Annotated in this window: 47 protein-coding genes and 1 pseudogene (2 of these 48 cut by a window edge); 42 read left to right on the top strand and 6 right to left on the bottom strand. The window is 49.0% G+C overall.

Features of this window, described 5'->3' with window-relative positions:
- The 37 genes and pseudogenes from B5G27_RS08780 to B5G27_RS08965 form a co-directional block, all read left to right on the top strand.
- Positions 1–461, top strand: the 3' end of a protein-coding gene (locus B5G27_RS08780) for an AMP-binding protein (protein WP_087178543.1). It extends 1,048 nt beyond the left edge of the window; only the last 461 of its 1,509 coding nucleotides appear in the window; the start codon falls outside the window, past its left edge; it ends in the stop codon at positions 459–461.
- A gap of 298 nt (positions 462–759) precedes the next feature.
- Positions 760–1,530 carry a type III pantothenate kinase gene (locus B5G27_RS08785; protein WP_087178544.1) on the top strand — a complete coding sequence of 257 codons (771 nt, stop codon included), beginning with the start codon at positions 760–762 and terminating at the stop codon, positions 1,528–1,530.
- Positions 1,527–2,486 carry a tRNA dihydrouridine synthase DusB gene (gene dusB, locus B5G27_RS08790; RefSeq protein WP_087178545.1) on the top strand — a complete coding sequence of 320 codons (960 nt, stop codon included), beginning with the start codon at positions 1,527–1,529 and terminating at the stop codon, positions 2,484–2,486. The genes B5G27_RS08785 and dusB overlap by 4 nt, the downstream gene beginning before the upstream one ends.
- Before the next feature lie 125 nt (positions 2,487–2,611).
- Positions 2,612–3,097: a transcription elongation factor GreA gene (greA, locus tag B5G27_RS08795; RefSeq protein WP_087178546.1), complete on the top strand. Its 486-nt coding sequence runs from the start codon at positions 2,612–2,614 to the stop codon at positions 3,095–3,097.
- Positions 3,098–3,187: 90 nt separating this feature from the next.
- Complete coding sequence (lysS, locus tag B5G27_RS08800; protein ID WP_087178547.1) at positions 3,188–5,107, top strand: lysine--tRNA ligase; 1,920 nt, start codon at positions 3,188–3,190, stop codon at positions 5,105–5,107.
- A gap of 225 nt (positions 5,108–5,332) precedes the next feature.
- Positions 5,333–5,800, top strand: coding sequence for a DUF6075 family protein (locus B5G27_RS08805; protein ID WP_087178548.1), 468 nt, complete (start codon positions 5,333–5,335; stop codon positions 5,798–5,800).
- The gene (locus B5G27_RS16130) at positions 5,787–5,954 is read left to right on the top strand and encodes a hypothetical protein (protein WP_164488444.1); all 168 of its coding nucleotides are present in this window, start codon (positions 5,787–5,789) and stop codon (positions 5,952–5,954) included. The genes B5G27_RS08805 and B5G27_RS16130 overlap by 14 nt, the downstream gene beginning before the upstream one ends.
- Before the next feature lie 9 nt (positions 5,955–5,963).
- Positions 5,964–6,749: a ParA family protein gene (locus tag B5G27_RS08810; RefSeq protein WP_087178549.1), complete on the top strand. Its 786-nt coding sequence runs from the start codon at positions 5,964–5,966 to the stop codon at positions 6,747–6,749.
- The gene (locus B5G27_RS08815) at positions 6,739–7,638 is read left to right on the top strand and encodes a ParB/RepB/Spo0J family partition protein (RefSeq protein ID WP_087178550.1); all 900 of its coding nucleotides are present in this window, start codon (positions 6,739–6,741) and stop codon (positions 7,636–7,638) included. Before B5G27_RS08810 ends, B5G27_RS08815 begins: the two co-directional genes overlap by 11 nt.
- Positions 7,619–8,710, top strand: a complete 1,092-nt coding sequence (locus tag B5G27_RS08820) for a DUF6017 domain-containing protein (RefSeq protein ID WP_087178551.1) — start codon at positions 7,619–7,621, stop codon at positions 8,708–8,710. Before B5G27_RS08815 ends, B5G27_RS08820 begins: the two co-directional genes overlap by 20 nt.
- 1 nt (position 8,711) lies before the next feature.
- Positions 8,712–9,053, top strand: coding sequence for a DUF6050 family protein (locus B5G27_RS08825; protein WP_087178723.1), 342 nt, complete (start codon positions 8,712–8,714; stop codon positions 9,051–9,053).
- A 146-nt stretch (positions 9,054–9,199) separates the two neighbouring features.
- Positions 9,200–9,574 carry a helix-turn-helix domain-containing protein gene (locus tag B5G27_RS08830; protein WP_330399026.1) on the top strand — a complete coding sequence of 125 codons (375 nt, stop codon included), beginning with the start codon at positions 9,200–9,202 and terminating at the stop codon, positions 9,572–9,574.
- A gap of 103 nt (positions 9,575–9,677) precedes the next feature.
- Positions 9,678–9,839: a hypothetical protein gene (locus B5G27_RS16025; RefSeq protein WP_162611223.1), complete on the top strand. Its 162-nt coding sequence runs from the start codon at positions 9,678–9,680 to the stop codon at positions 9,837–9,839.
- Between the two features lie 155 nt (positions 9,840–9,994).
- Positions 9,995–10,645 (top strand): sigma factor-like helix-turn-helix DNA-binding protein, encoded by a 651-nt coding sequence (locus B5G27_RS08835; protein WP_087178553.1) that lies wholly within the window; start codon positions 9,995–9,997, stop codon positions 10,643–10,645.
- The gene (locus tag B5G27_RS08840) at positions 10,642–11,088 is read left to right on the top strand and encodes an RNA polymerase sigma factor (RefSeq protein ID WP_087178554.1); all 447 of its coding nucleotides are present in this window, start codon (positions 10,642–10,644) and stop codon (positions 11,086–11,088) included. Before B5G27_RS08835 ends, B5G27_RS08840 begins: the two co-directional genes overlap by 4 nt.
- A 779-nt stretch (positions 11,089–11,867) precedes the next feature.
- The gene (locus tag B5G27_RS08850) at positions 11,868–17,891 is read left to right on the top strand and encodes a SpaA isopeptide-forming pilin-related protein (RefSeq protein ID WP_087178556.1); all 6,024 of its coding nucleotides are present in this window, start codon (positions 11,868–11,870) and stop codon (positions 17,889–17,891) included.
- Between the two features lie 80 nt (positions 17,892–17,971).
- Complete coding sequence (locus B5G27_RS16135) at positions 17,972–18,121, top strand: hypothetical protein (protein WP_164488445.1); 150 nt, start codon at positions 17,972–17,974, stop codon at positions 18,119–18,121.
- Positions 18,122–18,379: 258 nt separating this feature from the next.
- A complete protein-coding gene (locus tag B5G27_RS08860; protein WP_087178558.1) occupies positions 18,380–18,898 on the top strand; it encodes a PcfB family protein in 519 nt (172 codons plus the stop codon).
- Positions 18,899–19,035: 137 nt separating this feature from the next.
- Positions 19,036–20,841 (top strand): VirD4-like conjugal transfer protein, CD1115 family, encoded by a 1,806-nt coding sequence (locus B5G27_RS08865; protein ID WP_087178724.1) that lies wholly within the window; start codon positions 19,036–19,038, stop codon positions 20,839–20,841.
- Positions 20,838–21,065 carry a hypothetical protein gene (locus B5G27_RS08870; protein ID WP_087178559.1) on the top strand — a complete coding sequence of 76 codons (228 nt, stop codon included), beginning with the start codon at positions 20,838–20,840 and terminating at the stop codon, positions 21,063–21,065. Before B5G27_RS08865 ends, B5G27_RS08870 begins: the two co-directional genes overlap by 4 nt.
- A gap of 62 nt (positions 21,066–21,127) precedes the next feature.
- Positions 21,128–21,406, top strand: coding sequence for a hypothetical protein (locus B5G27_RS08875; protein WP_087178560.1), 279 nt, complete (start codon positions 21,128–21,130; stop codon positions 21,404–21,406).
- Positions 21,407–21,510: 104 nt separating this feature from the next.
- A complete protein-coding gene (locus tag B5G27_RS08880) occupies positions 21,511–21,723 on the top strand; it encodes a Maff2 family mobile element protein (RefSeq protein WP_070088760.1) in 213 nt (70 codons plus the stop codon).
- Positions 21,724–21,743: 20 nt separating this feature from the next.
- Complete coding sequence (locus B5G27_RS08885) at positions 21,744–22,616, top strand: VirB6/TrbL-like conjugal transfer protein, CD1112 family (RefSeq protein WP_087178561.1); 873 nt, start codon at positions 21,744–21,746, stop codon at positions 22,614–22,616.
- A gap of 11 nt (positions 22,617–22,627) precedes the next feature.
- On the top strand, positions 22,628–23,236 hold the full coding sequence (locus tag B5G27_RS08890) for an MT-A70 family methyltransferase (RefSeq protein WP_087178562.1): 609 nt from the start codon (positions 22,628–22,630) through the stop codon (positions 23,234–23,236).
- A gap of 21 nt (positions 23,237–23,257) precedes the next feature.
- Positions 23,258–23,647: a PrgI family protein gene (locus tag B5G27_RS08895; protein WP_087178563.1), complete on the top strand. Its 390-nt coding sequence runs from the start codon at positions 23,258–23,260 to the stop codon at positions 23,645–23,647.
- Between the two features lie 226 nt (positions 23,648–23,873).
- Entirely contained in the window at positions 23,874–26,234 is a 2,361-nt protein-coding gene (locus B5G27_RS08900; RefSeq protein ID WP_087178725.1) for a VirB4-like conjugal transfer ATPase, CD1110 family, read from the top strand.
- Positions 26,235–26,255: 21 nt separating this feature from the next.
- Complete coding sequence (locus B5G27_RS08905; RefSeq protein WP_087178564.1) at positions 26,256–28,736, top strand: C40 family peptidase; 2,481 nt, start codon at positions 26,256–26,258, stop codon at positions 28,734–28,736.
- A gap of 17 nt (positions 28,737–28,753) precedes the next feature.
- On the top strand, positions 28,754–29,074 hold the full coding sequence (locus B5G27_RS08910) for a DUF4315 family protein (protein ID WP_087178565.1): 321 nt from the start codon (positions 28,754–28,756) through the stop codon (positions 29,072–29,074).
- Entirely contained in the window at positions 29,061–29,780 is a 720-nt protein-coding gene (locus B5G27_RS08915) for a CD1107 family mobile element protein (protein ID WP_087178566.1), read from the top strand. Before B5G27_RS08910 ends, B5G27_RS08915 begins: the two co-directional genes overlap by 14 nt.
- A gap of 91 nt (positions 29,781–29,871) precedes the next feature.
- Positions 29,872–31,956, top strand: coding sequence for a type IA DNA topoisomerase (locus B5G27_RS08920; RefSeq protein WP_087178726.1), 2,085 nt, complete (start codon positions 29,872–29,874; stop codon positions 31,954–31,956).
- Positions 31,957–31,971: 15 nt separating this feature from the next.
- Complete coding sequence (locus tag B5G27_RS17065; protein ID WP_143449674.1) at positions 31,972–38,265, top strand: DEAD/DEAH box helicase family protein; 6,294 nt, start codon at positions 31,972–31,974, stop codon at positions 38,263–38,265.
- 575 nt (positions 38,266–38,840) lie between these two features.
- Positions 38,841–40,655, top strand: coding sequence for a reverse transcriptase/maturase family protein (locus tag B5G27_RS08940; protein ID WP_002576337.1), 1,815 nt, complete (start codon positions 38,841–38,843; stop codon positions 40,653–40,655).
- Between the two features lie 104 nt (positions 40,656–40,759).
- Positions 40,760–42,640, top strand: a pseudogene (locus B5G27_RS08945) (helicase-related protein); the annotation flags it as partial.
- Between the two features lie 60 nt (positions 42,641–42,700).
- Positions 42,701–43,225, top strand: coding sequence for a sugar-phospahte nucleotidyltransferase (locus tag B5G27_RS08950; protein WP_087178568.1), 525 nt, complete (start codon positions 42,701–42,703; stop codon positions 43,223–43,225).
- Positions 43,226–43,237: 12 nt separating this feature from the next.
- Positions 43,238–46,282 (top strand): DUF3849 domain-containing protein, encoded by a 3,045-nt coding sequence (locus B5G27_RS08955; protein WP_087178569.1) that lies wholly within the window; start codon positions 43,238–43,240, stop codon positions 46,280–46,282.
- Entirely contained in the window at positions 46,279–46,509 is a 231-nt protein-coding gene (locus tag B5G27_RS08960; RefSeq protein WP_087178570.1) for a transposon-transfer assisting family protein, read from the top strand. The genes B5G27_RS08955 and B5G27_RS08960 overlap by 4 nt, the downstream gene beginning before the upstream one ends.
- Positions 46,506–47,363 carry a YodL domain-containing protein gene (locus tag B5G27_RS08965; RefSeq protein WP_242958280.1) on the top strand — a complete coding sequence of 286 codons (858 nt, stop codon included), beginning with the start codon at positions 46,506–46,508 and terminating at the stop codon, positions 47,361–47,363. The genes B5G27_RS08960 and B5G27_RS08965 overlap by 4 nt, the downstream gene beginning before the upstream one ends.
- A 62-nt stretch (positions 47,364–47,425) precedes the next feature.
- Here B5G27_RS08965 and B5G27_RS08970 read toward each other — a convergent pair whose 3' ends face one another.
- The 3 genes from B5G27_RS08970 to B5G27_RS08980 all read right to left on the bottom strand — a co-directional run bounded on the left by B5G27_RS08970 (position 47,426) and on the right by B5G27_RS08980 (position 49,070).
- Entirely contained in the window at positions 47,426–48,343 is a 918-nt protein-coding gene (locus tag B5G27_RS08970) for an Abi family protein (protein WP_087178572.1), read from the bottom strand.
- A gap of 201 nt (positions 48,344–48,544) precedes the next feature.
- Positions 48,545–48,778 (bottom strand): helix-turn-helix domain-containing protein, encoded by a 234-nt coding sequence (locus B5G27_RS08975; protein ID WP_087178573.1) that lies wholly within the window; start codon positions 48,776–48,778, stop codon positions 48,545–48,547.
- Positions 48,779–48,908: 130 nt separating this feature from the next.
- Positions 48,909–49,070, bottom strand: coding sequence for an Arc family DNA-binding protein (locus B5G27_RS08980; RefSeq protein WP_087178574.1), 162 nt, complete (start codon positions 49,068–49,070; stop codon positions 48,909–48,911).
- A gap of 128 nt (positions 49,071–49,198) precedes the next feature.
- On the opposite strand from B5G27_RS08980, the gene B5G27_RS08985 reads away from it, so the two are divergent.
- The gene (locus tag B5G27_RS08985) at positions 49,199–49,897 is read left to right on the top strand and encodes a hypothetical protein (protein WP_087178575.1); all 699 of its coding nucleotides are present in this window, start codon (positions 49,199–49,201) and stop codon (positions 49,895–49,897) included.
- Between the two features lie 6 nt (positions 49,898–49,903).
- Here B5G27_RS08985 and B5G27_RS08990 read toward each other — a convergent pair whose 3' ends face one another.
- Entirely contained in the window at positions 49,904–51,481 is a 1,578-nt protein-coding gene (locus tag B5G27_RS08990) for a relaxase/mobilization nuclease domain-containing protein (protein WP_087178576.1), read from the bottom strand.
- On the bottom strand, positions 51,453–51,893 hold the full coding sequence (locus tag B5G27_RS08995) for a plasmid mobilization protein (RefSeq protein WP_087178577.1): 441 nt from the start codon (positions 51,891–51,893) through the stop codon (positions 51,453–51,455). Before B5G27_RS08995 ends, B5G27_RS08990 begins: the two co-directional genes overlap by 29 nt.
- Before the next feature lie 318 nt (positions 51,894–52,211).
- Between B5G27_RS08995 and B5G27_RS09000 the strand changes: the two genes are divergently transcribed.
- Complete coding sequence (locus B5G27_RS09000) at positions 52,212–52,928, top strand: LytR/AlgR family response regulator transcription factor (RefSeq protein ID WP_162611225.1); 717 nt, start codon at positions 52,212–52,214, stop codon at positions 52,926–52,928.
- Positions 52,929–52,978: 50 nt separating this feature from the next.
- On the opposite strand, the gene B5G27_RS09005 is transcribed toward B5G27_RS09000, so the two are convergent.
- On the bottom strand, positions 52,979–54,634 hold the full coding sequence (locus B5G27_RS09005) for an ATP-binding protein (protein WP_087178579.1): 1,656 nt from the start codon (positions 54,632–54,634) through the stop codon (positions 52,979–52,981).
- Positions 54,635–54,821: 187 nt separating this feature from the next.
- Between B5G27_RS09005 and B5G27_RS16610 the strand changes: the two genes are divergently transcribed.
- The 3 genes from B5G27_RS16610 to B5G27_RS09020 all read left to right on the top strand — a co-directional run.
- Positions 54,822–54,950 carry a hypothetical protein gene (locus tag B5G27_RS16610; protein WP_275533036.1) on the top strand — a complete coding sequence of 43 codons (129 nt, stop codon included), beginning with the start codon at positions 54,822–54,824 and terminating at the stop codon, positions 54,948–54,950.
- 122 nt (positions 54,951–55,072) lie between these two features.
- Positions 55,073–55,606: a hypothetical protein gene (locus B5G27_RS09015; protein WP_087178580.1), complete on the top strand. Its 534-nt coding sequence runs from the start codon at positions 55,073–55,075 to the stop codon at positions 55,604–55,606.
- Positions 55,603–57,671, top strand: the 5' portion of a protein-coding gene (locus B5G27_RS09020) for a carbohydrate-binding domain-containing protein (protein ID WP_087178581.1). The gene runs 337 nt beyond the window's last position; only the first 2,069 of its 2,406 coding nucleotides appear in the window; its start codon is at positions 55,603–55,605; the stop codon falls past the right edge of the window. Before B5G27_RS09015 ends, B5G27_RS09020 begins: the two co-directional genes overlap by 4 nt.

Consider the following 57,671-nt stretch of genomic DNA (forward strand, 5'->3'; position numbering starts at 1 on the left):
CCGTGGACGGCGAACTCTGGGTGCGCGGCAGCAGCGTCATGCAGGGATACTACAAGATGCCGGAGGAGACAGCGGAGACGCTGGAGGACGGATGGCTCAAGACCGGGGACCTTGGATACGTAGATGAGGACGGATTCGTCTACCTTACGGGAAGAAAGAAAAACCTGATCATCACAAAGAACGGGGAGAATGTGTCTCCTGAGGAGCTGGAGAACGCCCTGAGCACGAACCGCCTTGTGGGCGAAGTCCTCGTGCGCGAAAAAGGCGGCGTGATCGAGGCGGAGATCTACCCGGATCAGGATTATGTAAAGAAGAAACGTATCAAGGATGTGCGCGCGGCGCTTCAGGACGTGATCGACGAGTACAACCGCGGCGCGGCGCCTCAGAAGAAGATCTACAGCCTGATCGTCAGGGATACGGAGTTCGAGAAGACGACCACGAGGAAGATCAAGAGGTTCTAGGACATTGCCGGTAAACAATGGGCTGATGTACAGAGCATAATATAGAAAAGATAATATGAGCAAAGCAGCGGGCAGAGAGGATTTCTGCCCGCTGCTTTGCTGAGCGGCGGAAAAGCCGGTTCTGTTCGGGGCCACTGTTGCACGGCATGTTATTGTGACCGGTAACCGAGGCACATGTGCTGTCTCGAAAACTTTGCAAAAAGCGTTGACTCCGCCCTTTTTTGACTGTTATGATATACAAACATGAAGAAAAAATATGCAGGGCCCGGATGGAGGGAAATGTCAGAGGAGGACAGTTATGCTGCTTACGATCGATGTGGGAAATACAAATATTACAATGGGGGCGTTTGACGGGGAGTTCCTTCCCGGCATGTTCCGCATGACGACAAAACGCCAGCGCACTTCGGATGAATACGGAATGACGATCTGCGGCATACTGGAACACCGGGGGATCGATCCGAAGCAGATCGATGCGGTGATCATCGCATCCGTTGTCCCGGACATCATGCATTCCCTGACAAGCGGTGTCATCAAGTACCTGCACACTACGCCGGTGATCGTGACGCCGGAGTCGGACACGGGCATCCGGGTAAATACGGAGAACCCGTCCAGGACAGGTCCGGACCGCATTGTGAACGCAGTGGCAGGATATGAGATTGCTAAAGGTCCGGCTATTGTCATTGATTTCGGAACCGCGACAACCTATGATCTGATCGGACCGGACGGGACGCTCGAGGCGTGTATCATCGCGCCCGGCATCGAGACGGCGGGGCGTTCGCTCTGGGGCGGAGCCGCCATGCTGCCCGCGATCCAGATCGAAAAGCCGGATACCATCCTGGCGCGGGATACTATCGCGGGAATGCAGGGCGGGCTTGTATTCGGAGCGATCGGTCAGACAGAATATATCGTGCGGAAGATGAAAGAAGAGTCCGGGTATGCGGACGCCTATGTCATAGCCACGGGCGGCCTGGGAAAGATCATCGCAAAAGAGACAGAGTGCATTGATCTGTATGAACCGAGGCTGACACTGAACGGGCTGAGGCTGATTTATGAGAGGATTGCGCAATGAAGCATTTAAAGATAGGAAATATAGAACTGGAAAACAGATATATTTTAGGACCCATGGCAGGCGTGACGGACCTGCCATTTCGTCTGCTCTGCAAGGAGCAGGGCGCGGGGCTCCTCTGTATGGAGATGGTGAGCGCGAAAGCGATTTACTATAACAACAGAAATACAGAAAGCCTGCTGGAGATCCATCCGGATGAGACGCCGGTCTCTCTCCAGCTCTTTGGCTCTGACCCGAAGATCATGAGCGAGATGGCGAAGCGGATCGAGGAGAGGCCGTTTGCCATCCTGGACGTCAATATGGGATGCCCTGTGCCGAAGGTCGTCAGGAACGGCGAGGGCTCGGCCCTGATGAAGGAGCCGAAGCTGGTCTATGAGATCGTCAGCGCCCTTGTGAAAGCGATTGATAAGCCTGTGACTGTAAAGATCAGGAAAGGCTTTGACGATGACCATGTGAATGCGGTGGAGATCGCAAAGATCATCGAGGAGGCAGGCGCGGCGGCTGTGGCGGTGCACGGCAGGACGAGAGAGCAGTATTACAGCGGCAAGGCGGACTGGGATATCATCCGGCAGGTGAAAGAGGCCGTGTCCATCCCTGTCATCGGGAACGGGGACGTGACGTCCCCGCAGAAGGCGGATGTGCTGGTGCGCCAGACCGGGTGCGACGGGATCATGATCGCCAGGGGTGCGGAAGGGAATCCGTGGATCTTCTCGGAGATGATCCACTGGGAAGAGACGGGAGAACTCCCGTCCAGGCCGGATAAGGATGAGATCCGGGAAATGATGCTTAAACATGCCCGCCTGCAGCTGAAGTATAAGGGCGAATTCTGCGGGATCAGGGAGATGAGGAAGCATGTCGCATGGTACACGAAAGGGCTCAAAGGAGCGGCCCGTCTGAGGGAAAAAGTGAACGCTGTGGAGAGCCTTGAAGAGCTGGAAAATCTCTTGACATCATTATAGAGTTTGGTTATAATATTGAAATTGCGAAATAGACTTAAATGACAGCATTACAGGACATACAGTCCCGTGTGATGAACATCAAAAAATAGAAAGAAAACCAGAGAAACAGAAAGGAAGCGTAACCAATGGCAGAGGCAAAGAAAAGATTACTTACTTATGCCGGATTAAAGGCACTTGAGGATGAGCTCGAAGATCTTAAAGTGGTAAAGAGAAAAGAAGTCGCAGCCAAGATCAAAGAGGCCAGAGAGCAGGGGGATCTTTCCGAGAACGCAGAGTACGACGCGGCGAAGGATGAGCAGAGAGACATCGAAGCCCGCATCGAGGAGCTGGAAGGGATCCTGAAAAACGCAGAGGTAGTCGTTGAGGATGAAGTTGACTTTGACAAGATCAATGTGGGATGTACGGTGAAAGTGTACGACATCACTTATGACGAAGAGATGGAGTTCAAGATCGTCGGCTCCACAGAGGCAAACAGCCTTGAGGGAAAGATCTCCAATGAGTCGCCGGTCGGACAGGCCCTGCTCGGAAGAAAAGTCGGCGAGACAGTGACCGTAGAGACACAGGCAGGAGACATTGAGTACAAAGTGCTTGAGATCAGCCGTTCAAAGTAAACATACGAGAACATAAGACATGACACAGACCTCTTAACACTAAGAGGTCTGAATTCGCGTGTATGGGGTTATAAGAAAGGAGAAAGTACAGTGGCACAGCAGCAGAAAAACGGACAGGAGCAGGATCTGAACCAGTTGAGAAAAGTGCGCCGCGAGAAACTTGCGGAGCTGCAGCAGAACGGGAAGGACCCGTTTGTCATCACAAAATATGAGCAGACACATCACAGCCAGGAGATCAAAGACAACTTTGAGGAACTGGAAGGAAAACAGGTATCCATCGCAGGGCGCATGATGTCCAAGCGTGTGATGGGGAAAGCGTCTTTCTGCAATGTGCAGGACCTGAAGGGGAATATCCAGTCCTACGTGGCGAGAGACAGTATCGGTGAGGAGAACTACAAAGAGTTCAAGAAACTGGACGTGGGCGATGTGATCGGCATCGAGGGAGAAGTGTTTAAGACAAAGACCGGAGAAATGTCCATCCACGCGTCCCATGTGACACTGCTGTCCAAGAGCCTGCAGATCCTTCCGGAGAAGTTCCACGGGCTGACAAATACAGACACACGTTACCGCCAGAGATATGTGGATCTGATCATGAACCCGGAAGTGAAGGATACATTCATCAAGCGTTCCAGGATCATCAGCGCGATCCGCAAATACCTGGACGGAGAAGGATTTATGGAAGTCGAGACTCCGATGCTCGTGGCAAATGCCGGAGGGGCTGCGGCGAGACCGTTCGAGACTCACTTCAACGCGCTGAACGAGGATCTGAAGCTCCGCATTTCCCTGGAGCTGTACCTGAAAAGACTGATCGTGGGCGGCCTTGAGAAAGTATATGAGATCGGCCGTGTGTTCCGCAACGAAGGTCTGGATACGAGGCACAACCCGGAGTTCACGCTGATGGAGCTCTATCAGGCATACACAGACTATAACGGGATGATGGACCTGACAGAGAACCTGTACCGCCATGTGGCGCAGGAAGTGCTCGGTACGACAAAGATCGTCTACAACGGCATTGAGATGGATCTCGGGAAGCCGTTCGAGCGCATTACCATGGTTGACGCTGTGAAGAAATATTCCGGCGTGGACTGGAACGAAGTAGAGACTCTGGAGCAGGCGAGAGAGCTCGCGAAGGAGCATAACATCGAGTTCGAGGAGAGACATAAGAAGGGCGATATCCTGAACCTGTTCTTTGAGGAATTCGTAGAGGAGCATCTGGTGCAGCCCACATTTGTCATGGACCACCCGATCGAGATCTCTCCGCTGACAAAGAAGAAACCGGAGAATCCGGACTACGTGGAGCGCTTTGAGTTCTTTATGAATGGCTGGGAGATGGCGAACGCTTACTCCGAGCTCAACGACCCGATCGATCAGAGAGAGCGTTTCAAAGCGCAGGAAGAGCAGCTTGCCCAGGGCGATGAGGAAGCGAATACCACAGACGAAGATTTCCTGAACGCACTGGAGATCGGTATGCCTCCGACAGGCGGTATCGGGTTCGGGATCGACAGGATGTGCATGCTGCTCACAGACAGCGCTGCCATCAGGGATGTGCTTCTGTTCCCGACAATGAAGTCACTGGATGCTAAGAAGGGCGAAGTGAAGGCTGAAAAAGCCGAAGAAAAACCGGCGGAAAAGATTGATTTTTCAAAGGTAAAGATAGAACCGCTCTTTGAAGAAATGGTTGATTTCGACACTTTCAGCAAGTCAGATTTTCGTGCCGTGAAGATTGAGGCATGTGAGGCAGTTCCGAAGTCAAAGAAACTTCTGAAGTTCACATTGAACGACGGAACAGACCGGAAACGCACGATTTTAAGCGGTATTCACGAGTATTATGAGCCGGAGGAGCTGGTTGGAAAGACAGCAATCGCAATCGTAAATCTGCCGCCCAGGAAGATGATGGGCATTGATTCCGAGGGTATGCTGATTTCAGCAGTACATGAGGAAGATGGTCAGGAAGCCTTAAATCTTCTGATGGTAGATGATAGAATACCGGCGGGAGCGAAGCTGTACTAGAACTTTGAAAAAGACTCCTGAAAGCAGGCTTTTTGTTGTAGAGTACGACAAGAGTACGACAAATTATACTCTCTTAACAGGCTTTAATAAAGGATTTTAAAATAGCCTGCATCAGTTCAAGTAAATAGGTTGCACTAAAAGGACACTTTTCTAAGAGAAATTTTAGAAGGGTGTCCTTTTCTGTTATACTCAAAAACTATTTATTATGAATTGGAGGAAAATCAAATGGCAAAAAACACAGCGTTAGGAGCAGAAAAGAAACAGGAAATTATCTTTAAGAACAAAGAACATGAAAAATTTTATTATACCTATCTTCCTAAATGCCCTTATCAGTATACAAATCATAAAGCACTTGTTTATTGTCTGGGACTATCAGAAGATACCAGACGAAATGCAAATCGGATTTATGACTTCAAGACAGGATTTATAAAGCCGGAGTGTTTGCATGAAGGATGGCAGACAGGCGGGAGCAGAAAAATTGTCCGCATTGCCTTTAATCTCTATACGGACGGTACTCCTACGACAGATGAATATGACGATCCAGAGGATCAGATTGTTGAGACACGGCTTTATTCAGTAAGCGATATATTCTGCACCGGAGACGCAAAATTCTTTTGGGAAGCAATCAAAATCCGTTATCCGGACTATTGCAACTATGTAGATTGGGAGGCTCTATTCTATGCTGAAAATTAGGCTTCAAGGCACAGTGAAAGATATTCGCTGGTTTGAAAGACTTCTGGAGAAACACCCGGGAATCCGGGTTCTCCAGGCATCAGAGATTTTTTCAAATAAAGGAACAAACAGATATTTTCGCTTTTATGCAGAGATTGAAAAGGAAGAAAGGTAGGTAAACATTATGTGCAGAATTATCGCTATCGCAAATCAGAAAGGCGGCGTGGGAAAAACTACGACATGTGTAAATTTAGGGATCGGTCTTTCAAGAGCCGGAAAGAGGGTTCTTCTGGTAGAAGCGGATGCCCAGGGGAGCATGGCGGCCAGCCTGGGAATACAGGAGCCGGACGAGCTGGACGTCACATTGGTAAATATTCTTGAGAAAATTATCAATGACGAAGATGTGGAGCCGGGAGAGGGGATTCTCCACCATGAGGAAAGGATTGATTTCATTCCGGCTAATATCGAGCTTGCCGGCCTGGAAACATCGCTTGTGAATGTAATGAGCCGGGAGCAGGTACTTCGCCTGTATCTGGAGGAAGTGAAAGCAGATTATGATTACATACTGATTGATTGTATGCCCTCCTTGGGGATGCTTACAATCAACGCTCTTGTGGCGGCGGACAGTGTGCTGATTCCGGTGGAGGCGGCATATCTGCCGGTCAAGGGCCTGCAGCAGCTTATCAAGACCATAGGGAAAGTACATAGACGATTAAATCCCAGGCTGTCCATTATGGGAATTCTGCTGACAAAGGTTGACCGCCGGACAAACTTTGCCAGGGATATTTCTGAACAGATCCGGGATGTTTACGGTAACAGAATTCACGTTTTTGAGAACTGTATTCCCATGTCCGTGCGGGCGGCAGAGACAACAGCGGAAGGAAAGAGTATCTATCTTCATGATCCGAAAGGAATTGTTGCTGACGGGTATCGCCACCTAACCGGGGAGGTGCTTGCAGATGAGAAGTAAGAGTGCGGAGAAGATTAAGCTGACTACTTATGACGAGCTGTTTGGTACAGAAGAAAACAATGTGGAAGGAACTTATACCACTGTTCCATTGAGCCAGCTTCGCCCCTTTAAAAATCATCCCTTTAAGGTACTGGATGATGAAAAAATGCAGGAGACAGTGGAGAGTGTGATCCAGCATGGCATAATTCAGCCAGGGATTGTGCGTCCCTGTGCAGACGGATATGAAGTAGTGGCAGGACACCGTAGATGGCGGGCCTGCGAGCTGGCAGGAAAGCCAGACATGCCGGTAATTATCCGGGATTTGGATGATGATGCCGCTACGGTATTGATGGTGGATACCAATATCCAGAGAGAAAATCTTCTGCCCAGTGAGAAAGCCAGAGCCTACAAGATGAAATATGAGGCGCTGAAACACCAGGGGAGCAAAGGGGACAAGCACACGGCAGATGCCGTGGGAGAAAAAGCCGGAGACAGCGGGCGGACAGTGCAGAGATATATCCGGCTTGCCAGTCTGATCGACGGTCTTTTAGAGCTTGTAGATGAGGGAGATATAAAAATGGTAGCCGGTGAGCGTCTGTCCTATCTGAAAGTGGAAGAACAGGAGCTGGTGTTGGAAGCGGTGGCAAATATTAGTATTTATCCATCTCCGGCACAGGCGGAGCAGCTCAAGGATATGAGTGAGAAAGAAACTCTGTCAGAGAGAAGCGTTTATGCACTTCTGGTAAAGAAAGAGAACAGCGGACAGAGCGTGACGATTTCATCAAAGAAAATCCAGAATTATTTTCCACCGGCATACACAAAAGCGCAGATCGAGGAAGTAATCTATTCGCTTTTGGATCAGTGGAAACAGGGAAAGGAGGGGGAGTATAATGCAGGAAATACAGTTTGATTACTTCCGTGGGATGGAAGCAGAACAGTATAGTTTTTACCGTGTCCCGAAAGTGCTGTTTACTGCAGAATGTTTTAAATCCCTCTCCTGTGAAGCAAAGGTTTTATACGGTCTGATGTTAGACCGTATGAGCCTGAGCATTAAAAACCGCTGGTTTGACGAACAAGACCGGGTATACATTATTTTTACTGTGGAAGAAATAGCGGAACTTCTGAATTGTGGAACGCAGAAAGCGGTAAAGCTGATGAAAGAGTTGGACAGCAGCCAGGGGATTGGATTGATTGAAAAGAAACGTTTGGGGTTGGGAAAACCGAATGTAATCTATGTGAAAAACTTTATGCTAAAGGAAAAACATTCTTTTGAGCAGGAGAAAAAAACACCGGAAAACCCTGAAAATACACAGAATAGTGAAAATCACAATTCAAGGATTGTGAAATCCACAATTCAGGAATTTCCAGAATCACAATTCAAGAATGATGAAAATCACAATTCAGGAATTGTGAAAACCACAAATCAAGAATTTCCGGAATCACAATTCAAGAATGGTGAAAATCATACTTCAAGAATAGTGAAAATCAAAACTCAAGAAGTTCCAAAATCACAATCTAATAATACTGATATTAACAAGACTGATTTTAGTAAGACTGATCCTATCCAATCATATCTATCTCCATCTGCGGGCGAAGTGCGTCATGTGGGAGAAGATGTGATGGAGAAGATGGGAACCTATCGTGCGTTGATACAGGACAATATTGATTATGGGTGCTTTTTGGATAGGCGGGAACGGGAGGATGTGGACGAACTTGTGGAGCTGATGGTGGAAATTTTAATGATGCCGGATGACAGCGTAGTGCGGATCGGTGGGGCAGACAAGCCGGTATCCGTGGTCAAAAGCCGGTTCCTGAAGCTGAACTATTCCCATATCGAGTATGTCCTGTTCAGCCTGAACCGGAATACGTCAAAAGTATCGAATATTAAGGCATACCTTCTGACTACGCTTTATAATTCGTCTATGACAATGAACCATTACTATCAGGCGGAAGTGAACCATGACCTTTACGGAGGCGGATGAAATGAGAATGAGTGAATTTGTAAAAAGGGTGATTGCCCCGGTAGGGGCGGCGGCAATTCTGGCGGCGCTGTTCTATCCCCTCTGTATGGAGAACGGTCAGTGCGATTACCTGAAGCTGTGGATATTTATGGGAATCCCCTTTGGCATACACAGGATGTTCCTGTGGATCATCCCGAAAGGCTTTGATATTGGCGGCACGGTGGGCATGTTTGTATTCAATCTTCTGGTCGGCGGCGTGATCGGCGGGTTCATCCTGGCCTGGCATCTTTTGATGGCGGCATGTTATCTGGTGAAAACAGTGATTGCCGGGATTTCAAGAATTGTAAGGGCAAAAGCCGTGTGAAATTTTTACGGAAGAAGAACAAGTGAATGAGAGAGTTACAAAAGCAGCTAAGTCTATGTACCCGGCTGCTTTTTTCTGTCTGCGGGCAGGATACTTTGCGACACGATGTCGCAAAGTGTAAATTTTCCACGGAAGGAGGGACTGTGTTGGGGAACTGTGCGGGATCGCAGAGGCTGATCCAGTTGGGGGAACGTATACGGCAAAAGAGGAAAGACAGCCATTTATCCCAGGAAACCTTTGCGGAGAAAGCCGGTATCAGTGTCAACACAGTGAGCCGCATTGAGGGAGGGCAGACGGCGATGTCCGTGGAAATTTTCGCAAAGCTGGTGGATGTCCTGGATGCAGACGCTGATGAACTGCTTGGGAGAAGGGCAAAGGCAAAAGAGACTGATCCGGTGGAAACAACGGCTGCCCGTATCCGGCGGTTGAAACCAAAAGAACAGAAGATCGTGATCCAGACCATGAAAGTACTGATGGATGGGATGGAGGGAAAGGACGGATGGGAAGTTCCACAGATATGAGGGGAAGCGGCTATATTTTCCCCATATCTGCTAAGGGAATTTTGCTGCACGGCTGATACACTGGAAATACAGACACAGGAATTGTGGAAGGAGGGAAGGAACATTGACCAGGGAAGAAAACCTGTTTTACCGGAGAAACTGCCCCTATGACGCCATGGGAGACTATTCAATCCTGATGGAAGAAAACCAGGACAGGACAAAAAATCCGGAAGAAAAGCGGAACCGGACAGAACCAGCAAAAGATCCGATCAGGCAGTATCGGTAAGTATATAAACACAGAGGTAATCTGGAGGCAGAAGGAGTTTCGGGCTCCCGTTAAAAAAAACGGGTGTGCCGGAAACCTTTTTTGCTGCCTTTTGCCTGGATTCCTGTGCGCTGCCATCTGGCCGCCCGTAGCCTGCGGGCGGAAAGGTGGATGTTATGGTGACATTACAGGATTTAAAGTGGATCGTAAAACAACCGGGGAAAGTTGACAAAGCTCCAACGGCCCGGTATTTGCTGGAGCATGGGAAACGGGTGGTAAGCATGGAAAATGGCCGGGATGTGCAGCTTCTGGTGTTTGCAGAAGGCTGGGCGCTTTACCGAGTAGGAAAATATACCACGGTTTTCCCGGTACATAGCTGCGGCGGCTATTGTTATGAGAGCCACGGACAGCAGATTTTTGTGGATGCCGCTTTCTTTGAAAAACAGAAGTGGTATGTGCGTCTGATGTTAGAGGGAGAGGATCGCCTGGCAAAGAACCGGGAATCAAGTCGGAACGGAAAGGTGGTTTCCTACCATGCAGTTTCCGAGGAATGGTTTTTCCTGGCTTCGCCGGTATTGCCACCTTTGGAACAGTTGATCGAAAAGGAACAGATCCTGGAGTTGATGGGGCTTCTGACCGAGCGGCAGAGGGAGATTGTGATCCTGCATTTTTATTACGGGGAAACTCAGTGGGAGATCGCAAAGTTCCTTGGTGTTTCCCAGCCTGTAGTTTCCCAGACACTCATGGCGGCGCTGCGGCGGATGCGTGAGGGACAGAGAGAAATTCTCTCAAGAAAAAGAGCCGGTTCCGGGAGGTGTGCCGTATGAGAGGAAAACGCCCGAAGGAGCGGAAATGCTATGTGCTTCGTGCCGGGGATGGTACGGTAGTGGAAGTCACTAGGGAAGTCTATCTGGAGTGGTATCAGTCCCGCAGACGGGAGCGCTATCAGAACGAGAGAAAACAGAAATACGGCGTATCTAGTCTGGAAGCTCTGTTGGAGAAAGGGATTCTCCCGGATGGGAGGACAGACAGCCCGGAAGATACGGTGATCCGGGAACTTTGTGTGGAAAAACTGCGCTCTGTGATGGAAGAACTGGCGGAGGCAGACGCTTATCTTCTGTATCTTCTTTTCTTCGAGGAAGTAACGGTAAAGGAAGCGGCGCAGCTTTGCGGGTGTAGCCGGAAAACCATTGCAAACCGGAGAAAGCGGATCTTAAGGGAATTGAATGAAAAACTGAAAGCTATAGGGATCATGGGAGGATGCTTCTAAAAGGTTCCTGACAGAAAACAGCACAGCCACTTTACGACACGGTGTCGCAAAGTGGCTGTTGCCATGATGAAAGATTTAGCGATCTTCCTGAAAGCGTATCACCGGGTACTGTTTGACTTTCCCTTTGATTATTTTCCGCTGGAGGCAAAATACCATGTCCGGGGTACGCTCAAAAAATCCCCGGCCTTTTTCCCAGCTCATACCGCATCTGCAGTGCTGTAAGCCAATAAACTGCTGTTTCATTTTCCTGCCGCATCGGGGGCAGATTTTATTACTTTTCCCCATCGGAGCCATCCCCTTATATAAAACCTATCTATGATTCTGGATTATACCACTTCTGAAAAAATTTCCAAATATTTTTTTCATCACCCTATATTTTCTCCTCTGAAACCTCCTATTGGTGAGAGGGTAAGTTCTAAGACACATTCTTATATTTCCCCTTTCGCTGAACCTTGACAACTTCATTGCCTGTCCAGATAGATACCCGGTATGCGAGTGTGCCTTTTTGCGTACCCTGCCGGAGAAAACGCTGCGGAAAGTGAACCGGAGCAGGAACGGATCTGGAAAGAGAACAGGCTTAACGCTCAAAATAAGTTTTCAGCCTGCCAGGTGCAGGCTGGATAACAGCAGATACCATGCGGGGAAGTCTTTTTTTAGGCTTCTCCGTATTCATGTGCTGTTATCAGCGCAAATCCGGAGAAGGGGGGACAGGAAGCCATGAAACGATAAGAGACACCGGAACTTTTTGGCACAGAAATGAAGAAAGAGAGGTTTAGTCGATGAAAGGGAAAGGAAAAAGATTGCTTTCCGGGTTACTCTCACTGCTGACGATCCTGACTTCCGTGATCCAGCCGGTTATTACCTATGCTGCTGAACCTGAGCCATCGGGTTACGAAGCACAGTATCCGGCGTTAGACACCGTGCGGGAGCTTTTGGATGTGGACGAAGTGGTGACCGCAGAAGATTATGAAGTGGAAGCAGGGAGCAGTTTTGATGTGAAATCGGATTTTTCCGGCCTGGAGATCAATGATGAAAAAGTCCGGGTGACATTCCATGAAGCAAAGAACGAAGCCGGGCAGGATTTTGACGGGAACCATGCGGACACTTATAAAGCAGTGTACTTTGTGGAGCCGATAAGCGGCCATCCGGCCTATCACATCTGCAGGAATATTATCGTGAAAGAGTCGGTGACAGAGAAACAGTCGGAGAGCCATTCTGACGGCGGAGGAACCGGTGAGGAGAGTGTTGAATCGGAAAGCGAGGATGAAGATTCAGAACCACAGCCGCAGACAGAAACAGAGGCAGCTACGGAAACTGACACAGAGACAGTGACAGAACTGCCGGAGGAGACAGAAATATTGTCGGAGGAGGATCTGGATGCGGCGTTAGAAGAAACAGAAGGACAAAAGACCGTGGATGAGGAAAGCGGCCTGACGCTTGGGGAAGTGCTTCTGCAGGCGGAGGATCAGGGCATTGATGTTCAGGGATTAGAAAGCGGCGAGAGTGTCAGCTTTACGGCGCAGGCTCCTGCAACACGGGCAGTCAGAGCATCACAGTCTGTTACCATTACCCAGGGCAGTTATTACTATTATGCGGATTACGGGCTTGGCTCCTATCTGACCGCACCGTTTACCGTGTCTTTTGGAAATGTGACGGCTACAGCTTACTGTATCCAGCCGTCAAAGCCGGGGCCGGGAAGCGGAACCTATCAGATTACCAAACTGGAAGGAAACCGGGAACTGGCAAAGGTATGTTATTACGGAACGGAGGCGTCCGGATCAGCATATTTCTTTGCAAACTACCATACGGATTTCTCTGCCGGGAAGCGTTTTATCGTGACGCACCTTGCCGCTTCCTACGCCAATGGGAGCAGTGATGCGTTCTATGGAACCAACAGTACCGGGGAGGCACTGGCAAAGGAACTTTATAACTATGCAGTCGGTCAGCCGGATATTCCAGATGTGGAAATGTCTTTTTCCAATTCCAATGTGACTGCCTATGCAGATGGGGAGCAGCAGAGGACAGAAGAAATCACATTCCATGCGGCAAGTCAGCAGACGATCACACTGGATCTGCCGGATGGGGTAAAGCTCCATAACGTCAGCACGGGAAGGGTGAGCGCTGCGGGAGCATCTGTGACCATTTCCGGAGGAACACGGTTTTACCTGACCGCCCCGCTGACACAGACAAAAGATGTGTCCGGTTCCTGGTCAGCAAAGATGCAGGGAAGCATTACAAAAGATTATTCTGCCTATAAGATCACCACGGGAAGCGATAACCAGGATCTTGCCCTTGTATTTGGCGAGGGGGTGGAAGATGAAAAATATGTGAGCTTTTCCGTGAAGTGGCTGGAGCTTGCAAAGGTGGAAGTCATTAAGGTGGACTCTAATCACTCAGACGCAAAGCTGGCCGGGGCTGTGTTTGGCATTTACAGCGATAAGGACTGCACAAAGCTGATTACGCAGATGCCGGCAACGGATAAAAACGGTTCCTCTGTGGCGGAGATCATCAAGACGCAGGATACCGTGTACTTAAAAGAGATTACGGCTCCTACCGGATACCGCCTGAATACTTCTTCCTATAATGTGAACCTGGTAGCAAACCAGACCACCTCTGTCACGGTGCCGGATCAGGAACAGCTTGGCGAGCTGACCGTTTACAAGGAAGGACAGGTTCTGGCCGGAGCTGATGTGACGGAAGAGGGCGTAACCTTCCGCTATGAGAACCGCAGGCAGGAGGGCGCTGTTTATAACGTCTATGCGGGAGCGGATATTATAACTGCTTACGGTGCGAAAGTCTACAGTAAAGGGGATCTGGTAAAAGCAAACCTGACGACAGATTCCAATGGAGCTGCGGTACTGAAAAATCTTCATCTTGGAACTTACACCATCAAAGAAGTGCAGGCCCCGGAGAATTTTTATAATGCCGGAGAGGAAAAGACAGTCACGCTGTCCTATGCCGGACAGAACGTGGAGACGGTATTTAGCGAGAGTACCTTTGTCAATGACCGTCAAAAAGCGGAAGTTTCCGTGCTGAAAAAGGATAAGGACACTTTAAATCCACTGGATGGCGGTGTATTTGGCCTGTATGCGGGAAGCGATATTAAAAATGCAGATGGAAGTGTTGTAGTATCTAAGGGAACGCTGATTGAAAAAGCGGTGACTGGAGAGGATGGAAAAGCCGTATTTACGGCAGACCTGCCGATAGGATTTTCTTATGATGTGAAAGAAATCCAGGCACCGGAAGGGTATGTGAGAAATCAGGCGGATGTATATTCCTTTACCTTCTCTTATACCAATGACAGCGAAGCGAAAGTGACATTTACCCATACCTTTGTCAATGAGCGTGTGAATGCCACGATCCAATTACAGAAGAAAGACGCAGAGACAAACCAGGCAGTTCCGCAGGGAGACGCCACTCTGGAAAATGCGGTGTATGGCCTGTATGCCCGTGAGGATATTGTCCATCCGGACGGGGCAACCGGCGTGATCTATAAAGCCGGTGACAGGGTGGCAACGCTGACCACGGATGAAAACGGGAAAGCGTCTGTAGAGAACCTTTATCTTGGGGAGTATTTTATAAAAGAGATCACGCCTCCGGTCGGGTATCTGGCAGATGAGCAGGAACATGACCTAGTGTGCAGCTATGAGGGAGATCTGACAGCTACCGTGAAGAGGGAGTGCGTATCATTAGAACAGGTAAAGAAGCAGCCCTTTGAGATCATCAAAGCGGCCAATAACGGGGAGACGGACGCTGACTTGCTTTCCGGTGCCGGATTTACGGCCTATCTGCTTTCAGAGCTGACGGTAAAGGAAGATGGCAGCTATGATTTTGATTCCGCAGAACCGGTGGTGATCGGGGAGAATGGAGCTACGGAGATGTTTACGGACGAGAAAGGACATGCCTGCAGCATTGCCCTTCCTTATGGTACATACCTTGTCCGTGAGACAACCACGCCCCACAATTACAAGCCGGTGGACGACTTTATCGTGCGGATCACAGAGCATAACCCGAATACGCCCCAGGTATGGCGGGTGCTTCTGGATGAAGAATTTGAAGCGAAGCTGAAGATCATCAAGCAGGATGACGAGACGAAAAGGCCGGTACTGCAGGAAGGCACGGAGTTCCGGATTTATGACCTGGACAAGAAAGAATACGTTGAGCAGGTGACAACTTATCCGACAACGGAGGTTCATACCTCTTTCTTTACAGATGAGGAAGGCTATCTGATCCTGCCGCAGAACCTGCCAATCGGCCATTACCGGATTGAGGAAGTCACAGCGCCTTACGGATATACGCTGAATGAGAATTACTATGAGATTGCCGTGGATTCCGATACTGCTTACCAGGTGGACAGTGTTTCCGGGGACGTGATCATTGAAGTGGTTTATGAGAACCATCCGGTGAAAGGACAGTTAAAGATTGTGAAGCAGGGCGAAGTGCTGGACGGTTTCAGCAAGGATTTTATCTATAAGACAGAGAACCTGGCAGGCGCAGTCTTTGAAGTTACCGCTGCGGAGGACATTTATACCGCTGATTTCCAGAAAGACGCAGAGGGGAACCGTATCTTAGAGTATGCCGCCGGCGAGCTGGTGGGAACGGTGACTACAGATGAAAACGGGGAAGCATTTCTTTCCGATCTTCCCCTTGGAAGTTATAAGATCGTGGAAGTGACAGCACCGGAAGGCTTTGTGCTGAACGGAGAAGCGCAGACAGTGACCTTTACCTACAAGGATCAGGAGACACCTGTAATCGAGCAGGAAGCAGTGTTTGAGAATGACCGCCAGAAAGTGGAAGTGTCCGTGGTGAAAAAGGATGCTGAAACACAGGCTACAGTCGCAGGCGCAGTCTTTGGACTGTATGCCAAAGAGGATATTCTGGCGCATGGTGAAGTGATCGTGAAAGCGGACACGTTGATCAGCAAGGCATTGTCTGATGAAAACGGGAAAGCGGTCTTTATGAATGACCTTCCCTTTGGACGTTACTATATCAGAGAAGAAGCGGCACCGGACGGATATGTTTCTTCCGATAAAGTTGTAGAAGTGACTGCAGAGTATCAGGGGCAGGAGATTCCTGTGGTGGAACTGTCCTCTGAATATGAAAATGAGCCGACAAAGATTTCCGTGAAAAAGACGGATCTTACAACCGGCGTGGAGCTGGAGGGCGCAAAGCTGACAGTCCTGGATAAAGACGGGAATATTGTAGACAGTTGGACTTCTGTAAAAGGGGAGGAACATCTGATTGAACGGTTAACTGTGGGCGAGACTTACACGCTCCGGGAAGAACTGGCTCCTTACGGGTATCTGAAAGCAGAAGAAGTGACTTTTACCGTGGAGGACACAGCGGAGATCCAGAAAGTGGAGATGAAAGACGACGTGCCGACAGGAACGCTGATCATCAACAAGAAAGGCGAGTTCCTGGAGGATGTGACATTGGCAGATACCATTGGCGGCTGGATCAGCCATATCTTTGAGTATATTACCGGCACTCTGAAAGATGTAACCTTTGAGGTGTATGCACTGGAGGATATTCAGGCGGCAGACGGCGAGAGTGAGGACTATTACAAAAAGGACGAGCTGATTGCCACGATTACCACAGATGAGACAGGGATTGCAAAGCTCTCTGATCTTCCTCTTGGAAAATACTATGTGAAAGAAAAAGAGACTGCGGAAGGCTATGTGCTGGACGGGGAGATCCGGGAGATTGATCTGACCTATGCGGATCAGGACACGGCTGAAGTCACCTGGTCTGGAGACTGGCAGAATAACCGCCAGAAAGTGGAAGTCTCTGTTTTGAAGAAAGAAAAGGATACTGACCGTGTGCTTGGAGGGGCTGTGTTTGCCCTTTCCGCAAAAGAGGACATTACCAATAAGGACGGGGCTGTGATTTTGGAAGCGGGAACCGTGATCGAGGAAAAGGCAACCGGCGAGGATGGAATGCTGACCTTTGAGGCGGATCTGCCCATTGGATTTTCCTATATCGTCAAAGAGACTTCACCGGCTCCGGGATTTGCTACGACAGATGAGGTGCAGGAGTTTACCTTTACAGCGGAATCTTCCGAAAAAGCGACAGTTTCCTATGAATTTACCTTTGAGGATGAACCGACAGCCTTTGAATTTACCAAAACTTCCCTGACTACCGGGGAGGAGATCGAGGGAGCAAAGCTGACGGTAACGGATGAAAACGGAGAAATCGTGGATGAATGGATATCCGGCAAAGAGCCCCATATCATAAAAGAGCTGGTGGTCGGCCAGACCTATACCATGACAGAAGTGCTTCCGGCTCCGGGATATGTGACAGCGGAGAGCATCCAGTTTACGGTGGAGGACACTCCCGAAGTCCAGAAAATCGAGATGAAGGACGATGTGACAAAGGTGGAAATCTCTAAGACAGATATTGCCGGAAAGGAGCTGCCGGGAGCGAAGCTGACCATCCTGGACGAGAATGGGGAGATCGTGGAGAGCTGGACTTCCACAGAAGAACCGCATTATATTGAGATGCTCCCGATTGGCAAGTACACGCTCCATGAAGAATCCGCACCGGAAGGCTATCTGATCGCAGAGGATGTAGCGTTTGAGGTAAAAGATACCGGCGAGATCCAGAAAGTCGTGATGAAGGATGAAGCAGAGCCGGAAGAAACACTGGAGATGCCGGAAACACCACAGAACACATCGACAATAGATGCTCCAAAGACTGGGGATAACACGTCGATCATGGCGCTTGTGCTTTCCTGCGGCTTGGGGCTGGTGGGAGCCATTGCTGCCGCTGTCTGGATGAAAGCCAGAAATAAGAAACAGGATTGATACGATAGGATTGGGCGTTTGTGGACAGCCATGTGCTTCCATGGACACCCTTTTTGTTTTTAAGAAAGAGGTGGATAAAAATGAGATGGTTGATAGCTGCAGCCCTGGCGTTTGTGTTCCTGCTTATCTTTGTCCTGTACTGCTGTATTGTTGCCGGGGCAAGGGAGGACAGGATGCTGGAAGAACTGGAGCGGAAAGGCAGGCTGGATGCAGACGGACAAAACGGATAGAAACAGGTATGCGCCGGACAAGCCACAGGACTGTGCTTATTGCTATTTCTGGCACAGCCGGAAACAGAAGTGCAGAAAAAAAAGCTGCTATTATCTTCTACCTGAGAAAAAGCAGGATAGAAACAGCAGGCCGGGAGACTGTAGGATATGCCCCTATGGGAAACATTCTCCATGTATCGGGTATTGTCTGCAGAAAATCCTCCTGAAAATTTAATCGATCACACATACGGAAACCATGAGGAAAGAAGGTGATTTGCTATGCAGGAGGAAGTCAACCAAAAGGTCGTGACACTTTGTATCAACGGAGGAAAGATTTCTGCTCGGATACTGAAAAATGCGATCCTCAAGCTCCTGCGGAAAATGGAGCAGATGAAACGGGAACAGAAGCAGGCTGCCAGGGCGTCCAGACAGCAGAAAGAACCGGCGGCTTATCATGGGAAACAGAGCATGGAAAAGCTGATGAAGCAGAATTGTCAGCTCACGAATATCGAGGTGACAGATGGGAATATCAAATCTTTTGAAAAATATGCCCGGAAATACAATATTGATTTCAGTCTGAAGAAAGACACGTCTATATCGCCGCCACGGTATTTTGTGTTTTTTAAGGCACGGGATGTGGATATTATGACCGCCGCTTTTAAGGAATATACCGGAAAGCAGCTCACAAAGGCTAAGAAGCCATCCCTCAGAAAGAAACTGACGCTGGCAAAAGAGCGTCTGGCAAAACACCGGGAGAGGGAGAAAGGCCGCCAGAAGGAGCGTGGGCCGGAGCATTGAGTAAGAAGAAAACTGTAAAACGAAAAAATGATACGGCACCGAAAGAAACGCTCAGACAGTTCTTTGAAAAGGGCGGGAGAAAGTTGTCGGAGACAGTCAAGGGGAAACTGCCGACGGTGGATAGGAAACGACTTATTATGCTGAACATTCCCTATGTGATCGTATTTTATCTCATAGATAAAACGGCATGGCTGTACCGATACTGTATCGGGGATTCCCTGGTTGAAAAGCTGGGAGCGCTTTTCCTGAATATTTCCCTGGCGTTTCAAAATGTGTTCCCCAGCTTACACCCGCAAGATTTATGTGTCGGGCTTGTCGGCGCAGCCCTGGTAAAACTGGCCGTATACCTGAAAGGGAAGAATGCGAAGAAATACCGGCAGGGCGTGGAGTATGGTTCTGCCAGATGGGGAAACCAGAAGGATATAGCGCCTTTTATTGATCCGGTATTTGAGAACAATATCCTTTTGACGCAGACGGAACGGCTGACCATGAACAGCCGCCCGAAGCTGCCGAAGTATGCCAGGAATAAAAACGTGATCGTGATCGGTGGTTCCGGTTCTGGCAAGACGAGATTTTATGTGAAGCCGAATTTAATGCAGATGACACCGAATGTTTCCTATGTGGTCACTGATCCGAAAGGGACAATCCTGGTGGAGTGCGGGAAGATGCTGCAGAAAGGTTCCCCGAAGATGAAAGACGGGAAGCCGGAGCGTGACAAAAACGGAAAAGTGATCTATGAGCCATATAAGATCAAAGTGCTGAACACCATCAATTTCAAAAAAAGTATGCACTATAATCCCTTCATGTATATCCGCAGTGAGAAAGATATTTTGAAGCTGGTGAATACGATCATTGCCAATACCAAAGGGGAGGGTGAGAAATCTTCTGAGGATTTTTGGGTGAAAGCCGAAAGGCTTTTGTATTGTGCGCTGATCGGTTACATCTATTATGAAGCACCGGAGGAGGAACAGAATTTTTCCACGCTCCTGGAGCTGATCAATGCGTCCGAAGCCAGGGAAGATGATGAGGAATTTAAAAATGCGGTGGACGAATTGTTTGAGGAACTGGAAGGGGAGAAGCCGGAGCATTTCGCTGTGCGCCAGTATAAGAAATATAAACTGGCGGCGGGAAAGACAGCAAAATCCATCCTTATTTCCTGCGGAGCCAGGCTTGCGCCCTTTGACATTGCGGAGCTTAGGGAACTGACAAGCTATGACGAGATGGAACTGGATATGCTGGGGGATCAGCGGACAGCTATGTTTGTTATCATTTCTGACACAGATGATACCTTTAACTTTGTTGTCGCAATCATGTATACCCAGCTATTTAATCTGCTCTGTGACCGGGCGGATGATGTGCATGGAGGACGGCTGCCTTATCATGTAAGGCTTTTACTTGATGAGTTCGCAAATATCGGACAAATTCCAAAATTTGATAAGCTGATCGCAACGATCCGGAGCCGGGAAATCTCGGCTTCTATTATTTTGCAGTCGCAGAGCCAGTTAAAGACCATCTATAAAGACGCCGCAGAAACAATTCTGGGGAACTGCGATACCATGCTTTTCCTGGGTGGCAAGGAGGGCAGCACGTTAAAAGAAATCTCGGAGACACTTGGGAAAGAGACGATAGATCTTTATAACACCTCGGACACCCGTGGGCAGAGCCGTTCATACGGACTGAATTATCAGAAAACAGGCAAGGAACTGATGAGCCGGGATGAACTGGCGGTGATGGACGGAAATAAGTGCATCCTGCAGCTCCGTGGTGTGCGTCCGTTTTTCAGTGACAAGTTCGATATTACCCGGCACAAGCGGTATAAGGAACTGTCGGACTATGACAAGAAGAACAGCTTTGATGTGGAGGCATATATGAAACATTCGTTAAAGCTGCGGATGAAAGAGGAATTTGATCTCTTTGAAGTAGAAGGGGAGGAAAATGAATGAGTGATATTTTCAAGGATATGCAGGCAAAGATTGGATGCCGGCACATTTCTGTTCTTCCGTATTACAAAAGGGCAGTCTGGTATGAACTGCGTCGGATGCCTCTTGCGGAATACGAGACAGAGCAGTTGGAAGATTTCGCCCGGTATGTATTTGGAGTCAGATATTCTGTTTTAAAAGAAGTAATGAATCTATTGGAGTCAGAGCCGGACTTTACGATACGGTGACGCAAAGTAACAGGGAGAAGAAACTTTACGACACGATGTCGCAAAGTTGGAAAGGGGAGTTTATGGATTTTTTTTCTGAGGCGGTTGATGTTCTGGCGGCTATTGTCCGTGCGCTTTCCTGTCCGGATTCTCCAGAAGATTATTTTGGAGAATCCGGACAGGAAATGTTCCCGGTGAAAGAAAAGGAAGCGGCTATCCTGCCGGTGCGGATCAGACGCCTGTGGCCGCCGATCCTGCCGGTGCGGATCAGACGCCTGTGGCCGCCGATCCGGGCGGAGCCGGGAAACGGCAGGCAGGGACGGATTTTGACTAAAAATAACAAAATAAAAGAGAAAGGATAAGGGAACCGGATTCTCGGAAAAGTTGAGCGGCTATGGAAAGATAGCAGCTCTTTTTTGTCTCTGCCGGAAAATAAATGTGCCGGAATCTGGTTCTCAGGTAATATATGGCGTTTTTTAGCTCGGCAATTTCTATTTTACAAACTCTGGTGGTAGCTATTGGAGCAGGTCTTGCAGTATGGGGCGTTATTAACTTGCTGGAGGGTTACGGAAACGACAATCCAGGGGCTAAATCACAGGGAATTAAACAACTTATGGCCGGAGGAGGAGTTGTCCTGATCGGAACACAGCTTATCCCCTTGCTTGGAGGGCTGTTCTGACGTAGAAAGGGGACTCATTTATGTTCGATGGCATTTTCGAGGCAATCGAGAACTGGATGAGGGATCTTCTGACAGGGATGGTAACGTCCAACCTGACCACAATGTTCACGGATGTCAATGAAAAGACCGGGGAGATTGCGTCCCAGGTTGGACAGACGCCCCAGGCATGGAATGGCAGTATTTTCAATCTGATACAGAATCTTTCTAACTCTGTGATTATCCCTATTGCGGGGATGATAATTACGTTTGTGCTGTGTTATGAGTTGATTACCATGCTGACAGAAAAGAATAACATGCACGAGATCGACACCTGGATGTTTTTCAAATATTTCTTCAAGATGTGGGTGGCGGTCTGGATGGTATCTAATACCTTCACGATTACCATGGCAGTCTTTGACGTGGGGCAGTATGTGGTCAATGCGGCGGGAGGCGTTATCAGTTCCAATACGGCAATCAATGTAGACTCCATGCTGGACGCTATGAATACGGCTATGGAATCCATGAATGTAGGGGAACTTGTCATACTGGCATTAGAAAGTATGCTGGTGAGCCTTTGTATGAAAATACTGTCTGTCCTGATTACGGTCATCTTATATGGGCGTATGATCGAGATCTATCTTTACACTTCGATTGCACCGATCCCATTTGCCACACTCTCCAACCGGGAATGGGGGCAGGTGGGAAACAACTATCTCCGGGGATTGTTAGCCCTCGGTTTCCAGGGATTTTTTATGATGGTGTGTGTCGGTATCTATGCGGTGCTGGTATCTACCATTGAAATCTCCGATAACATGCACTCGGCCCTCTTTGGAATAGCGGCTTATACAGTAATTCTCTGCTTCAGCCTGATGAAAACGGCAAACTTAAGCCGCTCGATTTTCAATGCACATTAGGAGGCGACGAGATGGAGCAAAAGAAATATAGCATTATTTATGCCGATCCGCCCTGGACATTCCGTGTGTATTCCCCAAAAGGAAACGGCAGATCAGCGGCAAGCCATTATCCTGTAATGAATTTAGAGGCAATCAAAGCATTGCCGGTAAGACAGCTTGCCGATAAGGATTGTACGCTGTTTTTGTGGGTGACATTTCCGAACTTGCGGGAGTCTTTTGAGGTAATCGAAAGCTGGGGATTTACCTTTAAAACGGTTGCCTTCGTGTGGATCAAGCGGAACCGGAAATCGGACAGCCTGTTTTGGGGCATGGGATACTGGACTCGTGCCAATGCGGAAATCTGTCTGCTCGCTACGAAAGGCGCTCCAAAGCGGCAGTCTGCTGGCGTCCATCAGGTGATTTTATCCCACATAGAAGAACACAGCAAAAAACCGGCAGAAGCCAGGGAGCGCATTGTGGAACTGATGGGGGATCTGCCACGGATTGAACTGTTCGCAAGGCAGCAATCTCCCGGATGGGATGTATGGGGAAATGAAGTGGAAAGTTCCCTGGATATGGAAAAATTGCAGGATAACAGAGGAAAGGAGCAGCCGGAGGATGGCGCAGCCTGCAGCGGGTAAAATTCTCTGGCGTGTGATTTTATGGCGTTTGTCAGCGTACCAAAAGACCTGACGAAAGTAAAAAATAAAGTAGTATTGAACCTGACAAAAAGACAGCTCATCTGTCTGTCAGCAGCGGCGGCCATCGGGCTGCCTTTTTATTTTCTCACACGGGAGCTGATCGGAACCACCAATGCCGCCACCGGCATGGTGCTTCTCATGCTGCCGGCATTTCTGTTTGCCATGTACGAAAAGGACGGCCTTCCCCTTGAGAAAATCCTATGGAATATCGTGACAGTGAAGTTTTTGAAACCTGCAATCCGCAGGTATGAAGTAGAAAATTTTTATGAGACAGAGCCTTCTGAGAATGTCCGGGAGATAAAGAAAGGAGGGGAGCGTCTTGGGAAAAAGAGAAGACACCGCAGTAGATAAGCGGAGGAAGAGAAAGTACCGCAGGCTGGCCCGCCATGAGAAAAAAGCCAGGAAAGCAGCGGCAAAAGAAGCGGCGAAGCAGGAAAAGGCTCGAAGAAAAGCGAAAAAAAAGGGAAGCCGGAAGCAAGTACATGAGCAGAAAAGCGTATCTAATGAGCGCATTGTTCAGAGACAAGGCAAGCTTCATCCGGAACATATTGTCCGTCAGAAAGCTGTGGGCAGTACCATGAATGGATCACAGAAGAAAGCGGACAAAAAAGCGGAGGAAAAACGGCTGTCAGCGCAGAAGTCTATCCCCTACCGGGAAATGGCAAGGGACGGGATCTGCCGGGTGCAGGATAAATATTATTCCAAAACCATCCGTTTTTACGACATCAACTATCAGTTGGCGCAGAACGAGGATAAGAACGCCATTTTTGAAAATTGGTGTGACTTCCTGAATTACTTTGACAGCAGTATCCATTTCCAGTTGTCATTCATCAATCACCATAGCAACATGCAGGAATTTGAATCTGTCATTCAGATCAAGCCCCAGCATGACGCCTTTGACGATGTGCGGATGGAGTACGCACAGATGCTGAAAAATCAGCTTGCGAAAGGGAATAACGGCCTGGTGCGGACAAAGTATATCACTTTTGGTATTGAAGCCGAAAATATCCGGGAAGCAAAACCGAGGTTGGAGCGGATCGAGACAGACATCCTCAATAACTTTAAGGTGTTGGGCGTGTCCGCTTATCCCCTGGATGGCCGGGAGCGGTTGCAGATCATGTATGAGACATTCAATCCGGAGGAAAAAGTGCCGTTTCAGTTTTCCTTTGACCAGGTGCTGCGCTCCGGCATGGGAACAAAGGACTTTATCGCTCCCACCAGCTTTTTATTTAAAAATGGAAAGGACTTTATGATGGGGAATATCCTGGGAGCGGTGTCCTATCTGCAGATTCTGGCTCCGGAGCTGACTGACCGGATGCTTGCGGAGTTTCTGGATATGGACAGGAACCTGATCGTCAACCTGCATATCCAGTCTTTAGACCAGATGAAGGCAATCAAGCTGGTGAAAAGCAAGGTGACGGACATCAACCGGATGAAGATTGAGGAACAGAAAAAAGCAGTGCGCTCCGGATATGATATGGATATCATTCCGTCAGATCTGAACACCTATGGCGGGGAGGCGAAGCGGCTTTTAGAAGATCTCCAGTCCAGAAACGAGAGGATGTTCCTTGTGACGATTGTATTTTTGAATACGGCAAAGACGAAGCAGGAATTAGATAATGCGGTGTTCCAGACAGCGGGCATCGCACAGAAATATAACTGTTCCCTGCGCCGTCTGGATTATATGCAGGAGCCGGGACTGATGAGCAGTCTTCCGCTTGGATTGAACCTGATCCCCATTAAGCGGGCGCTGACCACTACGTCTACGGCTATTTTTGTACCATTTACCACACAGGAGCTTTTTATGGAAGGGGAATCCCTTTATTATGGCTTGAACGCCCTCTCTAACAACATGATCATGGTAGACCGGAAAAAGCTGAAAAATCCAAACGGTCTGATTCTGGGAACACCCGGTTCAGGGAAATCCTTTTCGGCAAAGCGGGAGATTACCAACGCTTTCTTTGTCACCCAGGACGACATCATTATCGGAGATCCGGAGGGGGAATATTATCCGCTGGTTCACGCACTGGGAGGCCAGGTGATCCATATCTCCGCATCTAGCCATGACTATATTAACCCGATGGACATCAATATGGATTACTCAGACGATGATAATCCGTTGGGTGTGAAGTCGGATTTTATCTTGTCGCTTTGTGAGCTGATCATGGGTTCCCGAAATGGGATTGAGGCAGAGGAAAAGTCGGTCATTGACCGATGCCTGCCATTGGTGTATCAGAAATACTTTGAACATCCGGTGCCGGAAAATATGCCCATCCTGGGTGATCTTTATGAGTGCCTGCGTCAGCAAAAGGAAGTCCAGGCGCAGCGGATCGCCACGGCACTGGAAATCTACGTCAACGGTTCCTTAAAAGTATTCAATCACCGTACCAACGTGGAACTGAATAACCGGATCGTGTGCTTTGACATTAAAGACCTGGGAAAACAGCTTAAAAAGCTGGGGATGCTGATCGTCCAGGATCAGGTATGGAACCGTGTGACAGTCAACCGGGCGGCACATAAATCTACCCGGTACTATATTGATGAGTTCCATCTTCTTCTGAAAGAAGAACAGACAGCGGCGTATTCCGTGGAAATCTGGAAGCGTTTCCGCAAATGGGGCGGTATTCCCACAGGAATCACTCAGAACATTAAAGACCTGCTTGCCAGCCGGGAGATTGAGAACATTTTTGAAAACTCGGACTTTATCTATATGCTCAACCAGGCGGCGGGAGACCGGCAGATCCTGGCGAAGCAGCTTAATATCTCTCCCCATCAGTTGTCCTATGTGACCAACAGCGGGGAAGGAGAGGGGCTGATCTTTTATGGCAGTACCATTATCCCGTTTAAAGATAAGTTTGATAAATCCCTGCGTTTGTATTCACTGATGACAACGAAAGTGTCGGATCTGGAGAAACAGGATAAAACAGGCAGCGCATGATACGGGAGAAGGTGATAAGACGTGCAGGATCAGGAATACAAAGCCAGGGATAAAACTGTCCGCAAGATGAACCGGGACGGGCTGACGGAGGAAAACCTGCACAGCGGTGAGACTGTCCGTGTCAGCCAGAGGGAACGGGAGGAAAGGGTACTGACAAAGCAGGCAGAAGATGTTTTCTTCTCCCGGTCAGAAAGAGATCCGGATCAACAGTCCGAGAATAGAAAAAGGCAGCAGAAACCAAAGGAACAACCGAAGGTGAAGCAAGGGGAGGATCTTTCTGATTCCGGCAGTCTGAAAGCAGAGGTTTCATCCAGAGAAGATTTTGACGGGCCGTCCGGCGGTCTTATGGCAGCGGATAGGACGAATAGCCCGGAGCCTGACGGAGAACAGGAAACCGATCTTTTCGGTCATACGGGTGTCCGGGAACAGTCCTTCCGCTCCGGCAATATCCGTGGCCATCCGTCCGGGACTTCTGCGTTTCTGGAATCAGTGGCGGAAACCTCCCATCTGCGGAAGAAAAAGCTGGTGCAGGAGTACGCCAGGAAAGAGAGAGGAAAGCCGGAGAATGCCGCCACGATGGAGGACTTCCGGGAGGACATCAAAGGGAAAACCAAACGGGAGCAGATCCGGAAAGAACAGAAAAAGGCGGGACGTTTATCCTTTGGGGATGAGGAGAGCGGCATGGTGCGGGGAGCAGGTATGGGAATTTCAAAAAAGGCAGTTTCAGCGGCGGCAGGTTCCGCCGCTGTTTACGTCCACGGGAAAACCCACGAAGCGGAGCAGGAAAATACTGCGGTAGAGGGAGCGCACCGCACAGAATTGACGGCGGAAAGCACCCTCCGGTATGCCATGCACCGGACAAGCCGTGGCCTGCATAAGAGAAACGTCCGTCTGCAGGAATCCGCTTCCCTTGAGGGAGGAAAAGGCCGTTTTTTATATGAGACAGCACAGGAAGCCGGAGGAAAAACCGCTGAAAAGGCGGCAAGAGGTGCAGAGCGGGAAAAAAAGGGAATCCTGCAAAAGCTCTGGCAGAAACGCCAGTATCAGAAAGCATACCAGGCAGCAAGAAAAGGAGAAAAAACAGCGGCAGGAACCGCAAAAGCCACACAGACCATTGCATCGAAAGCAAAAAGCATGGCTTCTGCTATCCTTGGAAGAAGCAAGGGGATCATCGGAGCAGTAGTAGCTGCCGGGCTGTTTTTTGTGATGATCGCTTCCCTTATGGCAAGCTGCGGCGCTTCCATCCAGGGCGGAGCGGCATCCACCATTGCCAGCACAACCTATGCCAGCACGGATGAGAATATTTATGCGGTGGAAGATGCATATTTAGAACTGGAAGCGGCACTGAACGAGCAGATCAACAGCATGGAGAGCCGGCATCCCGGTTATGACGAGTACCGCTATCAGATTGACGAGATTTCTCACAATCCGTACCACCTGATCTCTTATTTTTCTGCAAAGTATGGGGAATTTACCTATGAACAGGTGAAAGATGAGATTGAGGAGATCTTTCAGCGCCAGTACAGCATTACCACGGAAAGCACAAGAGAAACCGTGACAGAGACAAAGATGGTGCGGGTAGGGGAATCCCTGGGACAGGTGGTGACCAGCGGCTATTGCAGTTGTTCCATCTGCTGCGGGCAGTGGGCCGGAGGCCCTACGGCAAGCGGCGTCTATCCTACGGCTAACCACACTATCGCCGTGGACGCCAGCAATCCCTTTGTGCCGATTGGCACGAAAGTCATCATGAACGGCGTGGAGTATGTGGTGGAAGATACGGGAGCCTTTGCCCGGTACGGGGTGCAGTTTGACGTGTATTACAGCGACCATGCCGCCGCATCCGCCCACGGACACCAGACCTGGGAAGCCTATCTTGCGGATGACAATGGCAGCCAGGAAGTGGAAGTGACCACGACACAGGAAGTGAACCGGTTGGACGTGACGCTGACCAATCACGGTCTGGACGCTGTGCTGCGGGAACTGATGGACGAGAACGAAGAAGGACGCTATGACCTTTATAACAGTACATACGGGAACCGGGATTATCTGTTTGATACGGAAACCCTTCCGGGTGGCGGCGGTGACTTTGGCTATGAGATCCCGGCGGAAGCCCTGACAGATCAGAGGTTCGCAAACATGATCCATGAAGCGGAGAAATACCTGGGGTATCCCTATGTTTGGGGCGGCAGTTCCCCGTCTACCAGTTTTGACTGTTCCGGCTTTGTAAGCTGGGTGATCAATAACTGCGGCAATGGCTGGAATATCGGCAGGCAGACCACGGACGGATTGATGGGATACTGTTCCAGAATTTCCCCGTCTGAAGCAAAGCCTGGGGATCTGATTTTCTTCCAGGGAACCTACGATACGGCAGGGGCGAGCCATGTGGGGATCTATGTGGGTGACAATATGATGATCCATTGTGGAAATCCCATTCAGTATACAAGCATTGCGTCCTCTTACTGGCAGGAGCATTTCCTGGCATTTGGGCGTATCCACGGATAAGAAAGAAGGTGAGCAATATGAACCGGAAGCTGCACCGGGTTCTGGATGAAATCCAGAGAACGGAAAAGAAGATTGCCGAGTGGCAGGAACATTTAAAAGAACTGAAACTGTTGGCGGAACAGCTTGAAAATCAGGAGATCGTGAAAACCATCCGGTCTATGAAGCTGGACAGCTACAGGATGTTGGAGCTTCTGGAGGGGATTCAGAGCGGATCGATATCCATTCCCATCCCGGAGCGGGAAGAAACAGAAAAAAGCAGCATGGAACAGGCAGAAAAAACAGAAAAAGCGCAGGAGAGGGCGCAGGAAGGTGAGGTTAGAGACAATGAGGAAACTTAAAAAATGGCTGATGGCGCTGGCTGTGGCGGCGGGGGTATTCTCCTCCACCGCCATGCCTGCCTTTGCCTATACCGGAGATATGGGACAGACAGAAACAGCCGGGGAGACTGCGGCAGGAGAGACGCAGACGGTGATCCCGGAGCAGATAGAAAGCGCCGGGGAGACGGAAACGGCTGCTCAGGAGGAAGCGTCAGGGGGAGAGGGAACGTCTTTTTCCATTCCTGGAAACGGGGAGGTACTGGATGATAAGACGGATGATGGGACAAAAGAGTTTCTGACGATCCAGACGAAAAATGGGAATACGTTTTTTCTGGTGTTAGACCGTTCCAGTAATACAGAGAATGTGTATATGCTTTCCATGATCGACGAGAATGACCTGGCCGAGTTTATGGATGAGACACAGACGGAGGAGACACCGCAGGTTGTGATTCCGGAGACAGAGACAATCGTGGTGCCGGAAGAAACAGAGCTGGAGACGGTACAGCCGGAGGAGGACGGCGGCATGAACACAGGGGCGTTCCTAGCCATTGGACTTCTGGCGGCAGGCGGGATCGGAGCCGGCTATTATTTTAAAGTCGTGAAGCCGAAGAAAGAAGAAGCCCAGGAGGAGGGTGAGGACTTGGAGTTCTACGACGGCGGCGCTTACGTCAACGAGGATCCGGCAGAGGATGAAGAACCTGCGGACGGAGAAGATGAAGAAGCATAAGGCAATCAGAGCAAAAAGCAGAGGAAAAGGGGCAGCCGGGAAAAACGGCTGCCTTCTCTCATATAGGCGTAAAGCCGGAAAGGAGTATTGGATGTATTTAGTCTTAGGGGAAAAGCCCAGCGTGGCTCAAGCGTATGCAAAAGTGTTGGGGGCGAAGAAGCGGCAGGACGGCTATCTGGAAGGAAACGGATGGCTGGTGAGCTGGTGCCTGGGCCATCTGGCAGAGTATGTGCCGCCGGAGGAATATGATGAAAAATACCAAAAGTGGGAGTTTGAAGATCTCCCAATCCTGCCGGAAGAATGGCGGCTGGCTGTGGCGAAAGATAAAAAGGCGCAGTTTGCTGTGTTAAAAAAACTGCTGAACCGGAAAGATGTGGATTATGTGGTCAACGGCTGTGACGCCGGGCGGGAGGGAGAGCTGATCTTCCGCCGTGTCTATGAATTATCCGGAAGCCGTCTCCCTATCAAGCGGATCTGGATCAGTTCTATGGAAGATACCGCTATCCGGGAGGGATTTGACTGTTTAAAGGAGGGCGCAGAGTACCAGAACCTCTATGAAGCGGCTGTCTGCAGGGCGAAAGCGGACTGGCTTATCGGGATGAACGCTACAAGGGCTTTTACCACAAAATATTTTAAGCGCCTGGTGGTGGGACGGGTACAGACGCCCACGCTGGCAATGCTGGTGGAACGGGGAGAACAGATTTCCCATTTCCAGAAAGAGAAATACTATAATCTTCATCTGGATTGCGATGGCCTGGAGGTTGTAAAAGAAAAGCTGTTTGACGCAGGGGAAGCACAGCGGATAAAGGAAGCCTGTGAGGGCGGGACTGCCACAGTGGAATCCTGCTCATCTGTGGAAAAGGCTGTCCATCCCCCGAAACTGTATGACCTGACCACGCTCCAGAGGGAAAGCAACCGTTATTTTGGCTACACGGCAAAGGAGACGCTGGATTTTACCCAGAGCCTTTATGAAAAAAAGCTGGTCACGTATCCCCGGACGGACAGCCAGTACCTGACGGAAGATATGGAGCAGACCGCACAGCAGGCGATTGCGATGGCATGTGAAAAATATGGCTTTTCCTCGGTATATCCGCAGGAACCGGATATAAAGCGTACTATGGATAACAGCAAAGTCTCGGATCACCATGCGATTATCCCCACAGCAGAGTTAAAGGACTGTGATCTGCAGGAGCTGTCCAAAGGAGAGCAGGACATCCTGCAGTTGATCAGCGTCCGGCTGCTTTGCGCCGGGGCGCAGAAGCATGTGTTTCAGGAGACGGAAGTCCGGGTATCTTGTGCAGGGGAAACCTTTCAGGCAAAAGGGAAAGCTGTTCAGGAAATGGGATGGAAAGCAGTAGAAGCGGCGTTTCGTGAACGTTTAGGCACAAAAAACCGGAAAGACGGGGAGGAGCGCACCATCCCTGTCGTGGCAGAAGGGCAGACCTTCCACCCGGTTACAGCCGGTATATCGGAGCATTACACAACGCCGCCGAAGCCATACAGTGAGGACACCCTGCTATCGGCAATGGAAACTGCCGGCAATCAGGAATTTGACGAGGAGACAGAGAAAAAAGGACTAGGCACACCGGCCACCAGGGCGTCTATCATTGAAAAGCTGGTTTCCTCCGGCTATGCTGCAAGGAAAGGGAAACAGATTCTGGCTACCCAGGATGGAGCTGACTTGATTTCGGTTCTGCCGGAGTATCTGCGGTCAGCGGCCATGACCGCTGAGTGGGAGAACCGTCTGCTCCAGATGGAGAAAGGGGAGCTTGGAAGCACAGATTTTCTGGAGGGGATCATGGAGCTGATCGATCGGATGCTGTTGGAGTGCGGGGAAATATCTGTGGAAGAACAGAACCGTTTTTATTCCAGAGAGAGCATTGGAACCTGTCCGGTGTGTGGAAGCCCGGTCTATGAGAGTAAGCGGAACTTTTTCTGCGGGAACCGGGAGTGCGGGTTTGCCCTCTGGAAAGAGAACCGGTATCTGTCCGGGATGAAGAAAGTAATTGATAAAAAGATGGCGGCGGAGCTTTTAAAAGACGGGCAGACGTTTGTGCCAGATTTGTATTCGCAGAAAAAGGGAGCTACGTTTGCGGCTTATCTGTGCCTGGATACAGAAGAAGGAAAGGCCAGCTTCCGACTTGAATTTCCGAAAAAGAAAGGGAAGAAAAAATAACGTAGGAGGATTTATATGGCAAAGATCAATGACATCCGTTTCCTGGCACAGGAGACGGCGAAAGACGTCAGCGGTTCCCCACGGGACTGGATGCGGTATCTGGACACAGCTTCCAGGCTGTACCGCTATCCATTCTCTGATACACTCCTGATCCATGCACAGCGCCCGAACGCTACGGCCTGTGCAGAACTGGAAGTCTGGAATGAGAAGATGCGCCGGTGGGTGAACCGGGGAGCGAAAGGAATTGCCCTGATTGACGATACTGGACCGAGACGTATGCTGCGGTATGTGTTTGATGTATCAGACACCCATCCGGTAAAGGGAGGAAGGATGCCGTACCTGTGGCGGCTGAAAGAAGAACAGCAGGAAATGATTTTGCGCCATTTGACGGATACTTATGGACTAAATGGGGAAGTGACTTCTGACCTGCCCTCTGCGCTGCGGCAGATTGCGGAGGAAATGGCGACAGACAGTTTAGAGGAAGCAATAGACGGGATGGAGTATGCCGTCCCCGGCACATTTCTGGAAGGACTGGACGAGGACACGATCCGGGTGGAGTTCCGTACCCTCCTGGCGAACAGCGCTTTTTACACTCTGGCACGTCGGTGCGGGTTAGAGCCGATGGAATACCTAGAGGAAGCGGACTTTTTTGGGATTACAGATTACCATGACCTGTCCGTTCTGGCATTTTTGGGAAATGCCAATAGCCAGCTTGTGGAGCCGGTACTCCGGGACATTGGGCGCACGATCCGGCAAGCTGAGCGGGAAGCGTGGCAGAAAGAAAATACCCAGGAAAATCCAGAGAAAACGGTTGCAAAAAAGCAGGAAGTACCTTATAATGAATTTAACACGTTAATTCGTGAAAGTGAAAATGATGAAGGAGGGAAATCAAATGGAACTGACCTATCACCGCAAGGGCGATTACCTGTTTCCGAACCTGACGTTGACGGAAGAACCGCAGACCATCGGGAAATACGGGATGCTGCGGAGGACATACCTGAAAGAACACAAGAAGAACCTGTATCAGAGCCTGCTGATCAGCGGGAACCTGGACAGCCACCTGGCAGAGATCGAGAAAGCGGCGCAGGGGAGGATGGAGATTTTTCTGGACGGACTTCTTACGACATATCCGGCACCGGACAAAGAGACGGATCAGATGGCGTGGACGGCACACATGAACAGCCTGACACAGATGGCGGAGGAAACCGTGCTGACGGAATTGGTATACAGCTAAGCGAAGAAACAACAGAACAGGATTTAAGTGAAGCAGAGGAAGAAACCGCCTCTGCTTTATCTTTGCCCGAATTACCCACGGTGGAGCAGCAGATCCGCTCCATTGAGGAGCGGCAGGCAGCTTTGTATTCCGGGGAGACAGCCATTCCGGCAGATGTGATAGATGAAGTCCTGAGAAAAGGCGGCAACAAGGACAGAAGCCATCTGCGGATCATCTACAATTTCATGATGGAACAGACGCCGGAGGAATACACGGATTTTGTGCGGCGGGAGTATGGCACGGGCGGTATCGGACTTGTGATCAGTGGGAAAGAGTATTCTGTCTGGTATGACGAGCTGGGGATGCAGATTGCTGTGGGGCATACCGTACATGACAGGATTCTGGATAAAACCTTTCTGTCCTGGGAGGATGTGAGCGGGAGGATTCATCAGCTTTTGAAGCAGGGGGAATACGCTCCACAGGCAGTTCTGGATGCGGCGAGAGAAAATGCCGTAAAAGAACATGCACAGGCGCTTGCTTTTATGCACGGGGATATGGCGGAAGGTGTGGCGGAGATTGTTTTTGGAACAGAACACCAATTTGGATATGGTTATCCTGAAAAGACAGATTGTATTGAAAAGCTGATCGTACAGCCGGAGTATCTGGCGGATCTGAATGAGCGTCTGGCAGGACTGGCAGAAGCCTATGAAACAGACAAAGAATTAATGAGATTTCACCATTACCGCCCGGACAAAATGGCAGCGCAATTTCAGAAGTTCGCAAAGGAAGCGGTTCCTTACCAGTCAAGAGAAGGTTTTCAGTGGAAGGAACATGAAATTTTTATTACCCAGGATGAAATTGATGCTTTCCTGACCAGAGGCGGGCCGTATTCTGACGGGCGGCTTTCGACCTATGCTTTTTTTATACAGGATAAGTCCAGTAAAGAAAAGGCAGATTTTCTGAAATCAAGTTATGGGATCGGCGGGTGCAGCCATGCGTTGAGCGGGGCAGATGATTCCCATGCGGACTATGACGGGAAAGGAATTAAACTTTGCAGGGGCGACTATTTAGAACCGGAAGCTACAGAACTTTTGAAATGGCACCAGGCAGCAAAGCGTGTCCAACAGCTCATAGATCAGGGAATGTACCTGAAAGTCGGGGATTATTCCCGTATGCCGGCATATGAGCGGGAAGTTCTGGCCAGGAGGATCATCCGTTTTTATTCCCGTATGCCGGAAGAGATTGAACGGCCATTTCAGGAAGATCTTCTGAATGAGGATGCAATAAAACGTCTGCCGGAACTTCTGGAAGAACCGGATACCGCAGAAGAACTGGCGTCACAGATGGACGCCGCCCTTGCTGCCTTACCTTTGGACTTCCCGGAGTATGACGAAAGGGCGGAAACTCTCTCAGTGATTCACGATTATATTGACGGAACCTACACGATTTTCCCGAATCAGAAGCAAAACATAGAAGTGGAGGCAACAGGACAGCAGTTGTCTCTTTTTGATTTTATGGGAGAAAGTGTTCTGGAAGAAGAGCCACAGGAGATTACAGCAGAACAGACAGAAGAAGCGGAGACAATTCCAGAAACGGTAACAGAGTCAGAGAAAATATTGACGGAAGAAGAACAGGATGCCGTTTATACTGCCATTGAGGAACAGATCACGGAAACTCTGGAGAAAGCGGGGGTATCTTTTGATGTGCTTTCCCCGGAGCAGGTGGACGTAATCTATGCTGCCGCTGAAAAGGGACAGGATGTGACGCCGGTTTTAAACCCGGAGTTTTCCCCGAAACAGATGCAGTTGATTCTTGACGTACTGGAGCGTCTGGAGGCAGATAACCAGGCGGCTGTAAAGAGGGAACTGGAACATCTTACTACAGAGGTGATGTCCCTGGACACCATCAACACCATCCGCCAGTATTACCATATCCCATTAGAGCCAGTGGAAAGGGAGTCGGCTCTGGCAACAGGACGGCAGGAAAAGGCGGTCAATTTCCGTATCACAGATGATGCTCTGGGAACCGGGAGCGCAAAAGAAAAATTCCGTGCCAATATGGATGCAATCCGTCTGCTCCACCAGATCGAACAGGAAGGGCAGACAACCGCCACGCCGGAAGAACAAGCCGTTTTATCCCGGTATGTAGGCTGGGGCGGCCTGCAGGAAGCGTTTGAGGAACGAAATGAAGCCTGGTCGGACGAGTTTATCGAATTATATACGGAACTTGATCCGGATGAATACAAGGCGGCACGGGAATCTACCCTGAACGCATTTTATACGCCGCCGGTGGTGATTAAAGCCATGTATGAAGCACTGGAAAATATGGGGCTGGAGAAAGGGAATGTTTTGGAGCCGTCCTGCGGGATTGGAAATTTTTTGGGCCTTGTGCCGGAGGGCATGGACGGGCTGAGCATGTACGGCGTGGAGCTGGACAGTATATCCGGCAGGATCGCAAAGCTCCTATATCCGGAAGCGGATATTACCATCAGCGGATTTGAAAAAACGGAGTTCCCGGACGGCTTCTTTGATGTGGCAGTAGGGAATATTCCATTTGGAGGCTATAAGCTGTCAGATCGGCGTTATGACCGGCAAAAATTTTTCGTCCATGATTACTTTATCGCAAAGACCATTGATAAGGTGCGGCCCGGAGGAGTGATCGCATTTGTAACATCCAACGGGATCAGCGGCGGCACGATGGACAAGCAGGATGCCAAAGCCAGGGAATACATCGCACAGAGGTGTGAGCTGCTTGGGGCGATTCGCCTTCCGAACAATGCGTTCCAGGCCAATGCCGGTACAAAGATGAATACGGATATTCTGTTCCTGCAGAAACTGGACGCTCCCCGGATACTTGGAAAGGAACTGCCGGAGTGGGTACAGACGGATGAACTTCTGCGCCAGGAGTATGCCAATGAAAGGGGGGAAACCTCCCATAACTTTGTCACCGTCAACCGCTATTTTCAGAATCATCCGGAGATGGTGCTGGGAGAGCAGAAGATTGTCTCCGGCCCTTACGGGCCACAGCTTATCTGTCAGCCTATTGAGGGTGCTGACCTGGCGGAGCAGTTAAAGGAGGCGGTCAGCCATATCCACGGCACGATCACAGAGATAGAGCTGGAGGATTCTGATTTAGAAGAGATCGACACTTCCATACCGGCAGATCCGTCCATTAAAAATTTCAGTTTTGCCAACGTGGACGGCGCTGTGTACTACCGGGAAAATTCCAGGATGAACCGGATGGAACTGCCTGCCATGACAACCGAGCGTGTCCTGGGGATGATCGAGCTGCGTGACCTGACGCAGGAGCTTCTGCAGAGCCAGTTGGAGGATGCAAGTGATGACAAGATACACAGTCTGCAGGAAAAACTGAACCAGACCTATGACCGTTTCACCGGAAGATATGGCCTGATCAGCAGCAATGCCAACAAGCGGGCATTTTCCCAGGACAGCAGCTATTGCCTGCTTTCCTCATTAGAAATCCTGGATGAAAGTGGGAACCTGAAACGGAAAGCAGATATTTTCACCAAACGGACGATCCGGAAGCCAGAGGCAGTGACTTCCGTGGATACCGCCAGTGAAGCCTTAGCCGTGTCTATCGGGGAACGTGCCAAAGTAGATGTTCCTTTTATGGCGGAACTGTCCGGGAAAACAGAGGATGAAGTGACGGAAGAACTGGCCGGAGTCATCTTTAAAAACCCGGTGACGGAAAGCTGGGAAACCTCGGACGAATATCTGTCCGGCAATGTGCGGGAGAAGCTGGCAACAGCGAAAACCTTAGCAGAAAATCATCCGGAGTATGAGATTAATGTGCAAGCATTGGAACGGGTGCAGCCGAAAAACCTGGATGCGTCAGAGATTGAGGTGCGCCTGGGCGCTACATGGATCGAGCCGGAGTATATCACACAGTTTATGGGGGAGACATTTGGTACGCCGGATTATCTGCTTGGCCGGCAGATCGAAGTGCGGTATGCCCCGGTCAACGGACAGTGGAATGTGAGCGGGAAAAATGCAGATTACCGGAATCCCCGTGTGACTGCCACTTACGGAACACAGCGGGCAAATGCCTACCGGCTTCTGGAAGATGCCTTAAATCTGCGTGACACAAAAATCTATGACACGGTGGAGGAAGACGGACACGAAAAGCGAGTCCTGAACAAAAAGGAAACCATGCTGGCACAGCAGAAGCAGGAGATCATCCGGGAGGAATTTAAGGAGTGGATCTTCCGGGATATGGACAGGCGTGAGACGCTCTGCAGGAAATATAATGAGCTTTTCAATAGTATCCGGCCTCGTGAATATGACGGCAGTCATATCCAGTTCGTGGGAATGACACCGGAAATTACACTGATGCCGCATCAGAAGAACGCCGTTGCCCATATCCTTTACGGGCATAATACCCTGCTTGCTCATTGCGTGGGTGCAGGCAAGACCTTCCAGATGATTGCCGCCGGCATGGAGAGCAAACAGCTTGGGCTGTCGCAGAAGAACCTGTATGTAGTGCCGAACCATCTGACAGAGCAGTGGGGCAGCGATTTCCTGCGGCTTTACCCGAATGCCAACGTGCTTGTGGCGACAAAAAAAGATTTTGAGCCTGCCAACCGGAAGAAGTTCTGTTCCAGGATTGCTACCGGCGACTATGATGCTATTATCATCGGACACAGTCAGTTTGAACGGATTCCCCTGTCAAGAGAACGGCAGGCTATGTCCATTGAAAAACAGATTGATGAGATTACGATGGCGATTGAGGAAGCGGCGGAGCAGGAAGGTACACACTATACCGTAAAGCAGATGGAAAAGACAAGGAAGAATCTGGAGACGAAACTGGAGCGCCTCAATGACCAGACCAGGAAAGATGATGTGGTGACCTTTGAGCAGCTTGGCGTAGACCGGCTGTTTGTGGATGAAAGTCATTTTTATAAAAATCTTTTCCTCTATACCAAAATGAGGAACATTGCGGGGATTGCACAGACGGACGCACAGAAAAGTTCCGATATGTTCGCAAAGTGCCAGTATTTAGATGAGATCACCGGCGGGCGTGGCGTGACTTTTGCCACGGGTACACCCGTCTCCAACAGTATGGTGGTGCGCCCGTAAGGGGCTGTAATAATCTTACCTTGAGCAAGTAATAGGGCAAGGTATCAAAGCGGAATAATCCGCACCCTATCGTCACCCGACTTATCCAAAAGGGGAAACCCGATGGGGAGTGTAGCATGTCGGAGGGCACGAAACACGGAAACTTCCAAAGTGTTTGCGTGGTAGTGGCGAAAAGTTATGAATAAGGATGAAAGCTAAACTGCCTGAATGACAGTCGGAGATTGGGCAAAATGTTGCTCCATGCGTAAGGAAGTTATACTCGCATGTACTCTGGTGGATATGAGTCGGCCATGCGTATCCACAAGATACCCAGAGTAAATCAGCCATAGGATAATGGAAAACGACGAACGTCACATCCGAAATCATAACAGGCTTATGTTATTACAGTTCTAAACGGGGATTGCCTAAGGTAAAATGCCGAAAATCGGCTATGAGTGCTATGAGAAAAGTGACTCTGAATATTTACTATGGCAACAGAGTCTCCGTAGTAGTCCGAGGACGGGAAAGCCGTCCACATGGCGAAGGGAGACAGTCTTTCTTCAATACAAATAATAAGGAAAGGTGCGTGAGGCATTATGAGAAGTCCCGAAAATGTATTGAAAAGTTTAAGTGAAAAAGCAAAAAACAAAGAGTACAGGTACGAGAGATTATACCGTAACCTGTACAACCCAGAGTTCTATCTGCTTGCATACCAGAATATTGCGACCTCTCAGGGGAGCATGACGGCAGGTGCAGACGGATTCACTCTTGACGGTATGAGCATGGAGCGCATTGAAAAGCTCATTCAGAAGCTGAGAGACCACTCATACCAGCCGAACCCTGCAAGGCGTGTTTATATTGCGAAGAAAAACAGCAGTAAAAAGCGCCCATTGGGGATTCCGTCAACGGACGATAAACTGTTACAGGAAGTTGTCCGTATGATACTTGAAGCAATCTATGAGCCGACATTCTCTGATAATTCACATGGTTTCAGACCGAAAAGAAGTTGCCACACAGCGTTAAAAGAAATCGTAACGCTGTTCACTGGTGCAAAGTGGATAATCGAAGGAGACATTAAGGCTTGTTTTGACAGCTTCGACCACCATATCACAATACAGCTTTTGAGAAAGCGCATAAAAGATGAAGCGTTCATATCGCTGATGTGGAAGTTTCTAAGGGCAGGATATATGGAACAGTGGACATACCATGAAACGTACTCCGGCAGTCCACAAGGCTCCGGTGTCAGTCCGATACTTGCCAACATCTATCTGAATGAACTTGATGAGTTCATGGCAAGGATGAAAAAGAGTTTTGACAAAGGCGATACAAGAAGCCGTAAAGTCCACAAAGACCATGATAAGGTACGCTGGGCTTATCGGAAAGCGCAGAAAAATCTGGAAATAGAGCGCACAGAAGCAAACCTAGCAGCATTTAAAGAAGCAAGGAAAGTGATGTTGTCCACACCACATTTAGACGAGATGGATGAGAATTACAAAAGACTTCAATACAACCGTTACGCTGACGATTTCCTGATTTCAATAACAGGTTCAAAGCAGGATGCTGAAAATATCAAGGAACAGGTAAAGATATTTCTAAAAGACAAGCTAAATCTCACAATGTCGGAGGAGAAAACTCACGTTACCCATTCCTCTGAAAAGGTGCGGTATCTTGGATACGACATAAGAATATCAAGAAGTCAGGACACAAAGCGGACGAAAAAAGGTCTGCAACGGGTGTGGTATGGAAAAGTGCAGTTATATATGCCGAAAGAAAAATGGATTGCGAAACTGCACGAATACGGTGCGTTTAAAATCAAAAAAGACGAAAACGGCAAAGAGATTTGGAAGCCACTCCACAGAGGGGCGCTTATGCCATTAGACGATGTGGCAATCATCAGTAAATATAATTCTGAAATCAGAGGATTGTACAATTATTACAGGTTAGCAATCAATGTATGCAATCTGGGGAAATTTCATTCTATCATGCGTGGAAGCTGTTTAAAGACGTTGGCGGCAAAATATAATTCTTCTGTTATGAAGATGTATAAGAAATACCGTAGCGTAAAGGGCGACTTTGGCGCAGATTACAAAACCAAGAGTGGAACAAAGCGGTGTGAGTTTTACAATGAAGGATTTAGGCGTAATAACAATATCGCACCTGAATTTGTAGACATTATGCCGAAATACAGAGGGCAGATAAAACCGAATAGTCTTGCAGGACGTTTAAAAAGCGGACAATGCGAGATGTGCGGAGCAAACCCCGTGAAAGTGTATATGCACCATGTAAAGCGCTTAAAAGATTTGAACGCTGATAATGAATTTGATGAACTGATGTTACTGAAAAGGCGGAAGTCATTGGCTCTCTGCCCGAAATGCTACGAAGAAGCAAAGACAAAATCACTTAAACTATGAAAGATGGCGAGCCGTGTACATCGAGAGGTGTAAGCACGGTTCTGGAGGGGGTTACGCCAAGACCACGGACGAAAGGAAGTATGGCGTGGCGTTTCCTACCTTATGAGCTTTACACCATTATGCGGTACTTACAATACGATAGTCTCCAGGAGATGGGGTTGGGGCATTTTGATTCCTGGGCCGCAGCCTTTGGGGAGACAGTGACGGCGATAGAGTTGTCGCCGGAAGGAACGGGCTACCGTGCAAAAACACGGTTCGCTCGTTTTTTTAATCTTCCGGAACTGATTTCTCTGTTTAAAGAATCAGCAGACATTCAGACAGCGGATATGCTGAACCTCCCTGTACCGGAAGCGGAGTATATTAATGATGTGCTGAAACCCAGCGAAGAACAGCAGGAGCTTGTCAGCACTTTTGCAGAGCGGGCAGAAATGGTGCGGGCCGGCGCTGTGGAACCTCGTGAGGACAATATGCTGAAAATCACCAATGACGGCCGGAAATGCGCCCTGGATCAGCGGCTCATCAACGATATGCTCCCAGACTACCCGGACAGCAAGGTGAACCGCTGTGTAAAAAATGCCTTTGACATCTGGCAGGAGACAGCGCAGAACCGCTCCACACAGCTTATCTTCTGTGACCTTTCCACGCCGAAAAATGATGGCTCTTTTAATGTATATGATGACGTGAGGGAAAAGTTGGTGGCAAAAGGAATCCCCAGGGAGGAGATCGCTTTTATCCACGAAGCCGGGACGGAGACAAAGAAGGCAGAACTGTTCGCAAAGGTACGTTCCGGAAAAGTGCGTATCCTCCTTGGTTCCACGCCAAAGCTGGGTGCGGGAACCAACATTCAGGACAGGCTGATCGCCCTGCACCATCTGGACTGCCCGTGGAAGCCGGCAGACCTGGAACAGCAGGAGGGGCGTATTCTCCGGCAGGGAAACCAGAATAAGAAAGTGAAGATCTTCCGGTATGTGACGGAAAATACCTTTGACGCATACATGTGGCAGATTTTGGAGAATAAGCAGAAATTTATCAGCCAGATCATGACTTCAAAAAGCCCTGTCCGTGCCTGTGAGGATGTGGATGATGCGGCGCTGTCCTATGCGGAGATCAAGGCTCTTGCCACGGGGAATCCGTATATCAAGGAAAAGATGGATCTGGACATCCAGGTGAGCAAGCTGAAACTGATGAAGGCCAACCACACCAGCCAGAAGTATCGTCTGGAGACGGATATTGCGAAAAACTATCCCATGCAGATCACAGCGGCAAAAGAACGTCTGGAGGGGCTGAAATCAGACTTCCAGGCGGTAAAGCCGATCCTGGAAAAAGGCAAAGAAAAGGACGAGTTTTCCATGAACATCGGCGGCAGAGAATACACAGACAGGAAAGAGGCGGGAACAGCGCTGATCGCCGCCTGCGCTGGATTAAAGGCGGTGAAAACCTCCGGGCAGGTCGGGGAATTTTACGGTTTCCAGATGAGTGCAGAGTTTGATAGCTTCAACCAGAAATATATGGTGACGATGAAACGCCAGTGCAGCTATAAGATTGAGATCGGAAAGGACGCCCTGGGGAATCTGCAGAGGATCAGCAATGCGCTGTCCGGCATTGAAAAGAAAGTGACAGAGACACAGCAGAAACTGGAAACCTTACAGCAGCAGTTAGAGACAGCGAAAGAAGAGGTGGCAAAACCATTTGAAAAAGAGCAGGAACTGGCGGAAAAGTCTGAGCGTCTGGCAGAATTGAACGCTCTTTTGAATATGGATGAAAAAGGCCCATCTGAAGCACTTGGCGCAGAGGACGTGGGAGAGGCGGCAGATCAGGTGGGAAGTCCGGTGAATTATGCCGGGAGAGCAGCGGATGAATCAGTTGTTGCGGACAGCGCCCGCAGGCCGTCTGTACTGGAAAAACTGGAAAATGCGAAAATCCGGATTGCGGAACAGAGGGGCAGCCATCCTTCGGCTGTGCGGAAACAAGCGGTGGAACTTTGATTTATATAGAAATCCCGTCAGAAATCTGGCGGGATTTTTTGCTAGAAGAAAGGAATGTAAATGTCACAGATACAATACAACTTTAATAAAAATGACGAGTACCGTACACCGGCTTATGCGGTATATCCAATTCTGAAACGTCTGAAAAAGAATTCATCTATATGGTGTCCCTTTGATAAGAGCGACAGCCAATATGTGAAAGTGTTTCAGGGGCATGGTTTCCATGTGGTTTATGGGCATATCCAGACGGGACAGGATTTTTTTGATTTTCCAGTACCCTCTTGTGATTATATCGTCAGCAATCCTCCATACAGTCGGAAAGGGGAAGTATTTCAGCGGTTATTTGAACTGCAGATTCCTTTTGCTATGCTGATCAACTTCCAGGGGATTTTTGATCAAAAGGATAGATTTGAAATGTTTCGACAGCAGCGCATAGAGTTGCTTTGGCTAAGTCCCAGAGTGAATTATGGTACAGACAATCAAAGAAAAAACGCAAGGGTTCCATTCCAGAGCTGTTATCTCTGCCAGGGGATTTGTAAACGGCAACTGGAATTTGATTACCTGGATACAAGTCTATTGGAATAGAGGGAGACAGATATGACTGAAAAAGACAGAAACAAGAAAATGAAAGAGATTATGGAGCGTCTGGAACAGGGAGTCAAGGATATTTTCACGTCAGAAATGTATACAGAATATCTGAAAACCATGTCCCAATTCCACAGCTACAGCTTTAATAATACGCTTCTGATCCATATGCAGAAACCGGACGCAAGCCTGGTGGCTGGTTATCAGGCGTGGCAGAAAAAATTTCACCGTCAGGTAAAGCGTGGGGAAAAGGGGATACAGATTATTGCTCCGGCTCCGATCCGGACAAAAGAAGAAGTTGAGAAGATAGATCCTGCAACGATGGAGCCGGTATTGAAGCCGGATGGTACACCGGAGATGGAAGAAGTGGAGTATACCATTCCACGTTTCCGGATTACTACGGTCTTTGACGTATCCCAGACGGAGGGAGAACCATTGCCGGAACTGGAAACACCGGAACTGATGGGAAGTGTAGAGAATTATGAATTATTTATGCAGGCAATCCGGGATGTTTCTCCGGTTCCAATCCGCTTTGATGAAATTGAGAGCGGAGCAAAAGGGTATTACAGCAATACAGACAAGGAAATTGTGATCCAGAATGGCATGAGCGAAAGCCAGACCATGAAAACCGGTATCCATGAGGTTACTCATGCAAAGCTCCATGACAGGGACGTTATGGAGGAAATGGGCGAGGAAAAAGATAAGCTGACAAGGGAAGTAGAAGCGGAAAGCGTGGCTTATACAGTCTGCCAGTATTTCGGCCTGGATACGTCCGATTATTCTTTCCCCTATATTGCCGGATGGAGCAGCGATAAAGATATGAAAGAGCTTCGTACTTCTATGGATACGATCCGCAGAGTTTCCGGAGAGTTTATTGATCAGATGGTAGAGCGTATGCAGGAAATCCGGCGGGAAGCCCAGCGCCATCAGGAAACAGCGCTTTTCCAGAGTGAACAGGATAGATATGGGGTTTATCAGCTCCGTGCGGACAGGGACGGGACGGATTACCGTTTTATGGGAATGGCTTACCTGCAGGAACAGGGCATCACTGTGGACGGCGCAGACTATCAGTTCGTTTACGGAGATGAACTGCAGAAAGGGGATACCCTGGAAGCCTTATATACAAAATTCAATACAGACCATCCGGCAGACTATACCGGACATTCCCTGTCGGTGAGTGATGTGGTCGTCCTGAAAAAAGACGGGGAGCTGACCGCCCATTATGTGGACAGTTTCGGGTATCAGGAGCTGCCGGAATTCATAGAACAGAGGAAAAAGGCGCAGGAAATCCAGTTGGAAGAAAAAGAATATCCTCCGCTTTACCTGTCGGATCTTTCCTACGCTGTGGAACATAGAAACGCAGACGCTTATCTGGATTCCCGGAAGCTGAACCTGGACTGTAAGAAAGCGATTGAAGCTGCCATTGACGGACATTTTGACGGGTATCATCTGGCACATGGCGCTGCGGCAGACGTGGTGGAAGCATACGGCTCTGAGCGGGTATCGTTTGTGCTTGCCTGTACCGTCCAGCACCTTAAATCGGACGGGCGTTTTTCAAAAGAGACAAAAGAATGGGCGGATGGTTTCATAATTCCGGAGAATATCAGCCGGGGTATGGATTTAAATGCGGATTATGTAGTGACGAGCCATCCGGCAGTCCTGGACGGTTTTATCGGCCTTGCCCGGAATGAAATGCGGGAGCATGGACGGGAGAAAGGAAAATTGACAGAACAGATCGGCCCGGAGACAAAGGGGCTTTTTGTGGATGGCCATTTTGGAACATGGCACACAGCGGAAGCAAAGGAAATCGCCGGAGAAACTTTTTACCGGATGGAACATGATGAATATGGGAACACCGTGGCGGGGATTATCGTGAACACAGACGGAAAGCTGGTGGCGGAGGATCTGGAGCATGGATTTGATGCCGGCGCTATGGAAGCGATCACGGAATACTTATATGAACAGACGCCGGAGCCATTTATCAAACAGTTTTATGTAGTCAATGACGCCTATGGAGTGAAAGCGGAGCGGGAATATCAGTATTTTGAAAACCTGGATGAAGCGATCCAGGCGTATCACCGATTGCCAAACCATCTGGACAAACAGTTGGGAATGGAAAGCCGGGAGCCTGTCACTTCCAGGATGACGCTGCTCAAATGCGAGAACGGGATTGAAAGTGTGGAGGATGTTGAGGGCGCTTCCCTTAGTGGGAAATGGGTAAATCCGGAAGTGACAGACGCTATGAATCAGGCACAGAATTACCTGGATAACCGGGATATGGAGACAGTTTACTGGATAAAGCCTAAAAATCAGTATTTCTTTATCCAGACGGCAACGGAGGGATATGATTATACGTTTTATAATAAGGATTACCGGGCGCTTGACGGGGGGATCTATGACAATCCGGATGTGTCGGAACAGGAGGCGATTGAAGATATTCTCTCCGGCGAGACAGGAGGAACCTTTGCGGGGTATCAGGTGGTCAATGCGGAGGAATTTCTGGAAAATGTGGCAAAAGCACAGGAACAGGAGCAGAAAGAACCATCCATTAGTTTTTATGCTGCTGAATGTATGGAGTTCCCAGTGATGGGGGAATACCACGATAATCTGACACTGGAGGAAGCCTATGAAAGATATAAAGCAATTCCGGCAGAACGGATCAACGGAGGGAAAGGGATCGGTTTCCGGCTGGAGGACGGCAGTATGTATGACGGGGATTATGAGCTGATGGGCCATGGAAAAATCTCAAAGGAGCTGATCGATCTGGTTCCCCATTACAAAGACAGCCCCCTGGTGCAGAAAGCGATGGCGGAGTTGGAAGAAATGCTGGCAAAGGACAACCAGAGGGAAGAAGTGGAACAGCCAAAGCAGCCAGACAGAAAGAAAGAACAGGGCGAACCGGCACAGGCCATACAGAGCCAGGAAGCGGAGAAGCCAACCGGAGTGCGTCAGTCAGTTCTTGCGGCGCTCCGTGAGCGGCAGGAAAAGCAGAAAGCCCAGGCACAGAAAACAGAACAAAAATCACAGGGGCGCAAGAAAGGAGAACCAGAGTTATGAAGATAAGATTTGAAGAAGATGAATATTTTCTTATGGCTATGTTCCAGAAAGAGAGCCGTCTGGAAACCATGGGAGAGATCCGGGCAGTGATCCCATTCGTAAAAGAGGATGCAGAGATACTCTCTCTGATTAACAACACATTGGGGAAAATGGAACATATATCAGATGATGAGTTTTCCAGGCTGGATTTGGAAGATTACCGGCAGGAACCGGTGGAGGAAACATGATGGAGATCAATCAGTTTGCGCTTTACCAACTGAAACCAACACCGGAAAACCGCCTGATCCGGTTCCGTTCTTATGCGGTTCTGCGGGAGCAGGGAATCCCGGTACGGTATGAGAATTATGAGCAGCAATATCTTGGGCGGATCAAAAAAGGAGAGACGCCGACAGACATCCGGAAACGGTTAAGTGAACATCCGCCCCGGTCATTTGAAGGCCATTCCGTTAGTGTCAGTGACGTGCTGGTGCTGAATCAGGCAGGAGAGGTCACTTCTTATTATGTGGAACCGGACGGCTTTGTCACGCTTGCCGGGTTTATCCGCCTGGGTTCTTCCGGGGCGCTGATCTCCTATGAGACAACGGACTTCCATATCGAGGGGAAAGCCGGGAGCTGGCTGGCCTATGACAGCATTATTATAGACGGGCGGGAGTTTTTTCTCATGGAGCATACCACATATGGGGCGGAGGCAGCTAATGTGGTGCTGGACGCAGATGGGAAGCTGGTCGTGGATAACGTTCGCCATGGATTTGACGAAGCCGTTAAACAGCAGATCCGGGAATATATGAATCCTCAAAGCGTTAAGCCTGTACCGGAAAAACAGGAAAAACCGCCGCTGGAAAACTGGCAGAAAGCCTATGAAAATGGGGAATATCTGCGGAGCGCAGAGATGGCAGAAGAACAAAACTACAATATGATCGACGGGCGCATGAACAACCTGCCATCAAAACCACGGAAGATCGGGGAGCGTATCTCTGTTCTGGATCGTCTCCATCTGAAGCAGGCGGAGATTGCCAGAAAGAGCGGGAAGCCTGTACTGCAGATGGCGGTGGAGGAGGATATGGAACGTAAGAGGCATTAGAAGATGAAAAGCAGAGGGAAGATTGGCAGGATGTTGCCGTTCTTCTCTCTGCTTTTGTATAATCAGCATTTCAATCTTAGTATCGCCATCCAGTTCTCAGGAAAGCCCATCAGGTCTAAAATGTCGTTTCCGGGATTTTGTTTTTTAATACAGTGTTTTAGTTCGTAGTAAAAATTCCGGAAATCTTCTTCATCCAGAAAATATTTTAATATGATAACTTCTGAGAAAATATCATTTTTACCTTTTTGATAGCGTCCGTTTACCTGTGGGATACGCAGCTTTTTATGTATAATGGTATCGGTGATACTGTCTTTTGTAGTGTAATTGAAAAAACGTTCTCCATGGGCGCATACATTGCGGTGTTTTGTCATGATTGAAAGAAAAGAGTGCATATCCTTTCTCCCTACATGGCCAAAGTCATTACAGACTTTAATAGGTACGGCTGCTTTCAAATAATCAAACATATGGGAAAGCTGTCCGATAGTCAATACCTGAACCATGATCCATAACGGTACATTGTGGTGCTTTGTTTTATAATGGTCGATATATGCGTGATCACTTTTATGGGAAAGCTGGTAATTAAAAATCCCAATGAGTTTTTGGACGCCTTTTTTTGTTGAACTGGTCAGCATATAATGGGATGTGGATAAATATTCTTTCTGATCTTCCCCATAGGTGTCCGAGAAGTGATAGGCAAGGGAAGATTTTACGCTTCTTTCAGCGATCAGCATATATTTCAGAAAAATGCTGCGCAGTTCATTGTCGAACTGATACAGACGATAAATATCTTCAAAGGTTGTACCGTCTATATAATTCCCGGTAGTCGGGTTTTTGAAAATATCTTTATATCCGGAGATAAGAGAAAAATAGCTTGTCTTTAACAGGATATGTCTGGCCGTATCCATATTTTCTATGATCAGATTTTTTTCATCCTGCAGAAATATAAGCAGGTCTTCATAGGTCTTAAAAGGCTTAGCCATTTCCCCACCTCTTTTGCTGTAAAATAACGAAAGGCCCCCGCAGGAGCCTTCCGGACTGGAGGCTTCGCAAGTTTCTCCAGTACGATCACTGAACTAAATATAGCAAAACTGGCCGAAAAAGTCAATCCCGCAAATTCAGTTCAATACCAGTATATGCGGAACAAGTATGAAAAATGCAGATGTATCAGACGTGGGCGGTATCTATTTCAGCAGTTCATCATAACTTGTTCCCAGGCAGTCCCGAATACCACGGAGCTGCGCCCCTGTGATGTGCTGTATCCCTCTTTCGATTTTTACCAGCGTCTCCCGTGTCATGTTCACGCCCCGGAGCTGGAGCATCCGGACAAGCTCTGTCTGCCCGATCCCTTTTTCTTTTCTGACACGGCGGATATTCCCGCCAATATCAATGCCGATCTGCTTGATCTTCTGTTCCATGCGATAAAACTCCCTGTATTGGACTGAAATCAGTCCGATTTTTCTTTATCTTATCGACATGGAATGATACAATGGGACTAGAATGAGTCCACTTTTAAGGATAAGACTGGAAAATGCAATGCAGATTTGATTATTTTAATTCTCCGTTCTGACGTTCATGCTGGGCGATAGCCTGGCGGATCAGGTAGAGGATTTCACCATTCATGGAGCGTCCGTCAAATTCTGCAAGGCTTTTCAGCTTTTTATGCGTTTCTGAGTCAATGCGTAAACCGATATGTTTATCTTTTTCCATAATGCCTCCTGTCTGTTGAATATAAGTACAAAATAAGTTCATGAAAGTAAGTACATTTTAAGTACAGACAGTGTTATGATGTTTAAAATAGACTTGTTTTAAGTACACTAAATTTTGGAAAGGAGATCATGATGGAAACGTATGAGGGAAAGAAGTATTACCGTATCCGGGTGCCAGTATTCTGGCTGTCGGTCATCTGCGTGGTATTGCTGATTTTCGGGGCGTATTTCAAGGATGAACTGTACGAAAAATGGCTGCGAAGCGGAGGGATGGAGGATGTCACATTTGAGGGATTAACCTCCGCACTGGAAGATAAAGGGAGCTGTTACCTTTGCGGGAGCAGTGATCACAGCCTGGTGGATGTCTTTCGCAAATCCGGCAGGATCGGGGTAATCTCACTGAATGATTGGTATGTCCTGGAATTTCATATTAAAAGCCGGGATGAGAGCATACCTGCCACGGAGCAGGGGTACAGAACCTTTACTTCCGGAAATACCGGGGAGGTCACTTATTCCTCAGAGGGGAGTTATTCCGGCAAAATGGCTTCCATCGAAGTTACTCTGCCGGAGGACTTCCGGCTGAAAACAGAAGTTATGGAAAACCATCTCTGCCAGAATTGCCTTGATAAAGTAGCGGAGTCTTTGGACTTCCGCAAATGGAAGCATGAAAAGAAAGAAGCAATCCCCCTCTGCCTTATAGATTTTGAGACTCTGGAAATCTATTCCCTCCAGGACTGGCATAAGGGCTGCCTGATCCGGGATTATTGGGTGGAGATAGAGCATGAGGGAGATAAGGTGTCTGCAGATGTGTATGATGTAGCGGAGTGAGCAGCGTCAGGAACGGGAGGTCTCCCGCTCCGGCTCCTGTCTGTCCTGCCCTTTCCCCAGGATCATTTCCACATTGGTCTTGACGGTCTTTAGCTCTTTTTCATATCCTCGGAGGTTCTGATAGGTTTCATACTGGCGGTTTTTCAGCTCCGTCAGCTTTGCTTTTTCCTCTTTCAGCAGCTTAATCGAAGGCAGCTTTCCGCCGCCGGCACTGTCCTTCAGGAATTTACGGGCGGTCTCATAGAGAGCGATTTCTGCTCCGTGTTCCTGACGGAACTGCTTTTTATTCCTGGATGCCAGATACTGCTTATACACTGATTTATTCGCCAGATACTGCCCTGTGTAGTGGATCTGCTGATTTACTTCTTTCAGTTTCTTCTCTGTAGAGCGGAGCGCTTTCCTCATGTCAGAGGTCTGGGCCTGGGCCTGAGAAAAAGCATCTGCCAGAGCTTCCTCCGAGTCATAACCATGCTCCTGTATATAAGCAACGGTCTTAGCCATCTGCTGTAAATTCGTCAGTTTAACACGCCGTGCGTAAGCCGGACTTTCCTGGGCCTTCACACACGTCTGCAGATCTCTGACCAGGCGGAGATCGGATTTGATGAATATAAAGGCGGAGAAATCGGAAGAAATGTCGCTGCGAGATCTTGTATTTTCCTGAAAGACTGACAGCAGATATTCTTTTTCATAATGGGTTCCCAGGTTCCTTCCCGTAATATATTTCCCACGCTCCGGATGGAGATAGCTGAACCGCCCACGGCTGATCTTGAGTGAAATATGATAGTTGTCTGAAAGCTGCCTTTGAAATTCTTCCAGACTGCGGACGGATGCGGCGGCTTCATCAATGGCGTTTCGGAGAAAATCTTTCTGCGTCTCAAATTTCGTTTTGCGTGGTGTGATACCTCCGGCAGTCATCTTCTGATTCAATGCGTCTATTTTTTTCTGCCCTCTGCGCCGTGCGTAATATTCCCGGTCAGTTACTTTCTTTTCTGCCGGAGAGAGCAGATCCACCTGGTGGAGCTGTTCCCGGTGGCACAGATCCATCACATCCTGTTTCAGATAAGTAAGGTAATCTTTGGTGAGATGATGTTTGTATCCGGCACGGGAGTCACATGGGCGCTCCATAAAATCCTGGCGTTCCACATCGTGTTTCCGTAAGCTGTTGATGACGATATGCACATGGATGTTGCCGCTTTTATTATTGCCGTCTGTATGGGTGCAGACCAAAGCCTGATGGCCGGGAAAGTTTTTCCTGGCATACTCTAAGCCGAGCTGCTGCGCCCGCTCTCCGGTCAGTCCGTTCTCGGATACATCTTTCGGATCAAAGCTGAGAATATAATGATGGGATTTAATCTCATCAAAGGTCTGATTTTTACGGTACTGTTCATTTAACTCTTTACATTCCATGTCAAATGTGAAAGGATCACAGTTCATGCCGTCCAGATAATATTCTTCACGGGGGATCAGCCTGCCGTTTTCATCAAGGACAGGCTTCATGGCAACTTCGTCATACTGGAACATAAGATAGCGCTGGGCTTCTCCGTAATCCGCATTTTTACTGGCGATATGTTTCAGGATTGCCATGTAAAGAGTCTCCTTTCTGAACAGCAGTATCGCCCGGAGAGAGGGAGCGAAAGTCTCCTGCTATTTTCAGAACTTCGTACTTCATCTCATAAATATCTGAAATCCCCTGGTCAATCTTCTTTCGCATTTCCTGTGAATGGATGCCTCCGCTGTTAAAGTGACGGGCAATCTGGTTCAGGTTACTGCCGATCTTGCCAAACTCTGCAATCAGCTTTTTTAGTTCCGGCAAGTCTGCCACAACCTCATATTTCACTTTCACTGTTTTCCCCGTAACCTGTCTGCGGATATATTCTGCTAGAGGAAGTCTTGCAGCTTCTGCATGGAATGAGAGCCGTTCATACTCGGTATCAGTAAAACGGAGCATAACCGGGTGGGAGCGGCGGAGCGACTGTTCTTTCTTTGGTCTTGCCATAGATATTCTTCTTTCCTTCCCCGTGGCTGATAAGCCACGCTGCGACTATTTACATAGGAGCCAAAACCGCACATGAGGAAAATGTGCGCTGGTCGAGGGTATGGGGAGCGAAATCCCCATCAAGTTTGCTGTGTGAGCAAAAGACGCAAAGCGGGTTTTGAGTTACGCAGGCGAAACTTGCTCTGAAAAGTCTCCCTAACATACAGCCGATTATCAGACGTGTATGCGAAGCCTTTTGGATGAAATACTTGAAGAAACTTTTGACTTTCTGTATAATGACTGTCTGTAACCGTGTAAATGCAGAAAGGGGATGAAAGTATGCGCCCATATCGTCTGGCTGTCTGTGAAGATGATAAGATTGTGCGTGACGGTATCTGTACGTTCTGCGGTCAGACTCTGACAGAAGAAAAAATCAGCCATGAGGTGGCGGGATTTCCCAGTGCGGAGGCATTGGAACAGGCAATCAAGCAGGGAGGACAGAAGTTTGACCTGCTGATCCTGGACATCCTGCTGGAGAAAAAGACCGGCATGGAACTGGCGTTGGATATTCGTAAATGGGATAAAAAAGTCAGCATCCTGTTTATTACCGGATATGAGGAATATATCGGGAAAGGCTATGACGTCCATGCGGTGCATTTCCTTCTAAAGCCTCTGAACTGGACAAAACTTAAACAGATCCTTTTGGAGGACTGGAAAAAAAGGCACCGGCCGGATACGCTCGTTTTACAGAAAGGGCGGTCAAGCCTGCGCATTCCCCTGCAGGAGATCCTCTATGCGGAGGCGGATAAAAACCATGCCGTCCGTTTTATCCTGACGGAAGGTGAAGAAAAATTTCCTATCAGTCTGTCAGAGCTTGAACAGATGGAGCCGGGCGGGCAGTTGATCCGGTGCCATAACAGTTATCTGGTCAATATGGATCATGTACGCAGGCTGGAGAAGCAGGACTTCTTCCTGGATAACGGGAAGAAAGTGCCTGTCAGCAGAAAATATTTAAAACAGTGCCAGGAAAAAATCTTATCCTATTTTACACAATGATGGTAAAATCTCCCGGCTTTCCCAAAGATAATGGGGAAGCCGGGAGATTTCTAATCCGGGAGAAGAAGGAGGGCTTTTACCTGGAAGATAGTCCCGCCTTTTGTATCAAAGGCGATGAGCCCCTGATATTTCCGGGTGATCTCTTCCATCCGGGCACAGCCAAAACCGTGGGCGGAGGCATCCGGTTTCGTGGTCAGCAGGCGTCCTTTCCGGTCTTTTTTCAATTCCCCGCTGAAGGAATTCTCACATTCTACCGCAAGATATTCCCCGGAGATCTTCATCTTGAAGGACAGATACCGCTTTTGCAGAGGCTCTGCTTTGGCAGCGGCTTCCAGGGCGTTGTCCAGCATGTTCATTAAAAGGGCGCACAGATCTGTATCCGGAAAATGCAGATGCTCTGGAAGATTGACAGAAGTCTGGAAGGAAATTCCGTACTGACCTGCTTTCGTGAAAGCGTCCTGGAGGATGGTATTGACCGTGGGATTTTTGGTGAAAAAGCTCTGGGAGCCGGTGTACTGTTCCCGGAGCATCCGGTCAAGCTGGTCTTTAAGTGCGGCATAATCCTGCTTCTGGCACAGACAGTCCAGGGCGGTAAGCTGATGCCGGATTTCATGGTAGATCTTTGAACGTTCTTCTGACCGCTCTTTTAAGAAACGGTAATTATCCGAGATACTCTTGTTTTCCATCTGGAGACGCTGGGTTTTCAGTGTCTGCTCCAGGAATGAGCGGAATGCTCCAAAGGCGGAGATAACGGCGCAGGTCAGGGAGAGCCAGAGGGACAGCCAGTAAAGCAGACCTTCATAGATACCGGCGCTAAGCTGCGGGATCAGGCCTTGGGTCACATAGTCTGCCAGATAGCTGCCCATAGCTGCGGATACCAGGAAACAGAGCAGGAAAGCGGCGGCGCTCCAGCCAGCAGCAATCCCCAGGTACTTCCAGAACCGCTGCCTGCGGTTCATAAGAAGATAGATCAAGAGAAAGGCAAGGACGCAGAATCCTGTCTCCCTGCGGCCCAGGATGTTATACAATGTGTGCGGCAGAAAATAAATCCCGTTTGCCCGGACAAGCTGGAACAGGATCAGCCCAAAGAGCGCCAGCATCAAAGGAAGCAGACTGAAGTCCGGACGCTTTTGTGCAAGGCCTAAAAGGAAGATCCCGAAAACCAGTGCCAGAGCAAGTGCGGCGGCTCCGGCAGGGAAGGCGGTGAGGTTGGCAAAAGCGGTGGTTTCCATTGTTTCCAGATATTCCGGAAAGAAGCGCACCAACGGCGGGAACATCATCTGTGTGTTATCAAGGATCTCACAGGTCATTGTAAGCTCTCCGGAAGTGCCGGCAGAAAGAGGGATCTCGGCCTGGGACATGGAAGCTGATCCGTCTATGGCTGCCGCATGGGACTGCCAGATGGTGCGGCCTTCCAGGTCTAAGGTAATGGAGAGCCCTGCCGTCTCAAAAACAAGGGAGCCGTTTCCCAGGTTTTCCGGCAGGGTTCCTTTGAACCGGTAAGTACCGGAGATGCCGGAGGCGTTGCTGGTCGCATCAAAAGATAAGGGTTCTTCCGAGCCATCCTCCATGATCCGGGCAGAGGAGTCCCAGGAAATATAAGTCATGCGGCTGTCTACCTGGACAAAAAGATGGAGGAACCAGATAAGACCGATGAGAAAGAAAAGAAAAAGCGCTGGACAGAGCCAGCGTATGGATCGTTTCATAAAATAAAAATCCCCTTTCGTCTGTTTCCTTTTATCATATCGGAAGAAAACCTGTTTGGCAAGATTCCGAAGAGATCTGGCGAAACTTTACCTAACTGACCATTATAGTGCCTAACTAACATCCCGCAAAAGGCCCAGGTATGGTATAATACAAAATGTAATCGAAACGGAAAGGGAGTTGACGTCTATGTTTAAAATCCATACAATCTTGACAGACAGACAGACAGACAGACAGACAGACAGACAGACAGACAGACAGACAGACAGACAGACAGACAGACAGACAGACAGACAGACAGACAGACAGACAGGATAAGTCTGCCCTTTTCCGTTCATTTGTATACAGGGAAAATAAAAAGCACATCGTATCCGTAGAAGCTGACAGCGGCTGACGGGGATATGGTGTGCTTTTTGTATGCAAGAACAGGGGGTGTCTGGATGAAAAATATCAATCCTCCGGTACATCAGATCTATCTGGTGGGGCCGGAAAAAGAGGGGAAGGGCATTGCCCGGAGGATCTACCCGTACTGTGAAGCATGTGACTGGATTCCCGCTTTTTTCCTGGAGGAGCGGTTTACGAATGAGATTGAGAAGAAACTCTGCTGGGAGTGGACACTACGGACAGGCGTTATCGCATTTGGGGATGATTCGGAATGGATCTATGAACGGCTGCATGGGAATGAAGATGACCCTTACGGCTGGGACAGGCCCTATAAGGTGCTACGGCTGATAAAGACGGGAAAGGAAAAACCGGCTTCCTTTTTCAGCTATCAGGCGCAGGTCTGGACTTATCCGAAAACCGAGCAGGATTTCAAAAACATAGCGTCATGGCTGGGAATTGTCTCGTATTTAAAGGAGGGAACATTCCGGGCTATCTATCCTGGCGCAGTAAGTATCCGGGAGCTATTCCGGGAGATTGACCTTGACGCAATCATAAGGAAATACAAGAAACAGGAGGTTACACATTCATGAAGAAAAAAAGACGATACAGGCAGGCAGCGGCGTTTCTTCTGGCGGCGGTTCTGATCCTGTCCACCGGAACCGGTTCGTCTGTGTTTGCAGAGGCAGAAGAGACGGAACCGGTTACAGGGCAGGAACAAGTGACAGAGCCGGTTACGGAGCCGGAGATTCCCACAGTGAACGAAATGCTTACCGAGGGTGAGACCTCCGGGGAAAGTGAAACGGAAACTGAGCCTGTGACGGAACCGGAGACAGACGCAGAGACAGAACCTGCCACAGAACCGGAAACTGAGTTTGTCACGGAAACAGAGTTGGAAACCCAGAATATGCCCCCGGCCCAGGTGCAGTCCGCTCCACCGGCGCAGAACCAGATTCTGGAAGATTCTGCAAAGACAGACAAAGCAGTACAGAGCGTTCAGGAGCTGATTGATGCCCTGCCAACTGCCGAGGAACTGAAAGCTATGAGCCTGGAAGAACAGCAGGCGGTTTATGAACAGGTACAAGCGGCCTATGACGCATACAACGCTCTGTCCGACGAACAGAAATCACAGATCACCGGGGCAGAAGTCTTCGATGAGCTTTTTGCAGTGTTTAATAGTATGACAAATACACTAGTTACTGTAGGCGGTTTCAATGTGGAAGGTGACAGCTCCGGCTATTCCTACTCGAGTGGCATCTTGACCATCAACAATGGCGCAAATCTTACAATTTCTACCAATGGTCAGACTGCCGATCGTATAGTAGTGGCTTCTGGCGCAACGGCTACGATTACTCTAAATAATGTGAGTATTGCGACTACAAACAATAACACTCCTATTGATGTGCCAAACAACTCAACTCTCACACTGAACCTTGTGAATGGTTCACAAAACACCATATCTGCCACATCTTCTTCAGTAACCGATTGTGGCAGTCCAGGAATTCATGTGCCCAGCGGCGCGCAACTTACGATCCAAGGGGAAGGTTCCCTGTCCGTTATCGGAGCATCTGTTTCTAGTGGATCTTGGGCTGGAGTTGGTATTGGTGGACGTGCAGTTGGAGGAGTACAGACCGGAGAGGCTTGTGGCACAGTGATTATTCTTGGTGGAAATGTTACTGTATCTGGTGGTTCTGGTGGTAATAAAACGCCTGTTGGAATTGGCGGAGGAGGTAGTTGGTATGGTGGTGCTGGAGGCACAGTGATTATTCTTAATGGAAATGTTGCTGTTACCGGCGGTATCGGGAGAGGCCCTGGAGCTTCTGGTAGCCAATCTGGTGCAAACGGTCAGGGCATCCGGCCCAGCTCCAGTGGCAGTAATACATACGATGTCTATGGCAACTTGATCTTGCCTGATGGCGTGACACTCCCCGGCAATATCACGATCTATATTCCAGAGGGGGCAAGCCTTTCTTTGCCGGAGGGCGCTTCCTGGCCGGATAATATTACGATAACCGGGGCCGGTGAAATCTCACCGAAACGAACAGCGACTATTACAATAGACCAACAAGCAGTAAATACTTATTTAAATAAGACCTATGACGGCAGTCCCGTAACATTTGGTAGTAGCGGCTACACGTACACAGGAGATGCAACAACGCCGGAAATCACGATAACGTGGCATAGCGATAGCAATGGTACGATTGGTACACAACTTGATTCTGCCCCCACGAACGCCGGCACCTATTGGGTAAGGGTGTCTGCGGCGGCAACCGGGTTTTACGAGGCTGCATCAGAAGAAAAGCAATTTACCATAGAAAAACTTGAACCAATAGAACCAACTCACCTAACTGTTGATGTGAATAGTATGACATATCTTTGCAATGTATCAGGTGGTGGACAAAGCTATATCTGTACAACTACAGACGCGGAACCGGAGCTAAATGATCCTGGGTGGCAGGAAGTCACAACGTCTGGGAGGCTTACCTTTAACAATCTAAAATCCAATACCACATATTATGTCTGGTATAGATTTAGTCAGGCAGATGCCAACCATGATGCTTCGATAATAAGATGTTCTACAACTTATAAAACAAAGCCGGCAGAATATACTGTTACCATTCCTTCGATGGCACTGACTGCAGGGGACAGTAACAGCAC

This window comes from Lachnoclostridium sp. An76 (genome assembly GCF_002161355.1).
Taxonomy (GTDB): Bacteria; Bacillota; Clostridia; order Lachnospirales; family Lachnospiraceae; genus Mediterraneibacter; species Mediterraneibacter caccavium.

Excerpts from the sequence above, each read along its gene's own strand:
- B5G27_RS08880 (WP_070088760.1), top strand. The coding sequence starts at position 21,511 with ATGGCGTTTTTTAGCTCGGCAATTTCTATTTTACAAACTCTGGTGGTA.
- B5G27_RS08975 (WP_087178573.1), bottom strand. The coding sequence starts at position 48,778 with ATGGAACAGAAGATCAAGCAGATCGGCATTGATATTGGCGGGAATATC.
- B5G27_RS08965 (WP_242958280.1), top strand. The coding sequence starts at position 46,506 with ATGATGGAGATCAATCAGTTTGCGCTTTACCAACTGAAACCAACACCG.
- B5G27_RS16135 (WP_164488445.1), top strand. The coding sequence starts at position 17,972 with ATGAGATGGTTGATAGCTGCAGCCCTGGCGTTTGTGTTCCTGCTTATC.
- B5G27_RS08835 (WP_087178553.1), top strand. The coding sequence starts at position 9,995 with ATGGTGACATTACAGGATTTAAAGTGGATCGTAAAACAACCGGGGAAA.
- B5G27_RS08950 (WP_087178568.1), top strand. The coding sequence starts at position 42,701 with ATGTCACAGATACAATACAACTTTAATAAAAATGACGAGTACCGTACA.
- B5G27_RS16130 (WP_164488444.1), top strand. The coding sequence starts at position 5,787 with ATGCTGAAAATTAGGCTTCAAGGCACAGTGAAAGATATTCGCTGGTTT.
- B5G27_RS08825 (WP_087178723.1), top strand. The coding sequence starts at position 8,712 with ATGAGAATGAGTGAATTTGTAAAAAGGGTGATTGCCCCGGTAGGGGCG.
- B5G27_RS08895 (WP_087178563.1), top strand. The coding sequence starts at position 23,258 with ATGGCGTTTGTCAGCGTACCAAAAGACCTGACGAAAGTAAAAAATAAA.
- B5G27_RS08850 (WP_087178556.1), top strand. The coding sequence starts at position 11,868 with ATGAAAGGGAAAGGAAAAAGATTGCTTTCCGGGTTACTCTCACTGCTG.
- B5G27_RS08885 (WP_087178561.1), top strand. The coding sequence starts at position 21,744 with ATGTTCGATGGCATTTTCGAGGCAATCGAGAACTGGATGAGGGATCTT.
- B5G27_RS16610 (WP_275533036.1), top strand. The coding sequence starts at position 54,822 with ATGTTTAAAATCCATACAATCTTGACAGACAGACAGACAGACAGACAG.
- B5G27_RS08970 (WP_087178572.1), bottom strand. The coding sequence starts at position 48,343 with ATGGCTAAGCCTTTTAAGACCTATGAAGACCTGCTTATATTTCTGCAG.
- B5G27_RS08840 (WP_087178554.1), top strand. The coding sequence starts at position 10,642 with ATGAGAGGAAAACGCCCGAAGGAGCGGAAATGCTATGTGCTTCGTGCC.
- B5G27_RS08985 (WP_087178575.1), top strand. The coding sequence starts at position 49,199 with ATGATGGAAACGTATGAGGGAAAGAAGTATTACCGTATCCGGGTGCCA.
- greA (WP_087178546.1), top strand. The coding sequence starts at position 2,612 with ATGGCAGAGGCAAAGAAAAGATTACTTACTTATGCCGGATTAAAGGCA.
- B5G27_RS08955 (WP_087178569.1), top strand. The coding sequence starts at position 43,238 with ATGACTGAAAAAGACAGAAACAAGAAAATGAAAGAGATTATGGAGCGT.
- B5G27_RS08960 (WP_087178570.1), top strand. The coding sequence starts at position 46,279 with ATGAAGATAAGATTTGAAGAAGATGAATATTTTCTTATGGCTATGTTC.
- B5G27_RS08785 (WP_087178544.1), top strand. The coding sequence starts at position 760 with ATGCTGCTTACGATCGATGTGGGAAATACAAATATTACAATGGGGGCG.
- B5G27_RS17065 (WP_143449674.1), top strand. The coding sequence starts at position 31,972 with ATGGCAAAGATCAATGACATCCGTTTCCTGGCACAGGAGACGGCGAAA.
- dusB (WP_087178545.1), top strand. The coding sequence starts at position 1,527 with ATGAAGCATTTAAAGATAGGAAATATAGAACTGGAAAACAGATATATT.
- B5G27_RS08990 (WP_087178576.1), bottom strand. The coding sequence starts at position 51,481 with ATGGCAATCCTGAAACATATCGCCAGTAAAAATGCGGATTACGGAGAA.
- B5G27_RS08810 (WP_087178549.1), top strand. The coding sequence starts at position 5,964 with ATGTGCAGAATTATCGCTATCGCAAATCAGAAAGGCGGCGTGGGAAAA.
- B5G27_RS08940 (WP_002576337.1), top strand. The coding sequence starts at position 38,841 with ATGAGAAGTCCCGAAAATGTATTGAAAAGTTTAAGTGAAAAAGCAAAA.
- B5G27_RS08915 (WP_087178566.1), top strand. The coding sequence starts at position 29,061 with ATGAGGAAACTTAAAAAATGGCTGATGGCGCTGGCTGTGGCGGCGGGG.
- B5G27_RS08870 (WP_087178559.1), top strand. The coding sequence starts at position 20,838 with ATGAGTGATATTTTCAAGGATATGCAGGCAAAGATTGGATGCCGGCAC.
- B5G27_RS09000 (WP_162611225.1), top strand. The coding sequence starts at position 52,212 with ATGCGCCCATATCGTCTGGCTGTCTGTGAAGATGATAAGATTGTGCGT.
- B5G27_RS08890 (WP_087178562.1), top strand. The coding sequence starts at position 22,628 with ATGGAGCAAAAGAAATATAGCATTATTTATGCCGATCCGCCCTGGACA.
- B5G27_RS08815 (WP_087178550.1), top strand. The coding sequence starts at position 6,739 with ATGAGAAGTAAGAGTGCGGAGAAGATTAAGCTGACTACTTATGACGAG.
- B5G27_RS09005 (WP_087178579.1), bottom strand. The coding sequence starts at position 54,634 with ATGAAACGATCCATACGCTGGCTCTGTCCAGCGCTTTTTCTTTTCTTT.
- B5G27_RS08820 (WP_087178551.1), top strand. The coding sequence starts at position 7,619 with ATGCAGGAAATACAGTTTGATTACTTCCGTGGGATGGAAGCAGAACAG.
- B5G27_RS08865 (WP_087178724.1), top strand. The coding sequence starts at position 19,036 with ATGCTGAACATTCCCTATGTGATCGTATTTTATCTCATAGATAAAACG.
- B5G27_RS08920 (WP_087178726.1), top strand. The coding sequence starts at position 29,872 with ATGTATTTAGTCTTAGGGGAAAAGCCCAGCGTGGCTCAAGCGTATGCA.
- B5G27_RS08860 (WP_087178558.1), top strand. The coding sequence starts at position 18,380 with ATGCAGGAGGAAGTCAACCAAAAGGTCGTGACACTTTGTATCAACGGA.
- B5G27_RS08995 (WP_087178577.1), bottom strand. The coding sequence starts at position 51,893 with ATGGCAAGACCAAAGAAAGAACAGTCGCTCCGCCGCTCCCACCCGGTT.
- B5G27_RS08910 (WP_087178565.1), top strand. The coding sequence starts at position 28,754 with ATGAACCGGAAGCTGCACCGGGTTCTGGATGAAATCCAGAGAACGGAA.
- B5G27_RS09015 (WP_087178580.1), top strand. The coding sequence starts at position 55,073 with ATGAAAAATATCAATCCTCCGGTACATCAGATCTATCTGGTGGGGCCG.
- B5G27_RS08805 (WP_087178548.1), top strand. The coding sequence starts at position 5,333 with ATGGCAAAAAACACAGCGTTAGGAGCAGAAAAGAAACAGGAAATTATC.
- B5G27_RS08900 (WP_087178725.1), top strand. The coding sequence starts at position 23,874 with ATGAATGGATCACAGAAGAAAGCGGACAAAAAAGCGGAGGAAAAACGG.
- B5G27_RS08980 (WP_087178574.1), bottom strand. The coding sequence starts at position 49,070 with ATGGAAAAAGATAAACATATCGGTTTACGCATTGACTCAGAAACGCAT.
- B5G27_RS08875 (WP_087178560.1), top strand. The coding sequence starts at position 21,128 with ATGGATTTTTTTTCTGAGGCGGTTGATGTTCTGGCGGCTATTGTCCGT.